The following is a 56,325-nucleotide window of genomic DNA, read 5'->3' as shown; positions in this document are numbered from 1 at the left end:
GGGATGCAACAAAGAAGCTCTTCTTGGGACTCTTTTATAAGTTTATCGTTGCGCACTATGCGGAGATTGCTTATAACTACTTCCAAGGAATGGCCATGTCAGATGCGCACCACGGTATGATTTTGTCATGGTGGTTGATTCCCGTGGCTTACTCATATGGTATGTATTTGTTCTTCGATTTCGCGGGTTACTCACTCTTTGCCCTATCCATTTCCTATGTGATGGGTATTCGATCACCAATTAACTTTAATAAGCCCTATGCTTCAAAGAATATCAAAGAATTCTGGAATCGCTGGCACATGTCACTGTCCTTCTGGTTCCGTGATTTCGTCTTCATGCGTTTTGTCTTCTTGTTCTTGAAGCACAAGTGGATTAAGAACCGAAACACAGTGTCAACCATTGCATATTTTGTTAATATGTTGGTAATGGGATTCTGGCACGGCTTGACTTGGTATTACATCTTATACGGATTTATGCATGGTGCAGCCCTGGCTGGAAACGATGCTTGGATTCGCTTTAAGCGCAAGCACAAGAAAGTTATCCCACATAATAAATTTACCGAAGGTTTTGCGGTCGTTTTGACCTTCCACTTTGTCATGTTGTCCTTCTTGGTCTTCTGTGGCTTCTTGGATACCTTCTGGTTCCACCGTTAATGATTTATTTATAGTAGTTTAATAAGGAGAAATAAAATGGACGTAAAAGCAGGCGTATTAGAAATTATCGAAGACGTAACTGGTGAAGATATGTCAAACCAAATGGATGAAGACCTCTTCGAATCTGGTTTGTTAGATTCAATGGCAACGGTTGAAATGCTGTTGGCTTTGGAACAACGTTTTAACATCCAAGCACCTGTTTCAGAATTGTCTCGTGACGACTGGAACACAACGAACAAGATTGTGGCTAGTGTAACTGCACTGATGGGATAAAACCTCATGTCTAACAAGAAAAAACTTTGGCAGATTTTTGGTCCGGTGTTAGCAGCCTTCGTCTTGTTAGCATGCGTTTTCCTTCTGCCATTCCCATTGACTCACTACAGTCAAAATGACTTACGTGAGTCCTCTGTTTCCTTCTCAAGCCAAATTGTGAAGGGTGAAGCTGTTAAGAATGCAGCTTTTTCAGATAAAAAAGTTAATTACGTTCCTTTCTTTGGTTCTTCTGAACTTTCTCGTATTGATTCCTTGCACCCATCCGTATTGGCTGAAAAGTACAAGCGTAACTATCAACCATTTATGCTAGGAAAGGCAGGATCGGATTCACTCGTGCACTTCTTAAACATGCAAGAAATGCAGGGTACCTTAAAGACTAAGAAGGCCGTCTACGTTGTTTCACCACAATGGTTTACAAAGACGGGATCCGATGCCGGATTTAACCTATTCTATTCACCATTGCAAACGGTTGATTGGCTACGAAACATCGGCCATAATCAACCAAGCGAGACCGACCAGTTTGTCGCCTCTCAGCTTCTTGAAAAGTCCGTGGTGAAGAATAACGCTTACTACCACCGACTTTTGACTAAGGTTTCAAAGGGTGAAAAGCTTTCAACAGCGAACTTGTCAACTTTGGACATCAAGCACCAAATCTTGTCACGACAAGATGCCTTGTTCTCACGTTGTGAGAGTAGCTCAAATTACAAGAGCCGTGTCTTGCCAGCTGCTAAGTCATTACCAAAGATTTATTCAAAGAATGCTTTGGATCGTCTTGGTTATGAAGAAGGTCAAAAGGGAACGACGAATAACGACTTCCACATCAAGAATTCATTCTATACAACCCGCGTTATGCCTGAAAAGAAGGCCTTGAAGGGTGCACAGAAGGATTACGATTACACGAAGTCTGTAGAATACGCTTACTTCCAATCAGTCCTTGATAACTTTGCCAAGAACCATACCGACGTGATGTTTGTAATCACGCCAGTTAACCAGCGTTGGGCAAAGTACACTGGATTGAATAACGACATGTACCAAGAATCTGTCCAGAAGATTAAGTACCAGTTGCAAAGCCAAGGCTTTAACAACATTGCCGACCTCTCAAAGGATGGCGGTAAGGATTACTTCATGCAGGACACAATTCATGTTGGATGGCGTGGTTGGTTAGAATTGGATCAGTATTTGAACCCATTCTTGTCGAGTGATTCATCACAAACAAACTATCAAATTAACAACCGATTCCTTTCTAAGGATTGGCAAAACTTGAAGCCAAGTAAGCAGAGCTTGTCTAGCTTTAAATAATCAATAAAAAAGAGCATTACAGCGGGCTTTTATTCGCCCATGTAATGCTTTTTTGTTAAAATAAAAATATGATAATAGGTATTGGAAACGACATGGAATCAATCAGCCGAATCGAAGCAGTATTGCAGCGTCGGCCAAATTTCCTGTCGACAATTTTAACGCCATCTGAGATTGAGGCAGCTAATAAACGGTCTGGGAAACACTACTTAGAGTTTGTGGCCGGTCGCTTTTCAGCTAAGGAGGCCTACTCGAAGGCTCTTGGTACTGGTATTGGTAAAAGTGTGTCTTGGCAGGATGTGTCAATTTTAAATGCGCCTTCAGGCCGTCCAATCATTCATGTGAAAGGACAACGACATGCTTTGTCAGTGGCGATTACCCATTCAGGTGATTACGTTTCCACGATAGTAACGATTGAACGTTTATCTTGGTTCGAAAAAATTAAGAAAGAACGCTGGGAGAAGAGATTGAAATGATTAGTCAGAACGAAGCCCTAACACGCCGTGGGCTGGCTTTTCTTCGTTCAAAAGAAGCATTAATTCATAATGCCAAAGTCGTCATGGAATATAGTGGTGCGAAGCGCTTGATTGCTGTGATTAAAGCGAATGGCTATGGCCATGGCGACGTTTGGGCTGCACGTACTTTCTACCAAAGCTTAGGCGTTAAGGACTTTGCGGTTGCCACCCTGGATGAGGGAGAACGCGTTCGCCGGGGAATGCCTGAAGAAGACGTTAATGTTCTTTTGCTAGGGGTTCAACCAGCGGAACTTGCTGATGAAATGGCGGAGCAAAGACTTTCTCCTGTAGCGGGTTCCTTTGATTGGCTGTTGACCGCGCAAAAAGCATTGCATGAATCCAAAGAAGAATCTATCTTGAAGGTCCACCTAGCGGTTGATACTGGTATGGGTCGTTTGGGTGCAAAGACGAAGGCTGAATTAGCCTCCATGGTTGATTTAGTTCGTTCAGATGCACAGTTCGAATTAGCCGGTGTTATGACGCATTTTGCAACGGCTGATGAAGACAACCAGGGATACTATGACCAACAGCTTGCGGATTTTATGACAAAGGTCGATGGTTTAGATATTCCAAAAAACCTTTGGCATTTAGCTAATTCCGGTTCTGCTCTTTTCCATCGGGATGAGTTACCAACGGAAACGATTCGTGTCGGGTCGGTTTTGTATGGGTATAACCCCGCCATGCCTGCAAGAAAGTGTCCTGTTGAATTACAACCGGTTGCTTCCTTAGTTGGTCGTGTCTGGTCAGTCCACCCCTTATTAAGGGGAGAATCGCTCTCATATGGAGCTACCTATACCGCACAAGAAGACCAGTGGGTGGGAACTGTGCCAATCGGGTATGCGGATGGACTAAAACGTTACTTGGTTGGTGCGACGGTTCTCGTGAATGGCCAAAAGCAACGAATCCTCGGACGCATTACCATGGATCAAATTGTGATTTCTTTACCTGGTAAATTACCAGTTAATACCAAAGTGACTTTTTTTGGTAAAGATGGTGATGAGGAGATAACGATTGAGGAATTGGCTAATTTTGGAAAGACCATTCCACACGAACTATTAACGGGTATTTCAGACCGAGTACCACGAGTTGATATTGATTAGATTTTAAGGGCTTCAGCCCGTACATAGACAAGAGGAATAAAATGACAGCAGATTACGAGAATGTCCGGCGGGGCGATGTCTTTTTTGCCGACCTAAAGCAGGGCATCGGTTCTGAGCAAAGCGGATTACGACCGGTTTTGGTCATCCAAAACGATCGGGGAAATAAGAATTCTTCGACGACGATTATTGCATCAATCACTTCGAAAATTTCAAAGTCCAAATTACCGACGCATGTTGTCTTGCCAGCCGAATTAGGTGTAATGAAGAAGGATTCCATTATTCTGGGAGAACAAGTGCGAACAATCGATAAACTACGATTAAGAGATCGAATTGGGCACTTAGACGAGAATAATGATACGATGAAGTCAGTAGAAAAGGCGTTAAAAATTTCGCTTGGCCTTCGGATTTAATTTCGATTGCCTGCAAGTGAATGATTTAATTTAACCTTAATCTATTTTTGATAATTTAGAAAGCATCAAGAACACTTAGCTTTTTTAGAAGGGAAGGCAAACATGGCGGCAAAGGCAATTAAAATTTTATTGATCGAGGATGATCAAAATTTGGCGGATAACATCGTTGGCTTCCTGGAAGACTTTGCAGATGTGAAAACGGTGACCGATGGTTTGGACGGTGAGTTCGAAGCAAAGGAATCACCATTTGATCTCATTATTTGTGACCTTATGTTACCCGGCCAATCTGGTTTGGACATTATTAAGAACATTCGTGAGGCTAAAGTCGTAACACCTGTTTTGATTTTGACAGCCAAGGCTTCTTTGGATGACAAGATTGAAGGATTTAACGTTGGGGCCGATGACTATTTGACGAAACCATTCCACCGTGAAGAGTTGCTGGTTCGTGTAAAGGCTTTGTTGCGCCGTACGGGTGTGTATTCAGAAGACAACACGATTACGGTTGGCGAGTTAACAATTAACCTTGAAAATCGTGGTGTTCAGGTACATGGTCAATCCGTTAAGTTGGTCGGTAAGGAATTCGATATTTTGACTTATTTGGGTCAAAACAAGAACATTATCGTTACACGTGATCAAATTTTCGACCGTGTTTGGGGTGTTGATTCTGATACGACCATTAACGTTGTGAATATTTATTTGAACAATTTGCGCCGTAAGCTCGAGGCAGTCGGACAAGGTGGTTTAATTAAGACTTTGCGTAACATCGGCTTTATCCTCGAGGTGCCAGATGACCAAGCTGATTAACCGACGACAACAAATTGATAATTTTGCGACCCTCGCCCTCGGGTTGATGGTCATTTTCACCTTCTTAGCAGGGGTGATTTTTTGGATATACACCTTTACCATCTATGATAATTCGGACCGGGTTATTAACCAGTACGTTTCCTACTATCAGCAGTCAGCCAATGACGATTCTTCTGATAACACGGAGGCAGATCCAACTGGAAAGAAAGCCGCAAAATCTGTGACGATGAACCATTACCCGGAAGAATTCCGTGGTAATATGCTTTACTTCGATGATAAGGGAAACCAAATCGAAAGTCAGGTCACGACTGGTTCAAAGAATGTGCTCACTCGTAAGTTCTCTTTGAAGTTTGATAAGGATGATTTAGGCGAAAGTCCTAAAACCATCCACAAGAACAAGACTTACTTACGTATACAAGCGGTTAAATTTAAAAAAGGCACGGTCATGGTACCAGGAAAAGACGGCGTTCAGTCGGCTTCCTATGGGTATGTCTTTGTTGATGTAACGGATACGGTTGTTAACCTGAAAAAGTTCCAAGACGTATTGATTTGGTCTTTCATCTGGGCCTTCATTTTCGCCCTCTTCTTCGCCTACTTCGTATCCCGTCAATCAATGAAGCCAATTCTCCGTGCTTGGCAGCAACAACAGGATTTTGTTAACAACGCCGCTCATGAATTGCGGACACCAATGTCTGTTATTCAAGGAAAGCTAGAGACGATGTTGACGAAGCCGACGGCAACCGTTCGTGATCAGTCAGAGGCGATTATTCTTTCGCTTTCGGAAGTACGCCGGTTGAATTCCTTAACCAATAACATGTTGACTTTGGCTAAGTCCGGTTCGAACATGACTAAGATTGAGAAGGAAAAGACCGACATTAAGTCCTTCTTAATGAAGGTCTTGTCACCATACATCGAAATGGGATCGCTTTCGGATAAGAAGGTGACGGTTGACGTTGATGTTACGCAAGAGGTTGCCATCGATCGGAAACGAATTCACCAGTTAATGGTTTTGTTGATGGATAACGCCCTAAAGTATTCGGACGATGGTGATTCAGTGAATGTCACTGCCAAAGTTGAGAAAAAGAAATTAGTCATTTCGGTTGCGGATACCGGTCGTGGTATTTCCTCGGAAGCCAAAAAGCACATTTTTGACCGCTTTTACCGAGAAGATAAAACGGGTAACCGCAAGACTGGTGGAACTGGTTTGGGACTCTCCATTGCCGATTGGATAGTACAGGCTCACAATGGTAAAATTGCTGTACTAGATAACAAACCTAAGGGTACGATTTTCCGTGTGACCCTTCCACTATAAGTGTTGCTATAAGTAAAAGAGTTTGAAAGGATTACTTTCATGCGGAAGCATATTCATTTTATAAAAAGTAAATTCTGGCCAACAATCGCTGTGATTGTGGCGCTCTTTGTTGGTGCCGGCGTTGTCTTCGGTTCGACCCTACCTAATTCTTGGTACCAATCGCGTTTGGCCAAGTCAACGCACACCAACGCCTCTGGAACGGCTACAATTGCCTCGGTCGCATATAAATCAAACGATGCTTCGCAAAGCGCCTACAATAAGGTGAAAAACGCTGTTGTAACGGTACAAAATCTCCAGAAGTCGGCCTCCCTTGACGATGGTGCGGATGCTTTCGATTCTCAGAATAAAAATGCCGATACGTCTTCTTACCAGACAGCTTCTCAGGGTTCTGGTGTCGTATTGAATGTTCGTAACGGATCAGCTGATATTATTACGAACTACCATGTCATTGAAAAGTCAGCGGAAATTCAGGTAGTTGATGCTAACGGTGATAAGGCGACCGCAACGATTTTGAAGTCCGACCCTAGCCAAGATTTGGCATTGATTCGGGTTAAGTCAGCAGCCTTTAAGTCGGTTGCGACACTAGCTAACTCTGATAAGGTCACAACTGGACAAAGCGTTCTGGCCATTGGTTCACCATTAGGAGCAGCTTATGCTTCAACGATGACCAAGGGGATTGTTTCGCAGGCTAAGCGAACCTTAACAAATAGCCAAACCAACTATAAACAGGTGACGGTTATTCAAACGGATGCTTCCATCAATCAGGGGAACTCTGGGGGAGCGTTAATTAACGAGGCTGGACAAGTTATTGGTATCTCATCATCTAAGATATCAGCTTCTGCAAACAATACGAATATTGAGGGGATGGGCTTTGCCATTCCTTCCAACCAGATTGCAGCCTTTATTAAGTAAACAAAAAAGAGGATGTCTTCTTAGGGAGACGTCCTCTTTTTATTTGTTAAAATAGAAATTACTTAAGTGTATTTTCATACCATTCTGTAATTTGTTTTGGCGTAATTCGTTCACCGTGACCGATTTGATCAATTTTTTTGCCGTCTTGAAAGAGAATGAAGGCTGGAATACCCTTTAAACCATACTGGCTAGCCCATTCGAGGTTCTTGTCTCGATCAGCGTCCATCCAGTCGGCTGTCTTTTCAACTTCCTCACGAATGGACTGAACGAATGGCTTAATAACACGGCAATCACCACACCAGTCGGCTGACAGGAAGACAATGTGTCGCCCAGGTGCTTCAATGAAAGTCTGTAACTCTTCGTTTGAATGTTCTTGTGATTGGTACATAATATTACCTCCGATTTAAAGATATTGTAGCATAGACATAGTAATTGGTCTACTTGTCTTTTTTTGATAAAAAGGGAAAATGATGATTCAGAAAATAAGTGATTTTTATATAGACAGTAAGCAAACCATTTTTTCAAATGAATTAACTAAAAAGAAAATAGAAGAAATTTTAGCAAATGGTTTTACTGAAGGCCAGGAAAAGTTTTCTTATTTTTCCCTGGTAAATCAGGGAGATAGTCAGGCGGACTTTGACGAATTATTATTGCTGGCTAAAGCGTTTCAGGCGCGAAAAAAATATCCGGTTTTGGTACACCTTCGTTTAGGAGATGTTACGCCCGATTCATTGCCAAGGTTCATTGAGAAAACGAGGCAACTAGGGTTGATGAATTTCCTTGTCTTATCCGGGGATAAGCGTGTTAATAAGCAAGGCTTTTCCACTGTGGAATCCTTACTGAGCGCTTTGAAAAAAGGGGCGGGAAACAGTCTGACTTTGGCTGCAACGGTTAATCCATCTGATTCGCAGGCAGTTGAAAAGGTAAAAAGGCGGAAGCAAGCTGGAGCAGATTTTTTCATTAGTCAAATTCTATTTGCTAGTCAGCCAATGGTTGATTTGAAAGCGGCATTAGTTCAGGCTGGTTTAACGGTTCAACTGGTGGCGGGGATGCTCAACCAGCCGACTGTTGGGCAAGTCCGCTGGGTAGGAAAGACCTTTGGATTAACAGTGCCAGCAGCTTATTTAAAAGATCCAATTAAAGTTAATCAAACAGTTGAAAAGTCGCTCCAGGAAGCAGGCTTTTCCGCATTCCACTTTTTTACTTTACCGAATTTCTAATTTACCCTAGAAAAGTTAAGAAAAAAGGTCTACAATTACTGTTTTCGGGACCCTTTTGTTGGTTCTGCAACCCCTTTGTATATTTTTAAAAAAGGGGTAGAATAGGAACTTATTAAGAGAAAATTTTTTGGAGAGAAACCATGTTTCGTAACCTTAAGCGTGTTGTAATTGGAAAGCCATTAAAAACCTCAGAAGAGGCTGGACAGTCTTTGACTAAGTCCAAAGCATTGGCGCTATTGTCATCTGATGCCCTATCGTCTGTTGCCTATGGAACGGAGTCAATTACTTCCGTTTTGATTGCAGCCGGTGCCGTGGCCCTTTGGTTACAGTTGCCAATTGCCATCATTATTTTGATTTTGTTGGCGGCGATTGTTTTGTCATACCGCCAAATTATTAAAGCCTACCCAAACGGTGGTGGTGCCTATACGGTTGCCAGCACAAACTGGGGACCAAACGCTGGTTTGGTTGCTGGTGGGTCGCTGCTAGTTGATTATATGCTGACGGTCGCCGTTTCGGCAGCTGCTGCGGCCGACGCCATTACAGCGGCGGTGCCAGCATTGCTGCATTATGCGGTTCCACTTTCAATCTTTACCATTCTTGTTTTGACGGCCTTGAACTTACGTGGATTACGCGAGTCCGCTAACTTCTTGATGGTTCCCGTTTACTTCTTCATCGTCGTGATGACTTTGACCATCCTCTGGGGACTCTTCCAGGTTGCGACTGGTTCAATTCCTGAGCACGTAGCTGCCAAAGTCGGAACGGACTTCTCCGGCTTGACGGTCATCTTCTTCTTACGAGCCTTGTCATCTGGATCATCCTCATTGACTGGGGTTGAGGCCATTTCAAACGCCGTGCCAAACTTTAAGGAACCAAAGGAAAAGCATGCTGCTTCGACTTTGACAATGATGGCCGGAATTTTGGCCTTCTTCTTCCTAGGAATCACTTTCCTGTCATACTGGTATGGGATTCAACCAAACAGCCATTCAACGGTTCTGTCACAAATTGCGGCTGAAACCTTTGGTGGCCATAACGTCTTCTTCTACCTTGTCCAGTTGGCAACGGCCTTGATTTTGGCGGTTGCTGCCAACACTGGGTTCTCAGCTTTCCCAGTCTTGGCCGTTAACTTGGCGAAGGACAAGTATCTACCTCACTTGTACTTGGATAAGGGTGATCGTTTGGGTTACTCGAACGGTATCCTCTCCCTTTCAGTAGGAGCCATCATTTTGACGGTCATCTTCCACGGATCAACCGATAACTTGATTCCTTTGTATGCCGTTGGTGTGTTCGTACCATTTACTTTGTCACAGTCAGGTATGATTGTTCACTGGTACCGTAACCGCCATGAAGAAGGTTTCTGGTGGGCCAAGTCCATCATTAACTTCATTGGTGCAGCTATGTCTGCTGGATTGGTTGTGGTGCTATTTGTCACCCGTTTGAACCACGTTTGGCCATATCTTTTGATTATGCCACTCGTGATGTTCATGTTCTTTAAGATTCACCAACACTACGAGAACATTGCCCGTCAGTTGCGTTTGCAGTACGTTAACAACGTCAAGGCTGCCCGGCACCAATACGATGGCTCAACAGCCATTATCTTGGTTTCCAACTTGACCCGAGTTACTTCGGAAGCCGTTGATTACGCTCAGTCAATTGCTACCAAAGTCGTGGCTATGCACGTGTCCTTGGATGTTAATCCAGGGCGTGAGGCAAAGATTCAAGCTCAATTTAAGGAAGACTTCGGCGATGTCCGTTACGTCGACGTCCATACGTCTTACCGTTCAATCGTTCGTCCGGTTGTGAACTTCGTTTCAAAGGTGGCCAAGCAGTCTGAGAAGGCGAACCATTCAGTTACGGTTATCATTCCTCAGTTCGTGCCTAAGAAGCCTTGGCAAAACGTTCTACACAATCAATCATCTTTCCGATTGCGTGCAGCGCTGTCATCAATTGATAACATCTCAATTTCAACCTATTACTACCATTTGTCAGAGTAAGTTTAATAAAAAAGACCGCCATTGTTTAATGGCGGTCTTTTTGTGTGGATTTTATCTATTAAAAAAGCAATGACCGTTGTCATTGCTTAGTATTTGATTTAGAAGCTCTCAGCTTGCACCTGAGCTAACTTATCGGACCAGTTAACCTCAGGATACTTGCGTTCGAGTGCGGTCGCTAAGAGCCGCTTAGCCAGGTTTCCGTTGCGGGTCAAAATTGGGCCGTGGAAGTAAGTTCCAAAGACGTTGTGGTAAATCACGCCTTCGGTCTTATCCATGCCGTTGTTTCCCTTACCGTAGACAACAGTTCCGAGGGACTTTTCTCCCTTACCAAGGAAGGTACGGCCCTGGTGGTTTTCAAAGCCGTGGTAAATTTCGCCGGTTTCGTTGTTCTTGATTTCGATGTTTCCGGTTAAACGAACACCTTTATCAACGGTAACGGAAGCGTCGGTCATGTTAGTCGTGTAGTGATCCATCACGCCGATGCCGTCGACTTTGGTACCGTCAGCCATCTCCATGTAGTGACCGAGTAGTTGGTAGCCGCCACAGACAGCCAAAAGGGGGCCATCGTTTTCAATGTATTCCTTCAAGGCCTCTTTTTTACCAACAAGGTCGTGAGCAACGATTGTTTCTTCGTAATCTTGTCCACCGCCGAAGAGGGCAAAGTCGTAGGCCTTAGGGTCGAAAGTATCGCCCAGGGAAACGAGTTGGTCATCAACCGTTACGCCAATTTGCTTGGCGTAGTAACGGAGGGCGATGATGTTGCCATAATCGCCATAGGTGTTCATTAAATCACCGTAGAGGTGGGCGAGAGAAAGTGTATAGTCAGCCATTAGAATTCCTCCTTGATGTAGCCCTTTTCGCGTAGTACGGCACGTACTTGGAGCATGGCCGTGTATGTCGCAGCTAAGTAGACCTTATCTGTTGGTGCCTTCTCAATGGCTTGGATGATTTCTTCCGTCTTTGGGAAGGTTTCTTGGATAGTAAAGTCAGCCATTTTCAAGCGGACGGTGATGTCCTTATAACGTTCACCACCGGTCATAACGGCTTGGAGCTTGCTATCGTGGAGGCGTTCGAATTCCGCGTCCCAAATCCAAGATGTATCAATACCATCGGCGTAGTTGGCGTTTAACATGGTAATCAGGGTAAATGGCTCTTTTTCCGTTTCCATCATGTCGATGACCGTGTTAGTTCCAACCGGGTTCTTGATGAGCAGGATGGTTAAGTCCTTGTTACCAATCTTTAATGATTCCTGGCGACCGAAGATTTGCTTATTTTCTTCAAAGGCGGCTTTCATTTCGGCCGGGCTGACATCAAAGGCCTTACCAACTGCATAGGCAGCCAAGGCGTTGTAGATGTTATACAAACCACCGATTTCAATGCGAAGGGGTTGGCCATCGATTGAAAAGCGGGAAAACTTTGGCGTTAATTCGGAAACTTTGGTAACGGCCGTGTTTAATTCAGGGCGCTTGAAGCCATCGGTAACGGAGAAGTACTTACCCAAGTTGGCGTAGGTAATGAAGTTGTAGTGGAGGACGGAGTTGTCGGTAGGACTTAAAATACCGTCGGTATTGTTTGGCGCCTTTAGGTCCTGGTAATCTTCTGTTTTCACATTGTCAAAGCCGTAGTAGAGTCGCTGATTCTTAAAGTCGCCACGTGCAAAGATTGGCGAATCAGCGTTGGTAATGACTTTGGCATCCGGCGCAACCTGAATACCATCAACAATCTTTTGATAGGTGGTATAGATTTCACCGTAACGATCCATTTGATCACGGAAGATGTTCGTCAAGACGAAGTACTTAGGCTGAATGGCCTTTGCAAGAGAGAAGACGTTGGCTTCATCAACTTCCAAGACTGCTACTGGTTTTTTACCGTTTGGGGATGGTTTCACTTTTGTTGTCAGTAAAGTACCAGCAATTCCCTGGACCATGTTGGAACCGGATGGGTTGGTAATAACCGTGTAGCCGCCAGCGCGTAAAATACGTGTGGTTAAGGCGGTGGTTAGCGTCTTACCGTTCGTTCCAGTAACGACGACGAGGTCAAAGTCAGCTGAAAGGGCTGATAAGATATCGGGGTCGATGGCAACAGCGAGCTTCCCAGGAAGTGAGGTACCACCTCGTTTTAGAATATCGTGCAGAATAAAGTGCGATGATTGGGCCGTGAACTTGGCCAATTGGCTTTTCAAAGACATGAACCGCCCTCCTTTTCTAAAGCCCTATTTTACCACGAGCCGAACTGTTTTTGATAAATTGGTCTGGCCCATCGTCAGAAGAAGCAAAAATTGCTATACTATATAGGATAAACAAGGGAAAAACGGTGAGTATTTTGGCGCAATTATACTTTGAATACGGGGCAATGGGCTCTGGTAAATCAATCGAAATTTTGAAGGTCGCACATAACTATGAATCGCAGGGGAAAGAGGTCTTAGTAATGACCCCCTTGGTCGATGATCGTTTTGGGGTTGGTAAAGTCACTAGTCGGATTGGCCTATCCCGAGATGCCCAGGTTATTCATCCTGATGAAGATCTTTTTGAAACCGTTCAGGGTGAAAAAACACCTAGTTTTTCGGCCGTTTTAATTGATGAAGCCCAGTTCTTACAGCCGGAGCAGGTGGACCAGTTGGCCCGTGTGGTTGATGAACTAAATGTTCCAGTTATGACTTTTGGCTTGAAAAACGATGCCTTCAACCAGTTATTTGAAGGTGCTAAACGTTTAATCGAAATTGCCGATAAACTCGAAGAGATGAAAACCATTTGTTCTTTCTGTGGCCGGAAGGCAACTACTCAGTTACGCTTTACTGATGGTCAACCCCAGTACGAGGGTGCACAAGTTCAAATTGGTGGTGATGAGATGTATAAACCAGTTTGCCGTAAGCATTGGCATAACCCAGACTTAGACATGCTTAAAGAACAAGGAGACGAATAATGGATCCGATTTTTGCACAAATCCAATCGGTCGTTGACCGCTATGATGAATTGAACCAAATGCTGGCTGACCCAGACGTCATGGCTGATTCACAAAACTATATGAAGTTGTCTAAGGAAGCCGGACAGATTCGTGAAACGGTCGAAACCTATAAGCGTTACCAAGACGTCGTTTCCGGTATCGAAGACGCTGAATCGATGCTCGGAGACCCTGAAATGGACGAGTTGGCTAAAGAAGATTTGTCCAACTTAAAACCTGAAAAGGAAGATTTGGAAGAAAAACTTAAGATTCTGATGCTTCCAAAGGATGAAAACGATGATAAGAACATCATCATGGAAATTCGTGGTGCAGCCGGTGGGGATGAATCCTCACTCTTTGCCGCTGACTTGCTTGGAATGTACCGCCGCTATGCGGAAAACCAAGGTTGGAGCCTTCAGATTATCGATGAGACGACCACTGAAGTCGGTGGTTACAAAGAAGTGGCCTGCATGATTTCAGGTGATAAGGTCTTCTCTAAGTTGAAGTTTGAATCTGGTGCCCACCGTGTGCAGCGTGTGCCAAAGACAGAAACACAGGGCCGTGTCCATACTTCTACCGCAACGGTTGGTGTCATGCCGGAATTTGAAGAAGTTGATGCCGAAGGCTTAATCGACCCAAAGGATGTTCGCGAAGACGTTTACCGTGCTTCAGGGGCTGGAGGCCAGCACGTTAACAAGACTTCTTCTGCCATTCGTTTGACCCACGAGCCAACAGGTATTACGGTTGCCATGCAGGACGAACGTTCCCAGCAGCAGAACCGTGCCAAGGCATGGAAGATTTTGAACGCCCGTATTTACGACCATTTCGCCCAGGAAAACCAGGCAGAATATGCCGAGCAGCGTAAGACGGCGGTTGGTTCAGGTGACCGTTCGGAACGTATCCGTACCTACAACTATCCTCAAAACCGTGTGACGGACCACCGGATCGGCTTGACTTTGAACAAGTTAGACCGAATTATTGCCGGTGATTTGGGTGAAATCATTGATGCTTTGGTTTTGGCCGAACAGACAGCGAAGTTGGCTGCCTTAAACGAAAACTGATGGTCGATGAAATGAAAGACCGGATGCCCGAGTTAAACGAAACAGGGATGGGGCGGTTCGACCGTCAGGTAGGTCGTTCTTCATCTTACAAAGGTTCTGCTAAGCCAAAGATCTCTTTGCTAGAAGCCCGTAAGTGGGCCATGGCGGAGTTAACTGCGGCTGGCCTAGACGAAGAGGAGTCGCTGGATAATATCGATTTCTTGTTAACCGGCGCGTTGCAGGTGAACTACGGGATGCTTCGAGCTAATTTGACCCGTGTTATGCCGGAATGGTTAGCTGAACGATGGCCAAATTGGGTTGCTGGACTTCTTAAGGGTCGGCCTGCTCAGTATGTGATTGGGGAAGCACCCTTTTATGGACGGGATTTCTTAGTCGACGAACGGGTTTTAATTCCAAGACCGGAAACAGAACTCTTGGTTGACTGGGTGCTATCAGATTTAAAGAAGCAGCCATTCTTAGTCGAGCGCCCCAGGTTATTAGACGTTGGAACTGGATCAGGAGCCATTGCCTTGACTATCGCTGCTGAAGAGTCTAATCTTGCGGTAACCGCTGCCGATATCTCCCGTGACGCTTTGGCTGTTGCTTGGGAGAATCGGAAAAAGTTCGCCTTGCAGAATCGAGTTGATTTGATTGAATCGGACCTTTTCTCTGCGGTAGCTAACCAACGTTTTGACATCATTGTGTCGAACCCACCCTACATTCGTCGGGATGGGCAAGATGAGATGGATGATTCCGTGGTTGCTTATGAACCAGACCTCGCGCTTTACGCTGATGACCAGGGTTTGGCTTTATATAAACAAATGGCTAAGCAGTTGGCGGACCATTTGAATGAACATGGCCGGGCCTATTTTGAAATTGGCTATGACCAGGGACCCGCCCTCCTAAAAATATTCCAAGACGCACTGCCACAAGCCCAGGTTGATTTGAAAAAAGACCTGGCCGGCTTAGACCGAATGATTCGAGTACAAGTTGATGCAAACTAATTATTTAATGAACACAGAACAAGACATTGCCGAAGCAGCGCGACTTTTGCAGGCTGGTGAAGTGGTGGCCTTTCCAACAGAAACAGTTTACGGATTGGGAGCTGATGCAACCAATGACGAAGCGGTTGGAAAAGTCTTTGCCGCTAAGGGCCGCCCGGCGGATAACCCCTTAATTATGACAGTTGGGGATGTCGAGCAGATTGCGCCATACGTCCAGATTACGGGCCAGGCTAACCAATTAATGGCCGCCTTTTGGCCAGGGTCATTAACCATGATTCTGCCAATTAAAGAGGGGATGGTTTCCATGCTCGTCACGGGAGGTCTGCAAACAGCAGCCATCCGAATGCCTGAAAACGAGGTGACCCGTGCTCTAATTCGTCAGGCGGGCTTCCCAATCGTTGGTCCATCAGCGAATACATCTGGTAAGCCTTCACCAACGACGGCTGCCCATGTCAAGCACGATATGGCCGGTAAGATTGCCGGAATTGTTGATGATGGGCCAACACAAGTGGGAGTTGAATCAACGGTGATTGATTTAACGGCTAAGCAACCAACGATTTTGCGTACTGGAGCGGTAACGCAGGAAGAATTGCAAAAGGTACTCGGAGTGGAAGTGGTTGATGCAACAAGCACCAAGTCCATTGCTGATGACCAAGCGCCCAAGGCACCGGGTATGAAATACCGACACTATGCACCGGATAAAGACGTTTACGTCTTTGACCCACTCGACTGGGATGATTTACAAGAAAAGCTTGGTGCAAATGATGCGGTTATGGCTGACGAAGCGCTCTTAAAACAATTAAAGAATGCAGAGCAGCCATCCTGGTCCTTGGGTGAGAATTTAAATCAAGCATCTGAAAATCTGTTTGCTGGTTTACGATTCTTTGACGACGTACCCGTAATTGAAAAAATTTACGTTGAGTCGATGCCAGAAATCGGTCTCGGTAAGGCATACAATAATCGATTGGCAAAAGCATCGGGTGGACGGCTTTTTCAAGGGCCTGAGAGCGATTAATCTTGCTATTTTGTAAGCGCTTTGATAAACTTAAATTGTGAAATAAGACTTTTCCAAAAGGAGAAAGAAACATGGCAGAAACAAAAGAATTTAACATCATTTCAGAAACAGGTATCCACGCACGTCCAGCAACCTTGTTGGTACAAACTGCTTCAAAGTTTTCATCTGAAGTGACTTTGTCATACCAAGGCAAGGAAGTTAACTTGAAGTCCATCATGGGTGTTATGTCACTCGGTGTTGGCCATGGCGCAGACGTAACGATCAAGGCCGATGGTGATGATGCTAAGGAAGCAATCGAAGCCGTATCAGCTGTGATGCGTAACGAAGGCTTGGCAAAGTAATTTTGTTTAAGTTGACCTCTTGGTCATTAAAACCGCGAAGAGCGGTTTTTTTATTTGAAAAGAAGTTTTACTCTAGTAAAATAAAGAGAGTAGAAAAGTGCTTTTGGAGGGCCCTATGAAAGTTTTAGCAATTGATACAAGTAATCAACCACTTTTGGTGGCATTAGCTGAAAACGGGGAGATTCTCGGCTCTTTTGTAACGAATAAACCAAAGAACCACTCGATTGATTTACTGCCAGCGGTCAAGGATTTGATGAAGGACGAAGGTTGGACGCTAAACGATTTAGACCAGATTGCCGTTGCCAAGGGGCCGGGCTCCTTCACTGGCCTTCGCATTGGTTTGACGGTCGGCAAAGTCCTTTCTGACACTTTGAAGAAGCCTTTGTTAGCCATTTCTTCATTGAAGGCCATTGCTCGTCAGATTCAGCTGCAGGGGAATCAAAAGAAAATCGTGTTGGCACTCTTTGACGCCCGTAACGACAACGTTTTTGCTGGTGCCTATATTGACGATAAAACCGTCTTGGAAGATGGTCACTATCCAATCGATGAGGTTTTGCATTTGATTGCTCAAATGAACGAACCCGTTGTTGTCGTTGGGGATGGCAGTCATTTCGAAGAGATGATTGAAGAAGAACTTGGTCGGATGCCATTAACCATCTTATCGGAAGAGGACTCACTTCCTGATGGAACCGGTTTAGTTGATTTAGCTAAAACAGCTAAGCCCGTCGAAGATGTTGCGAACTTAACCCCTGCTTACTTGCGTAAGACACAGGCTGAATTGAACTGGGAGAAAGCCCACCAAGGACAGCCACTGGACAAGCCCTATGTTTTTGAAGTTTAGGAAAAAGAAGAAAAAAGAAAAGCCTGTCGCGCAGACGTTAATTGACTTTCCAACGGAACGCTTTGAGGCGGCCGATGGGGATGTGTTGACTTTGCGTCTGGCGACGGTTGCTGATATTCCAGGGTTGGTGGCAATCCAAGAGGCAGTTTATAACGGCTATGCTCCCTGGGTGTCGCGAGACTTTTACCATGAACTAAAGCAGGAAAAGGACCGCCTCTACTTAGTGGCATCGAAGCGTGATCAGGTTGTGGCCTTTATTGCGCTAGTGCGGCGGGAACAAGTGCCCGATCTGCATATTGCTAACATTGCGGTTTTGCCAGTTTGGCAGGGCCGTCAGGTTGGCTCCTATTTGATTAATACGGCAAAGGCGGTGGCTTGGGAGATTAACTTGCCAAAGCTTTCTTTGGAGGCTCGTCGTTCGAACACTGGGGCCTTAGCACTCTATGATCGACTTGGCTTTGTTGTTGAGGACGTTATTGAGAATTACTACATCGATAATAAGGAAGACGCGATTTCAATGGTGGATTACCTCGATGCATAGAGCAGCAACAAATGAAGACCTTGAAACGATTGCTGGGATTGCCGAGTCAGCATTTGGTAAGCATAATCCCTTGCCGCACGATTTAATTGCTCAGCAATTATCGGCTGGTCGAGTAAGTTATTTAATTGACGAAGCTGAGGATGCCTTCATATCCTTTAGTCAGGTACTAGACGAGATTGAGATTTATGATTTGGCGGTGGTAGAGGATAGGCAGGGCCAAGGAATTGGCCAGGTACTTTTCAATACATTTTTGCAGGAGTACGCTGATAGCCACTTGTTTTTGGAAGTAGCGGAGGGGAACTTAGCCGCCAGGCACATTTATGAGAAGATGGGCTTTCAGCAGTACCATGAACGCCCGAATTATTACCAAGACGGTCAGACCGCCATTTTAATGGAGAAAAAGCCATGACAACATTGATTGCATTTGAATCGAGCGCGGACGAAACTTCCGTTGCTGTTGTAAAAGACGGCAAGGAAGTGTTGTCCAACGCGGTCGCCACACAAATTAACTCCCATCAACGGTTTGGAGGGATTGTTCCGGAGGTTGCTTCAAGGCACCACTTGGAGTGGATTACGAAGACTTTGGACATCGCAATGGACGAATCTGGGTTAAAACCGGAAGACATTGACGGTGTGGCCGTTACCTACGGGCCAGGCCTAGTTGGCTCACTTTTGGTTGGGTTGATGGGGGCGAAGACTTTTGCGATGGCTCACAATCTACCAATTATCCCGGTTAACCATTTAGCTGGGCACATTGCCGCAGCAAACTTCAATAAGCCGATTGAATACCCAGCCATTGCCCTTATGGTTTCCGGTGGGCACACCGAGTTGGTTCTGATGACGGAGGAGAATTCCTTTGAAATCTTGGGCGAAACCTACGATGATGCGGCAGGGGAATCCTATGATAAAGTCGGTCGCCTGATGGGAGTGAATTACCCAGCAGGTAAGGCAATTGATGAATTGGCTGCGCAAGGTAAGGTAACCATCGACTTCCCACAGGCAATGGCCCATGAGGCTGGCTATGACTTTTCATTCTCAGGGTTGAAGTCCGCGGTGATTAATCAGGTTCATAACGCGGAGCAGCGCGGAGAAGAGATTGATAAGGCAGACTTGGCTGCTTCCTTCCAAGCAGCTGTGATTAAGGCTTTGATTGAGCGTACACGTCGAGCACTGACGGATTTTCCTGTAAAGTCCTTGGTGCTTGCTGGTGGTGTTGCTGCCAACTCTGGCTTACGTGCAGCTTTGACTGATTTGATTCAGGAATTTCCTGAAACGGACTTTATTCCTGTGCCTAAGCAATACACTGGTGATAACGCAGCCATGATTGGCGCGGCAGGCTATTGGAATTATAAGGATGGTATTTTTGCCGATTTGGATTTGAACACACATCCAGGTCTTGATTTCCCATTGCGAGAAGAAAAATAGTGGTAAACGGGCGGATGCCTGTTTTTTTCTTCCGTTTTTTTAGTATCCATTTAATAAATATTTCACGATAATGTGATAAAATGATTGTGAAAAATCATCAAAGCTATTTCGAGTTGTCTTGTATTATGCTATAATTTAAATAATATTTTTCACAAATAAAATAATTTTCACAAAGAACTGATGGAGAAGAAATTATGAATGAGCAAGCGCGAATTCCTCGTGCAACCGCTAAACGGTTGCCGATTTACTATCGTTATTTAACATTTTTGGAAGATGCAGGGACTAACCGAATCTCATCTGCTGAGTTAGCGGAAGCAACAAAGTTTGATGCTGCGACCATTCGTCGTGACTTTTCATACTTTGGTGCCTTGGGTAAGCGTGGATATGGCTATGATGTGAAGGCTTTGCTGTCATTCTTTGCAAAGGTTTTGGATCAAAGCTCATTGATTAACGTCGCCTTGATTGGTGTCGGCCACTTGGGTCACGCACTCTTGAACTTTAATTTCCACCAATCTTCGAACATGCGAATTGCGGCTGCTTTTGATATTAATGAGCATCGTGGCAAGATTTTGTCAGGTGTGCCAATTTATGACATGTCTGAATTGGAAGAACAAATTAAAGCACAACGGATTAACATTGCTATTTTGACTGTTCCACAAGAAGAGGCCCAAGAAATCACTGATCGCCTAGTTTCAGCGGGTATCAAGGGTATTATGAACTTTACGCCACTTCGTGTTTCAGTACCAGATGGTGTTCGTGTTCAAAACGTTGACTTGACTAATGAATTGCAGACTTTGGTCTACTTCATTCAAAACTATGCATCTATTACAACGGGGAAATAATCAACGATGGCAGTACTTGATTTAAACGATAGCAAACAAGTTGAAAAATTTCAGACCTTCGTCCGTGAACAGGATGGCGGTCAAGTGACTCAAGACCCCAAATGGGGTGAGTTGAAAGCAAACTGGGGTCATGTTTATATTTATCGTACAAATGATTCCGGCGAGATTACGGCTGCTATGGCTGTTTTAACCATTGAGGCTGTCCCTGGTAAGCTGTTGGCATACTGTCCTAAGGGACCAGTCGCCAACATTCAGGATGTTGAACTAGTGAAGTCTCTTGTTCAAGAAGCTTTGGATAACTTGCCTGACAATGTCTTTCTCCTTCGAATGGATCCAGAAGTTCTTTATGATAAGAATCTTGATGCGGCATATCAAGCAGCCGGTTTTGTAACTCGCAACGTGGATGTTACCTATATGCATGGGAACATCCAACCACGTCGCAACGTAGAACTCTTTTATGATGGTCGTGGTGAAGGCGCTTCAGTGATTACAAACGAAGAAGAATTGATGCACCACTTTAAGAGTGATTACCGAAACCAGATTCGTCGTGCTAAAAAAGATGGTGTTACGATCACGTCTGGACGTTCAAAGGAAGATATTGATGCCTTCTTTGAGACTTATAAAATGATGGCAAAGGCGCAAAATATCACCCATCGACCAATTGACTACTTTTACCGAATGCAAGAACTCTGGGCTGATGATTCAGCTTTCCGTGTTTTCTTAGCCCACTTTGATGGACAGGTTGTTGCAGCTGGAATTGGCTTTTCTTATGGTGATAAGATTTGGTATATGTACGCAGGCTCAAACCGTTCTTATGCAAAGCATTACGGTCCATATTTGGTTCAATGGGAAATGTTAAAGTGGGGGCTTGCTGAAAAGAAAGTACGCTACGACTTTGGTGGTGTTGGTGACTTTACACCAGAAGATGGTCTGTATAAGTTTAAGCATGGTTTTGCTTATCATGATCCACATGTGGAATACATTGGTGAGTTGGACTGGGTTCTTGACCAAGAAGCTTATGACAAGTATTTAGAAGGTTTTGCAGAATAAACACTAGCCGTTGAGCCGTCCCCGATTATTGACGAGAAAGGCGAAATTATGACAATTAAATTGATTGCTTCCGATATGGATGGTACGTTCTTAGTAAATGAGGATGAATACGATCAAGCCCATTTTGAGAAGGTTCTGCGTCAATTGAAGGAGCGAGATATCCGCTTTGTGGCTGCTTCGGGACGACGCCTTCAGAATTTAAAAGAGTTATTTGCACCAATTGATGCTGATCTTCTAAATCAAATTGACTATGTCGGATCAAATGGTTCGGTGGTGGCAACTTCTCAAAAGAATCTATATTCCATTTATTTAAGCGCTGATTTAATTGAAAAAGTCATCCGCTGGAATAGTGGGTATGCTCCCTCGGCTAATAACTTAATTGTTCTTTCAGGTATCAAGGGAACCTATGTTTCGAATCATGCGACGAAAGAAGTAATCGATATGATTTCTCGCTTTTATCCAAATGTGATGCAGGTTGAAAAGTTACTTGAGATTAATGATCAAATACTTGGTGTGTCCTTTATTTGGCCGCATGAAGAAGTGCAGACTTATGTTCAGGATATCGAAGATTTGTTTGGACATGAGATTCATGTTACAGGTTCAGGCTTTGGATCGGTTGATATTCTTCCGCGTGATGTCAATAAGGCGAACGCCCTACAAATTTTACAAGACTATTATGGAATTTCAGATGAAGAAGTAATGGTCTTTGGGGATAATTCCAATGACTTGGAAATGCTTGAAAAGTATCAGGAAGCGTATTTGATGCCTAATGCAGCAACCTTTATGCATGAGATGCACGATAAAGAGGCGGTTACAACAAACGTCGAAGCTGGTGTCTTGCGAACAATTGAAGAAAAATTATCCTTAAAGGATTAATAAAAAAGGGCGAAAGCTCTTTTTTTATTTTATCCGTATTTAGACTCAGTCAAGATTTCCTTTGAATAATGATATAATTAATGTACTAAGGGTATGGTGAATAATATGATGCAAGCCTATCGTAATTTTTTCTTTCATTATTTTAATTTAAACCAAAGTACTGGCCGCAAAGATTACTGGTTGGCGACTTTTGTGAATATTATTGTGGCTCTGATTTTTTATAGCGTTTCTTCCTTTTTGTTCTATTTGCTGGGGATGACGGATCAAGTCTTGGTATTGAACCTAATTGTAGCTTTTGCCATGATTATTTGGTTGATTTTAGCAACGGCTTTTATTTTGGCGATTTTGATTCCAATGGTGACAATATCGTTTCGACGCTATCGTGACACTGGGGTATCGATGTGGCTTTTTTGGATTGAGCCACTCTTATTGCTCGGTCTACTCGGCTTACTTTCGGAAGAGTTTAGCGACGGCTATACAAACATCTGGGTTGTTGTGGTTACCGGCCTCTTCCTTGTGGCTGACATACTAGTCAAGTTATTACCAAGTGCTAGTCAATCGGATAGTGAATAAACAAAAGTCATCGAAATGGGAGTATTTGTTAGCTCGTTTCGATGACTTTTTGCTTGAAAAGTATTAATTATGGTATTCTTATCAAAGAATATAAGGATGGAATAAAATATGAAGGCTTTGGCCACTTTTTTTCAAGAACACCGTCGGGTTCGTTGGACAATTCAAAGTTTTATGAAGGTACTGGCTTGGTTTGGCTTCTTTTGCTTTGAGTATCTGGCAATGGCACTATTGCAGTTGTCGGTTTACTTCTCAGATCAAATGAGAGATATTTTGTTGCTTTGCGGGCTACTCCTATCCGGCTTTTTCATTTACTTTGGCATGGATACGCTGAATGCTGGCAAAGAGACAGTGAAAGGTTTCTTGAAGCATTTATCACCTAAAAGAATTGATTGGCCAAGTAAATCCGAGTTCGCCCACATCGCCGCTATTTACATTATTTCTTTAGCGGGGATGATGTCTTGGCAAGTTTTTGAAAACTTTTTCTTATCGAAAATTACTTCAGGTACTACGGAAAATCAGGCGGCCCTGGACAGCATGATGTCTTTTGGAGGGCGGTACTCAATCATTGTGCTTTCGCTAGTGATTGTTTTTCTTGGCCCAATTATGGAAGAGCTTGTCTTCCGTGGCCTTTTCTTCCATTACTTTAATTGGAAGAAGGCTCCTTGGGTGACAATCATTGCCTCTGGCTTGCTCTTTGGTCTTTACCACCTAGGTTCTTATACTTGGTTATCGCTTTTAGATTTGCCACCATATTTGATTATTGGGACAGGTTTGGCCTATGCCTATAGTTATACCAACAAGCTTTCCTCTTCTATCTTGATGCACATCTTCCATAATGGCTGGGTGCAGGTGATGTCTTTGATGGTTTTGATTCATTAAAAAGAAAAAAAGTCCACTGGTTCAAAAGAACCAGTGGGCTTTTTGTTATGAAAACCTATTTATCAATACCAGGGAACTTCTTTTCTCGAATAATCTGATCAAAAAGCGCGTAGTCCTTTTGGAAGGAGTAAGGCTTTGGCAGGCTGCTATTCCAGATGCGAATCACCTGCATGTTCCCCAAGAGCCAAAGAATGTCAGACGAAGAGGCCATCGCTGTTAACTCACGGAAAACTGCGTTGTAGAATTGTTCTTCGAAGACTTTGTCTTCTAATTGAAAATCTAAAACGGACAGTGAGTCAGGAAAGGTAAATTCGTTAATTGTAGTAAAGGGGGCATCCTGAAAAGAATCGATATCAATTTGGTTGCTCAAAATTGTCATTGCTTCTTTGACGATAACGTCTAGCAATTCAAATTTATCATCGAAATGACGGTAAAAGGTATTACGGTTGACCTCTGCTTCTTCGCAAATATGTTTCACAGTGATTTTTGAAAAAGGCATTTTAGTTAGAAGGTCACCTGCTGTATCAAGCAGGTGTTCATGCATGAGGGTGTAGGTTTTATTAGCCATAAAAGGGACACTTTCTCTCTGTTGTAATGTTTGCGCGACAGTATCTCAATTTTACCCCTTTACCGTAAATATTTCCATGTTTAGAATAGATTCAGTTGTTAAATGAAAATATATAAAAGGAGAAACGACTATGCTTAAAAGCTTAGGAAAATGGATTTATAATAATAAATTCAAGACTTTCTTTGCATGGATCGTTGTTGTCGCCGCGTTGGCGGCTGGGGCACTTGGCTTAGGTTCACACTACACACAGAACTTGACAATTTCTGGTATCCCTTCAACGAACATTCAATCAACTTTGCAGAAGGAATTTAATCAAAATCCTAATGCGGGAACTATGAAGGCCGTTATTCAGAAGAAGGATAACGGGGATGTGACATCAGATAGCACGAAGGCTGATGTGGCCGCAGCTATTAAGAAGGTTCAAGATAAGTATGGTGATGACATTAAGTCAATCGCCAACCCATACGAATCTGATGCTGTTTCCTCTGATAAGACGACCGCCTACGTTGATATCACTTACAAGAAGGATGCTAACGATGTACCACGTAAGGCCATTGATAAGGTGATGGACATCTTCAACGACAAGGTGAAGACGTCAAACACGAAGGTTGCCTTTACTGGATCCGTTCAGGTTCACGCCTTTGAAGTTGGTGGTCCTTCAGAAATTATCGGTATTTCCATTGCCTTTGTTTTGTTGTTGGTTCTCTTCCGTTCCTTTGTAACGGCTGGAATGCCAATTATTTCAGCTTTGGTCGGTTTGGTTTCAGGTATCCTTTTGGTTACCATCGGAACGAACTTCTTGACCATGGCTTCTGTTTCACAGACTTTGGCCGTGATGTTGTCATTGGCCGTTGGAATTGATTACTCACTCTTCATTTTGAACCGTTATAAGACGGATTTGGCTGATACCAATGGTGATCGACAAGAAGCACTTGGACGTGCTTTGTCTGAAGCTGGTGCTTCAGTTATCTTTGCCGGTGTCACGGTTATTATCGCCGTTCTTGGGTTGGCCTTTGCTGGCATCGAATTCGTTACGACGATGGGAATTGCTGCCGCCTTTGCCGTGGCCTTTGCCGTATTCTCCGCTTTGACTTTCTTGCCAGCCTTGATTGCTTTGTGCGCAAAGTTTATTAAGCCAGCTACAAAGACTGTTGATGAATTGGCTGCTAACCCATCAAAGATTACAAAGTTCTTAACTGGTCACCCTTGGACGGTTATCGTTTCTGTTATCGTTATCCTAGGAGCCGTGGCATTGCCAGCACAAAACATGCGTTTGGGTATGCCATACAACGGTTCACTTCCAGAAGACCGTACAGAACGTCAAGCCTATGACATGATTTCTGACAAGTTTGGTGAAGGAATTAACTCACCATTGGTTGCTGTTGTGAAGTTGGATTCATCAAAGTCATCTGATGAAAACCAAGCAAACTTGAATAAGATTGCTGATCATATTGCCGGCTTGAAGGGTGTTAAGACGATGAAGACTTTGTCAGTTGATAAAGTCAAGGCTGCTACATTGCAAGAGCAAATGACTGCTCAAGCAAAGCAGCAAATGGCCGCCCAGGCTCAGGCTACTGGTCAAATGCCAACACAGGCAGAGCAGGATGCTGCGGCTGCTAAGATGAAGACTGAGATTGTTGCTCAAGCCGGTCGTAAGTACATGGTTTCTGACGATGGTAAGTACGCTCTTATGTTGATTACCCCTAAGAAGGGATCAGAGGCTGTTGAAACAACTAACCTTGTTAATAAGATTAAGGATTACTCTGACACCACGAAGTCAAAGTACGATGCAAAGATTACTTTGACAGGTATTAACGCTGTTAACTTGGACATCACGGATAAGTTGAACAAGGCAACACCAATCTTCGTTGCCACAATTATGGTTTTGGCCTTCTTGCTTTTGATGGCCGTCTTTAAGTCATTCGTTGTGCCAATTGTTGCCATGCTTGGTTTCGGTCTGTCACTACTGGCATCATTTGGATTCACGACTTTGGTTATTCAAGAAGGGTTCATGAAGAGCTTCTTCGGCGTATCAAAGGGTGCCCCATTGATTGCTTTCTTGCCAATCATCGTTACAGCCATTCTCTTCGGTTTGGCCATGGATTACGAAGTCTTTATGGTTTCACGTGCTCGTGAAGAGTACAAGAAGACAGGGGACAACGATCGTGCCGTAACGGTTGCTATGCAGGATTCAGGTCCAATTGTTGTCACTGCCGCCTTGATTATGATTGCCGTCTTTGGTTCATTTGCTTTGAACTCTGACCCAACCATTAAGTCATTGGGATTGGCTTTGGCCTTCGGAATCTTCTTCGATGCGTTCTTCGTTCGTTTGCTCTTTGTGCCAGCGATGTTGAAGGTCTTCGGAAAGACTAACTGGGCATTCCCTGGAAAAAAGAATTAAACACTAGTTTATGAAAGAAAAAGGTCTGACATTTGTCAGGCCTTTTTTATGTCTAGAAAAAAATAAAAGAATTTTCGAAAAAGTCTTGTCAGTACTAGCTAGGCTTGTTATAATATTTAAGTCGTAAGGCATTCGGGAGTGTAGCGAAGTCTGGCTAAACGCGACGGACTGTAACTCCGTTCCTTCGGGTTCGTAGGTTCGAATCCTACCGCTCCCATCGCTGCTGCAAAAAGTAGCTGGTATCTTACGATTGCCCCTTGGCCAAGTGGTAAGGCAGAGGTTTTTGGTACCTCCATGCGCTGGTTCGATCCCAGCAGGGGCAATAAGGCCGTTAGGCAATCACTTTTAGCAGGCAGAGATGCCTGCTTTTTTATTTAAAAATTAATGTTCTAAAAAAGCCTTCTAGCAATCACTAGAAGGCTTTTTCTATGTTTTAATGGATGTACTTTTGGTATCGCTGGACTTCTTCGCTTGAAAGGGCCACAGTCAGAACCGTACCATTCTCATCGAATTCCTGGTCTAGCAATTCGTGGTGATCTAAGATATTGGCAACTACCGCTGAATCGGCGAAGGGAACGTGTAGGGTCATTTCTTGACGATCAGCAAAGATTTCTTTCTTAACAAGCTTTAAAAGCTCGTCTTGGGAGGTGCGGTCCCTTGCTGAGATTGTAATGGCACCATCACCATCAACAAGTGGATAGGCTAGGTCGGCTAGGTCCGCCTTGTTAAAGACGGTAATCATGGCCTTATCCTTGATTCCTAAGCGCTCAAGGGTTTCTTCAGTAGTGGCCATCATCTCCTTGTGGTGAGGGTCTGAGATGTCGACAACCTGTAATAGTAAGTCGGCCTGGGCAGCTTCTTGTAAGGTTGATTCGAAGGCAGCCACTAAGTGGTGGGGGAGTTTTGAAACAAAGCCAACTGTATCTGAAAGTAAGAACTGTGATTTGTCAGGAAGCGTTAGCTGTCGAATCGTTGTGTTCAGGGTTGCAAAGAGCATGTCTTTTTCAAAGACTTGCTTACTTTGGTCATTTTCAGCTCCCTGTCCAAAACGCGTTAAGAGCTGATTCATCAAAGTTGACTTACCGGCGTTGGTGTAACCTACAAGAGCAACGGTTGGAATTTCAGATTCTTGGCGTTTCTTGCTTTGAACCGAACTGTCTTTTTGTAGTTCAGCTAGCTCCTTTTTGATTGCAACCATTTCCGAAGTTAATCGACGGCGAGACTGCTCTAACTGTGTTTCACCGGCTCCACGAGAGGTAAAACCGCCACCACCGGCACCTGTCTGCTGATCTAGGGAAACGGACATGGATGTGCGAAGGCGAGGGAGCTGGTACTGCAAACGAGCAAGCTGTACTTGAAGTTTAGCAACCTTCGTTTGAGCACGCTGTGCAAAAATATCTAAAATTAAACCAGTACGGTCAACTACCGTGGCGTCAGTTGCTTTTTCTAGGTTACGAATTTGCGATGGGGATAATTCGTCGTTTGTAACGATTAAATCCACATCGTAGGTTTGAACGGCAATGCGCAGTTCCTCGACTTTACCTTTCCCAAAGTAGGTCGCTGGGTTTGGACGCTCTAATGACTGGATATACGTTTCGACCGGGTTTAGCCGGTTGGCCTTTGCTAAATTGGCTAACTCTTCTAACTCATAGTCTAAGTTTTGCTTCTGGTCTTGTTTTAAAGCTGCTAACAGCACTGGACGTATCTTTACTTCAGTAGAATTAAAATCTTCCATTTGTTTCTCCATTGAAAAAGTCGGCGAACGCCGACTCCGTTTTATTTTACGTTAAAAACCGTTTCGCTATCGTTAAAGATATCGACACGACCACCTTCTTCGCTAAGGTGGATTTTGGTTACTGCACCGTTGCTAATTGAATTAACGGCTAATTCAGAGTGTCCAAAGTAATCGACAATGGCACGAATAGTTGTACCATGGGCTACAACTAGTACTTGGTCACCGTCCTTGTGTTCTTCTAGAAGGAATTTGAAACCGTTCTTAACACGCTTGATAAAGTGATCATAGTCTTCTGCAAGCTTATAAGGGTCAGCCAGTGCAAAGAGGTTCATAGATTCAGCCATGCCACGTTTCGTAATCATGTCTGAATAATCGGCATAAAAGGTGTCTGAGAAGGCGTTTAACTGCGTTAAAGCGACTTGTGAGTCAATACCTTCAAATGAACCGAAATTCTCTTCACGGAAGTCAGGTAGTTGTTGTGGCCAAATGGGTGAACCTGCCTGATTTTCTGATAGAAGGTACTTCGCCGTATGGATTGCTCGAGTAAGGTCGGATGAGTAGGCACCGGCGAAGTGGACATTGGCTAATCGTTGTCCGGCTAAGTGGCCATCATGAATACCTGACTCGGTTAATGGTGCATCAGAGTACCCTTGCAAACGACGTGTGAGATTGAAATAGGTTTGGCCGTGGCGAACGAGGTACAAATCAATGGCGGTCATAAACAGCTCCTTTAAAGATCTTGTTGGTTGTTGCAACAATTGTTTAACCCTAGTTTACCACGAAAGAAAAGCTAGACCGAATGGTAAGGGGGATTTAATTTACCAATTTATTTATAAAAAAAGCAGCCCTAGGGCTGCTTTATATCTTCATTATTTATCATCAGAAGTGGCGTGATGGTCATTGCGTTCACGCAGGTGGAACTTTGGCTTATCAATTGAATCATCTTGTTCATCAGTACTTGATTCACCATCTTCAGATGAAGATGGTGCAACAGGTTCATCATCAAGTTCTTTCACAGCGAATTCTGGGATAAAGGCGTTTTCATATCCAAGTGCAGTGACTTTGTAATTAGCAATACGTAATGAATCGCCCGTTCGGAAGTCAGGATCACGCTTCAAAACGTAACCGGTCAACGTGACAGCTTCATCATCGTCCAATTCCTTCACATCTGTGTGGAAGTAACGCTGGAAGTCATACAAAGTTGTTTTACCGGAAACCTTGTAACGGCGATCACCGAGCTTTTCGATGTACTCGTCCGATTGGTCATCCATTTCATCACGAACGGATCCGAATAACTCTTCGTAGATATCCTTATCAGTGATAATACCGGCAGTACCACCATACTCATCAACAACAACTGCGATTGGTGAGCGCTTCATAACCATTTCGTCCATGACGTTGTGGAGGTCCATGTTCTCCGGAACAGCGGGAATATCACGCATGATTTTGGCAACTGATTCCTTACCAGAGATACGACTTTGGCGAACAAGGTCGTAGTTGAAGACGTATCCTAGAATCTTATCTTTATCACCATCTGCGACGACTGGGAAACGAGAATGACGAACCTTTAGGTATTCGTCCAATCCAGAAGAAATACTTTGAGAAACATCGATAACATCCATTGATGTACGGTCAATCATAACATCAACCGCAACTTTATCGTTCATTTCAAATGCGCGTTGCATGAAAGTCAAATCTTCAGTATCCAATTCACCGGCTTCAGCTGCATTCTTAGACAATGATAGAATCTCGGTTTGAGAGTAGATATCGTCATCGTTTGTCACTTGGAAACCAAGTAGGTGGGTGACCCAGTTTGACATGTGGTCAAGCAACCAAATCATTGGGAACAAAGTGATGTGGAAGAAACGTACAGGCTTAACAATGAAAAGGAGGACCTTAATTGGTTCTTCAATGGCAATGTTCTTTGGCACCAAATCAGTGAAGACGGCGTGCAGAACGGTAAAGATAACGATAGCAGCCACAGAGGCAACAGGCTTGGCCATGTCCGTTGGAAGCATGTGTGACTGAATAATTAAATCGGCCACTGTTTCTTCACCGACCCAACCTAAGATAAGGGAAGTCAGCGTGATACCAACCTGAGCAGTTGAAAGGAACTCTGTTAGGTGGGTAACCATGTGGATAGCGGAAGCGATGTTCTTTGAAGGCTTTTCACGGTCGTCTTGTAGGGCCTGTAAAGCTGAGAGTCGCACCTTAACTAAGGAGTACTCAGTTAAAGTAAAGAGCACTGCAAGTAGTAAGATAAAAACAATAATAAGTGTATTAATTAAATACGAAGGACCTGAATCCAAAACACATACCTCTTTCAATTCGATTTCTTTATTTAATACTTATTATATCAAAAAATACGGCGATGGTAAGTGGGTAATGGCGTACAATGACAAATGTAACAAAGCCTTCTTCACAAGGGGTAACAGAATGGATGTTCCCCTCATTGTTGGGATAAGAAGTGATTTATTAGATTCTAAATTGTAATAACAAGGTAAGAAACCGAACAATAAGGGGTTATCAGCCTTTGTATAAAAATGCACAAAATAAATTCAAAAACCCGGTCTGATAAGGTTCTGGAAATATTTGTTTGTGCAGACATCTTTAGACCTTGAAGTCTATTTTTAAAACAGTAAACTAGAGATTGTCCCGTTGTTTAAATCAACGTTAAAAGCCTGATTAAACAGCGATAAATATAGAGAGAAAGAAGGACCACCTTATGTCAGAAATTACGGTCTTTACAAAAAATAACTGCGTTCAATGTAAGATGACAAAGAAGTACTTGGATCAACTTGGTTTGGGATTCAAAGAAATTAACATTGAAGAGCAACCTGAATACCTCGCTCAATTGAAGGAGCAGGGATTCAAGCAAACACCCGTTGTTCAAGTAGCTGGTCGCGAAGCCTTTGCTGGATTCCAACCTGCCGTTTTGAAGCAATTGACCGCTTAAGCTTTTTTAGTGTAGCTACTTTTTATTACATATCGTAATAAGATTTGCTTCAGTAAAAAAGAATTTGCTAAGTACAAGCAACGGAAAGGAATTTCATGTCATTATTAGACATCGATCTCGCGAATGTTAAGTATTTTGATTTAAACAACGAAGTTAACATTCCAAAAAACGGTCAGATTCAACTTGAAAAAGACCAGGAAGCTTTAGAAGCATTCATGGAAGAAAACGTTGAACCAAACATGAAAAAGTTTGATTCATTAAAAGAACGTTTTGACTGGATGATTAAGAACGACTTTTTGGAAAAGGGCTTCATTGAAAAGTATAAGATGTCTTTCATCGAAGAACTCTATGCCTTCTTGGAGGGCGAAGACTTTCACTTTGCTTCCTTTATGGCTGCCTTTAAGTTCTATAACCAGTATGCACAGAAGACCAATGACAAGGCTTACTACGTTGAATCATACATTGATCGACTTGCAGCCAACGCTTTGTTCTATGCCAATGGTGATGAGACATTAGCAATGTCGCTTGCAAACGAAATGGTGCACCAACGTTACCAACCGGCAACGCCATCCTTCTTGAACGCGGGACGTGCACGTCGTGGTGAATTGGTTTCTTGTTTTGTTTTGCAAGCAACGGACAATATGAATTCCATTGGGCGTATTATCAACTCAGCACTCCAACTATCTAAGATGGGTGGGGGAGTTGGAATTAACTTGTCCAATGTCCGTGAATCTGGTGCGCCGGTAATGGGGATTGCTAATTCAGCTGGTGGAATCGTGCCAATTATGAAGTTATTGGAAGATTCTTTTACCTTCTCTTCACAGGTTGGAGCCCGTCAAGGAGCCGGTGTTGTCTACTTAAACATCTTCCATCCTGACGTCATGACTTTTATGGCAACCAAGAAGGAAAACGCCGATGAGAAGGTTCGTGTTAAGACGCTTTCCCTCGGGTTGATTGTGCCGGACAAGTTCTACGAATTGACAAAGGCCAATAAGGAAATGGCTTTGTTCTCACCTGACGATGTTGAGCGTGAGTACGGAGTGCCATTTAACTACGTTGATTTGACTGCGGAATACGATAACTTGTTAGCAAACAAGAATATCCGTCGTAAGATGATTCCTGCACGAACAGTCGAAGAAGAAATTTCAAAGTTGCAGCAGGAATCTGGTTATCCATACATTATGAACGTGGATACGGTTAACGCAGCCAACCCAATTGATGGAAAGATTATTTCATCAAACCTTTGTTCAGAAATTTTGCAGGTGCAGACACCATCAGAATTAAACGATGAACAGGAATATACAAAGTTGGGTGAAGATATTTCATGTAATTTGGGTTCCGTTAACATTGTGAACATGATGAAGACACCGGATTTCGGGGCTTCAGTTGAAGCAATGATTCGTGCGCTTTCCTTTGTTTCCGACAACTCAAACCTAAACGTTGTGCCTTCTGTTGAAAATGGTAACCAGAAGAAGCATGCCGTTGGATTGGGTGCGATGGGACTTGCAGCCCTCTTTGCACAAAACCAAATGATGTATGGAGATGAAGAAGCCTTGGACTTCACTCAAACCTTCTTCTCAACGTTAAACTACTACTCTTTGATTGCTTCCATGCACATTGCAGAAGACCGTGGGGAAACGTTTGCTGGCTTTGAAAAGTCTGCCTATGCGGATGGCTCATACTTCAACCAGTATTTGGAAAAGGACTTTGGTCCTAAGACTGAAAAAGTCGCCAAGCTCTTTGAAAACATTCACTTGCCAAGCCATGAAGATTGGCAGCAGTTGAAGAAGGAAGTTATGGAAAATGGTTTGTATAACGCTTACCGTCACGCCATTGCACCAACTGGTTCGATTTCATACGTTAATAACACGACAGCTTCGCTGCACCCAATCATTAACCGAATTGAAGAACGTCAAGAGGCGATGATTGGAAAGGTCTACTATCCAGCGCCTGGCCTTTCAAACGAAACGATTCCTTATTATCAATCAGCTTATGATACGGATATGCGTAAGGTTGTTGACGTTTATGCAGCGGCACAGCCACACGTTGACCAAGGAATGTCTTTGACATACTTCATGCGTTCAACGATTCCTGATGGGCTCTACGAATGGAAGGATGATCGTACGAACAAGATGACGACACGTGACTTGTCTATCTTGCGTAACTACGCCTTTAAGAAGGGTATCAAAACGATTTACTATGTTCGTACCTTTACGGATGATAATCAAGAAGCCGGTGTGAACGAGTGTGAATCTTGTTCCATCTAATTCTTAAAAAAATAAAAAACAAGCGGAAGCTTGTTGTACATATGGTACTCTTAACGGGTGCAATCATTTTAAATGTTACGGCTATGCTCTTGAATAGTCTGTGATGAATATACAGTGTGATATGAGAAGGGAGAGAAGGTTACATGTCTGAATACCGTGTTTTATACACGTCCATTGAGGGTAATACCGAATCCTTTATTAATAAGTTAAAAGCTGAGGCTGAAGCAGCGGGCGACCAGCTTTCCGTGCTTGAAATTGGTGAAGAAAATGACTTTGCTCATGAAAAGAAACCCTATGTTATTTTAGTACCAACCTATTTGAACGGTGGAACGGGTACGGGGCCGGAAGTAATCGAGATTTTTACAAATGGCTTGGGCGACTATGTTGATTATGGTAACAACGCTCGTTACCTTCGCGGTGTCATTGGATCTGGTAATCGTAATTTCAACGATCAGTACATTTTGACAGCAAAACGTTATGCCAAAAAGTACAACGTACCAGTTATTGGTGATTATGAGTTAAGAGGAACGCAGCGTGAAGCTGAAAAGATTTTTGCTCGTATCAAAGAGACGTTAGGAGAATAATTATGCAACACGTTAATCAAGGTTCTTATACAGCGGTGAATTGGAATAATATTGAGGATTCACTAGATAAGGCAACTTGGGAAAAATTGACTCAGCAGTTCTGGCTGGATACACGTGTGCCAATCTCTAACGATTTGCGTGTTTGGCGTGGTGAACTGGATGATGCGGAACGCCGAGTATATAACTTGGTCTTTGCAGGTTTGACAACGCTTGACACCCTCCAATCACAGGATGGAATGGCTTCATTACGGGCAGATGCCGTTAACCAAAAAGAAGAAGCGGTTTTGAACAATATCCAGTTTATGGAATCTGTTCACGCTAAGTCTTACTCATCAATTTTTGAAACACTAAATGATAAGAGTGAAATTGATGAAACCTTTGATTGGGCTGATCATAACGAGTTTTTGCAGTATAAGGCAAATAAGATTAATGATATCTACCATAATGGAACACCTTTGCAAAAGAAGGCCGCTTCGGTCTTCCTAGAAACGTTCTTGTTCTATTCAGGTTTCTTTACGCCCCTCTATTATTTGGGTCACAACAAGATGGTTAACGCGGCTGAAATCATTAAGTTGATTTTGCGAGATGAATCTGTTCACGGAACTTATATTGGCTACAAGTTCCAAGTTGGTTTCAAAAAGCTTTCTGAAGACGAGCAAGAAGAGCTGAAGGCTTGGATGTATGACCTACTCTTTGACTTGTATTCGAACGAAGAGCAGTTTACGCACGAAATTTATGACCAAATTGGTTGGACAGATGATGTTCTTGTATTCCTGCGTTATAACGCGAACAAGGCTTTGATGAACTTGGGACAGGAACCAATGTTCCCTGATTCAGCTGATGATGTGAACCCTGTTGTTATGAATGGTATTTCAACATCAACATCAAATCACGATTTCTTCTCCGCGGTTGGTAATGGTTACCTCCTTGGTGAAGCGGAATCTATGTCTGATTCAGATTATGATATTTAAATATAAAAAAGCGATGACCTTTCGGTCATCGCTTTTTTATTTGTTTTGTTAAGCTTCCTGGTCTTTAAACATCCAGAACTTTTTCTTTAAGAATGTAGCAGTCATTGGGTAAAGAGATGCACAGAAGATTACCCAAACGTATGCGAGAAGGAAGGCCCCGATTGTGTCAGTCAAGAAGTGCGCTGAGAAATAAAGGCGTGACAACATGGTCATCAATGTTAACGTGATCAAGAACCATTTCGTTAAAATACGAATCAATGTTGATGAAATGTTTGGTGTCACCAAAAGGAACATGATGAAGACCGTTAACCACATCGCTGTTACGTGTTGTGAGGGGAATGAAGCGCCGCTATCCGTTAGCAAATGACCAACGGGGCGATCACGGTGTACCATGATTTTGATAATCTGTGTGATAACAACGCCACCAAAAATTGTAAGGATCACCCAAAGTGAAGGTAGTTTTAAGTCTGCAAGTAGCAAAACCAAAGCCAAGATGATTCCATAAAATAAGTTCATTGCAGGCGAACCTAAGAAAGTTGCAACTGACATAATGGCATCACCATAAGAGGTTTGAATACCTGTCATGAAGAAACGGACTGATTCATCCATATCAGCTGGCCAACTGGCGTTTGTGCCAATTAAGACAGCTAAAACGATAAATAGGAGCGCTGCTAGCAGAGCATGACGGCGCTGTTTATTAGTTACTGAAATAATCATAGTGGGTACCCCAAGTAGTTCATTACTAATACTTAGTATAAAGATTACAAGGCGACAAAACAAGGAAAATAGCGCTTTTTTAGCAAAAAATAGGCAAGAAAAAAAGCTAGCCAGAGGCTAACTTTCTTTACTTAGTCTTAGGAAGTTCAACGTCTTTTCCCTTAGCCCATTGTTGCAATTGTGCAACGGCTTCGAGGCGGCGCTTCTTCTTTGCATCATGACCAACCTTGCGGCCACGGGCGAATGAATTCAATGGTGTCTTGACTGCCATAGTGGTACTCCTTATATTTAAACTTTAAAATTCTATCGTACAGAATTTGATTATACCCGAATCAAAGGGGCTTTTCAAGTGTTATAATACTGGTTATGGAGAATTGGGACGAGCAAACAATAAAAGCATTTCGTAAAGACTTATTAACTTGGTATGACCAAGAAGGTAGGTCCTATTTGCCGTGGAGAGTAGACCATAATCCCTATCGAGTTTTGGTATCTGAGCTAATGCTACAGCAAACTCGGGTAGACACGGTTATTACGTATTTTAATCGGTTTATGAAAGAATTACCAACGATCCAAGATTTAGCTGAAGCACCTGAAGAAAAAGTGTTAAAGCTTTGGGAAGGGCTTGGATATTATTCTCGAGCCAGGAACCTTCACAAAGCCGCTAAGGTCGTTGCTTTGGACCTGAAGGGGGAGTGGCCTGAATCATACGACGATTTACTTGCGCTGCCAGGTGTAGGCCCATACACTGCTGCGGCCATTGCCTCCATCGCCTTTAAACAGGTAGTTCCCGCCATCGACGGTAATTTCTTCCGAGTTTTTTCACGCTTGTTGAAAATTGACGATGATATTGCTAAACCTAAGACCCGTAAGGTCTTTTATAACGCTGTTGAACCGATTGTTGATCCAGAACGCCCAGGTGACTTTAACCAGGCTATTATGGACTTAGGAACTTCTTATATGAAGACGGTTGATCCGGATACATTGCATTCGCCCGTTCGTAAGTATAATGCTGCCTACCGAGATGGGGTTGAAGATCAATATCCGGTTAAAACAAAGAAGAAAAAGCCAGTTTTGCAACGTTATCAGGCCTTAGTCATTTATAATGAAAAGGGTGGACTATTGTACGAGCAACGTCCAGAAACTGGTCTCCTTGCAGGATTTTGGACCTTACCATTGCGTTCTATTAGTTCAATAGAAGAAATTGATGGAAAGCAATTGACCATCAAGCCCATTACCCACGTTTTTTCCCATCGCAAGTGGGAAATTTGGCCTGTTGAAATTGAGACCCCTGTTGAATTGAAGGAAGGGCAGCGTTTCTTATCTGTAGAAGAACAGGAAGCCATTGCATTACCAAAGGTTCAACATAAAATTTTAGATAAATTGAAGGAGCAACTTTAATGTTTCCAAATGAAAAACTAAAGCAGGTATTCTTCTGGACAATTGAGCTTTTAGCCCTCGCTACCTTACTTCTGATTGTCTTCAGTTTTGATTTCCTAATGAAGCCCATCGGGGTTTTCTGTGGAACGGTCTTTATCCCTTTGATTACTTCGGGTTTTCTCTATTACTGTTTGAAACCCTTGCAAAAGGTGATTGAAAAGATCAAAATTGGTTCCTGGCAGTTGCCTCGAACCTTTGCCGTCATTATCACTTTTACCGTTTTCATGGTGGTGATTGTCGGTGCCTTGATGATTTTTGTTCCTTTGATTTTAAATGAAATTACAAACTTAGTTACTTCAATGCCGTCCGTTATGAATCATGCTCAAGACTATGTGCAACACATGATTGAGGAACCTTGGTTTAAACGACTGAATCTTTCGATATCAGATAAGGATATTCGAAATGCGGTTTCACAGTATTCTTCTTCATTTATAAAGATTACAGCTGGAACATTGACCGGTGTTGTGGGAGCTGCTACCTCCTTTACAATCGGGGCGCTAACAGTGCCAATCATCGTTTTCTACATGCTGTCGGATTCCAATCGTTTTCTTCCTGCTATTCAAAAGTTCTTCCCTAAGAACCGAGCGGAAGATGTTGAAATTCTTGGTAAGGAACTAGACCGTACGATTGAGCGATACATTTCAGGACAAGCCATTCAAATGCTCTTTGTTGGTTTTGCAATGTCCATTGGATTTGGGGTGATTGGCTTGCCTTATATCTGGTTGCTCGGATTCATAGCTGGGGTTGCAAATATCGTTCCTTATGTTGGACCTTTTATTGGTGTATTCCCAGCCGTTTTGGTCGCTTTGTCGATTAACTGGAAAATGTTAATTGGAATTGTTATTTTGATGGCCATTGTTCAGCAGATTAACGGTTCAATTATCTATCCAGCGTTGATTGGAAAGTCTCTACGAATTCATCCATTAACAGTTATGCTCTTACTTCTGGCTGCTGGTAATTTGTGGGGGATGATTGGAATGATTGTCGTAGTTCCTTTCTACGCAATTATTCGAACAATTACGCTTTATATTTTTAAGCTTAAACAAGCGCAACGGCACGAAGAAAAGGTGTCAAATTTAACGAAATCATTAGATGATGATTTGAAATAAAAAAGTGGTGACGAAGTCACCACTTTTTTTATTGATTTTGCTTGACGGTTGGCGATAATTCCAGTATTATTTAATAGTTGCTTAAGACATGCGGATGTGGCGGAATTGGCAGACGCGCTAGATTTAGGTTCTAGTGGATTATATCCGTGCAGGTTCGATTCCTGTCATCCGTATAACCAAATTTTTTATAAAATTTGGTTGTCATAGTTGCTAGCATTTGCTACAATTATTGAGTATTAATTTTGCCGACTTAGCTCAGTTGATAGAGCACCTCACTAGTAATGAGGGGGTCAACGGTTTGAGTCCGTTAGTCGGCACTATTAGATAAAGAAGGACATCGTATTCGATGTCCTTTTTTTATATTATTTTTTCAAATCGTTCCATAATATTGATAGGTATTTGTCCGAGAATGCGTCTCATTGGCTCTTCATTGATTGGAAGAAGACTATCAAATATGTTTAAGAGATTTACTAACTGATCTTTGAATATTTGCCGTTCGCTCTGTTTTAAAAGAGTACCGATAACTAGTAGAAGACCGAAGAAATCCTGCTGACCATAGCCCCTATTAAACTCTTCATCGGATAGTATTGTTTCTGAATAAAAAGAGCGGATGTAGGCTAGCTTTAGAGAAGTCTTTGAACGGATTTGACCGATGGACTCCCCATGGGCTAGACCGTTACGAAAGTCGATTAAATAGTTAATCGTATTTTGGAAAGCGGTTAAGGTTTCTCTATTAATAGAAGAGGGAAGAAAGAAATCTTTCATAACGGCCTGTTTTATGTCAGTAGAGCAAATTTGAAGCCAGCAGTTGAATTGACCAAAAGAAATATTTTCCACTAGTATCCAGGGTGGAATGTCACCAGTCCTGCGATAGGTTAGTAATGTTTTTGATACATTTTTGCTGTGCTGATTTTTGTGACGAAGAGTGTGTAAAACTTGTTTAGTGAGTTGCCCCTTTTTTGAATAATGAATTGGATTTAAATATTCTTCTTCTAATAGGCCAAATTGGTTGGCAAGCTCATATTGGAAAACGGACTTTAGGTTTTTTTCAATTGAAATAATTGCCTGTAGTATTTCGGAGGCAAGACGATTTTCAAGCATTTGGATAACACCTAGTGTTTCGATTGAAATACCGTCAATGAAGGAATCCGAATCTGATGCTTTACGTAAAGAATCTTGGTATTTTTCAATTAAATGATAATAGGAATATTTTTTAATTGTGCGGACGGCGGTTTCAATTCCTTGTATAGAAATATTGTAGTGTTCTTGAAGCTTTTTAAGTTGGCTATCCCAGTCAAGGAAATTAGCGGGTTCGACCATATTTTCTTCCTCCTAGCTAAGTAGCATTTTGATTACAGTGTGCTTGGAAAGGCTGTAGTGGAATGTTATTGATGAAAATAGTTTACCATAAGATACGAACGGATGTTCGTATCTTTTTTTGTTTGTTTTTTTGTCATAGCGATTCTTAAATCAGAAAATAGAATCGTTCAAATCCCAATTCTAAGGCTCTTAGGGCTATTCCAAAAAAACGATTAAGACGCGTAAACGTTAAGGAAGAAAGATTCTTGAAACAAAGAGAAAGTTTATTAATAAAAAGCGCATATTACCAAGCGTGGTTGTCTGTCTTAAAAGTCTTATTATTGTAAGAAATATTTCTGTTAAATAAGGTCAATCTTTTTGCAACTTCTTGATATGCCTCCGAAATCTCCACCCTGTTATTCTGAGTGAGTTAACTCAGTTATGGAGAAAAATTATGAAATTAAAAGCAATCTTATTAAGCGGTGTTACCGCAATCGCCCTTGCATCTGCATCTGGCGTTACTTATATTCAAGCACAGAGCACACACCAGAAAGCAGTTCAGGCCAAAGTATTAAAGACCGAGCAGGCTAAGGCTAAGGTTCAAAAGACGGCTGCTAAGGCTGCTGATAATAAGAAACAAGATGATACAAAGAATCAAGCTCAAGATCAGAAGCAGGAACAGACACAAACGACAGTCCAACCGGAAGTGGCAACGAATACACAGACTAGTACTGAAAAACTAGCTGCTACCGATGCTTCAGCAACGGCTACGCAAACGCAGCCTACTTCAGCAGTTAATGCAGCCCCTGCAACAAATTCTGCCGCTTCTAAGACAACACGTACAGATGGTTTTAACTTCCTAGGTAAGCATTGGGATATTACTGGGTTCTCAAATACTACAGGTGGAAATACACCACGCTGGACACCTTATATTTTCCAGTGGTCAGCCCTTCCTAACTATTACCTTGCAGAGGCTGCGTCAAGTGCTGGTTCAGCCGTTCGTCAGCTTTCAGTAGGGGATGAAGTAGTCGTTAATGGACAGACTTACCATGTGACAGACATCCGTCATGGAATGAAGCGTTTGGATTCACTGGAAACTGTTGAAGATTTGACATCAACTCATGCAATGGGGCTTCAGACTTGTGACGACGCGACAGGAACTTATATTTCAACTTACTGGTTTGATTAATTATATTAATAAAAAGTCGCTGCTTTTAGCAGCGACTTTTTTTGTAGAAGAGTATTCTGAAATTTCGTATAATGAGTAAAAACCATTTGAATGGAGAGTTGCGATGCGCTTGTGGCACTACCGATTAATACCGACACTTTCAAGGCAGAATCTTTTGGGACAATGGCGGGAATGCTTGGCCATTACTGGAGCAATTTCGAAGCATGGTGAAGTAAATCATGCCACCGTGAACCGATTGAACGATTATCCGATTGAAGATTTAGAAGTCTACACCGAGTTAGTGAAGAGGGAAATGAATCGGCGTGGCTATAATACCACTGAGAAGTCCCGTCAGAAGCTGATTAATGACATCAAGTACGATTGGAACCAACCTGTTCAATACACTAAAAATGAGCTAGGTGACGTCTATTTAGCAAATGGCCGGGAACTCTTTTTTGGCTTCCATAATAAGCGCTATCTCTGGCAAAATCTTTACATGATGCAAGAAAAAGCCGATACTGATCAGCTGTCTCAAGAAGAATGGCAGAAGATGTTGAAATCGTTGGAAGGTAAGTATCCAGAAGTGGCTGTTTTACAATAAGTTACTCAAATAAAAAAAGCAGCAACTTGCTTAAAACAAGTTGCTGCTTTTTATTATCGAAAGATCAATATTTTAGACAGTTTCAACAAGAACTGACTTTTTACCAATCTTGAATAGAATCATACCAACGATAACATATGTTGCTAATACGCAAACTGGTAATGCAATGGCGTTACCATCGAAGAAGGTTACGTTACGCAAGAGCGTTCCAGTTGCACCAGGTGGCAAGAGCTGTCCTAAGAAGCCCCAGCCCTTAGGCAACATTTCAGGGGCTGATCCAAGACCAGACAATGGGTTACCGAGTAAGATAAGCATAACAGCGGCAATTCCAAGTCCACCGTTTCCCATGACTTCTAGTAAACCAAGAACGAAGAAGGCTGTTCCGGCGATACCGAGCATTGCGCCCAATGAAGTTAGGAAGTAGTTACCGTTAAAGGTACCGATTCCGAATTGAATAACAGCAACCAAGCCAAATCCACCAATGATTGAAAAAGCGATGGCTGCCCAGAACTTTTGATTCTTCCCCTTAACAACGTTGGCAATGGCAACAGTACCAATCCAACCACCAAGGGCGATTGGCAAGGCACCGGCAACAAGACCTGCACCCTTTGTATCGCGGGAAGGGAAGGACTTCAATTCCTTAACCGTCAAAGTCTTAGCGTCGATTGCTTGAACCTTGGCATCCAATGCCTTCAATGTGTTGGCATCGGTTGTTTGTGCTTGCATTGGTTGAATTTGAGCCTTTGCCGCAGCCTTTTGCTGGGTAACAACTCCGTTACCAATGGTTTCCAAGGCTTGTGCAACAGCAGTTGAAGCAGCCGTTGCCTTGTACAAAGTCATGTCGCCATTTTCTGAGATATCGAAGGCGCCGTAAATCTTACGTTCGTTTACGGCGTCCTTCATTGCTGAAACTGACTTATACTGTGTAACGTCGAAGCCCTTCTTATCAAGTGGCTTGGCCATCTTTTGGTAAACTTCGTCGTTTGTTGAAACGATTCCGATTGGGACATTGTTTACACCTGAGTTGACAGCTGGCGTTGCAAAGGCGGTCATCATGATTGACAACACGACAGTCAAGCCAACGGCCAAAGTCAGAATAAACTTTGGGGTTGATGCTTTCATAATAATTTCCTCTCTATCAATAAGCTATCGTTAAGTATAGGGAGTTTTAAAAAATAAAAAAACCAACAAACGTTGGTTAAAAGTTGGATAAATTGAGTTAATAAACAACTTTAAAACAAGTGTTGGTCATTTAATCAGTTGAACGACTACTTTCGGCATGATTTCTTTAATGATGTTCGTGAATTCTTCGGTACTTTCGGCGAAATCCTTTTTAACCCAAGTCGTTAACATAGTGCTGACAATAGAGGTTAAAAGGACCATTGCATAGTCGCGAGGAATGGCTAGGTGCTCATCGTCGATGGCAGAGGAGAAGGTTTCCATGCCGCGTTCCTGAAGGTGACTTTCAAAAGTGTGACCAGCGTTGTCAGAAAGCATCAGTGCAACTAACTCACGGTGTTGGTTAATATTTTGAACAATATGAATGGATCGCTGTTGAAATTGTTCAACGAGGGGGCCTTGAGTAGTCCAGTCGACGTCAGGTAAATCGCTAATTAAACTATCTAGTAAAGAATCTTGGATTTTATCCATTAAATCGTATTTATCCAAGTAATGGGCGTAGAAAGTCGACCGGTTGATACCCGCTTCATCGATGATTTTTTTAACTGATATCTTGCTAAATTCATTTTTTTTGAGGAGTTCTAGAAAAGAATCCTGAATCGCTTGGTCAGCTTTTGAAAAGCGCATGTCTTTTTTATTGGTCATGGTAAATTTTCTCTTTGAAAAAATAACTAGTTACGATTGTTGTTTAATCGACTTTTGGTTCAGAAGCAGCTGGTTGACGGAAATCATCGGCAAAGAGTCCCATCATGTATGAGTCGTGGTACCGTCCCTCGGCGAAGAAGTGGTGCTTCAAGCATCCTTCTTCTTCAAAGCCGATCTTCTTATAGATATGAACGGCAGCTGCATTATCAACGTCAACGTAGAGGTAAATCTTATGTAGGTTTAAGACGTTGAAGCCATATTCGATACCAGCACGCATTCCTGCCTGAGCAAGTCCGTGTCCCTGAAATTTTGAGTCAATAATGATTTGAATTTCAGCATGACGGTGGATGGTGTTGATTTCCATCAATTCGACGACGCCCGCAAATTCCCCGTCCTTTTCGATGACGAAACGACGCTCTGTTTGATCGAGTACGTGTCGGTCATAGAGTAAAGTCAATTCGTCAAAAGAGTTGTAGGGCTCTTCGAACCAAAGGGCCATAACAGAACGTGAGTTCTTTTGGCGGTAAATGTGTGGTAAATCTCGTTTCTCTAACGGACGGATATTCATGGGGGCTCCTTTTATATTTTTTAATATCATAGCATATTATACGCCGTAAAATTAATCATAAAAAAAGCGGAACCAAATCGGTTCCGCTTTTATGTATTGCCCCTGCTGGATTCGAACCAGCGCATAGTGGCACCAGAAGCCACCGCCTTACCGCTTGGCCAAGGGGCAATTACTTGATATATATTAGCTAATTTTTGAAGAAATTGCAAGGGGTTGTAAGCAAAAAAATCGATTTTTTTATTTTTGCTTTAACTCTCTTAGGTTAGAATTCCCTTATAGCTGGATACTAGCAAAATGTTATTTGAATTGTCAGACTAGACCAATTATAATTATAAAAGATAACACTTGGGGATAAATCCTAATTAAAAGGCACTTATCCAATTGAGGAGGTTTCTACCATGGCTATACCACGGTATATTGAAATTCATAACGAGATTCGTCAACGGATTGCAGCCGGTGAGTGGAAAACCAACAAACGCCTGCCCGCTGAACGTGAATTAGCCGCATCATTTAATGTTTCTCGTATGACACTACGTCAGGCGATTCAGACTTTAGTGGATGAAGGAATTTTGGAAAGACGCGTTGGTTCTGGAACATTCGTTGCCGAGAAAAAGGTTTCAGAACGTGCGCTGGGTGTAACCTCCTTTACGGAATTGATGAAAAAGTCCGGTCGTAAGGCACAGTCGGTCACCGTTTCATACAAGGTGACAACGCCATCCGTTTCGGAAATGGATCACTTGAATTTGAAGGCTGAAGATGAAGTCTTAGTGATGGAACGTTTGCGTTTGGGGGATGACGAACCCATCTTGCTCGAGCAAACGACTTTACCGGTTAAATTGGTCAATAACTTTACTCGATCAGAATTAACCGAGTCACTTTATAAAACTTTGATTGATGCTGGTATTCAACCGGGGCGGGCCAACCAGACGATTACGGCCTCGTTGGCCACCGAACGTCAGGCAGCCTTGCTTGAAATTAAACGTGGTGATCCCATATTGGCCGTCCGTCAGGTTTCTTACGACCAGCAGGATAATCCATTTGAATACGTTCGTTCCTATTACGTTGGCGATCGATTTGAATTTAAGTTAACACGATAAAGATGATAAAGTCCTCCGCAAAGCGGCGGGCTTTTTTGCTAAGATAGAGCTAACAATTTGTTTGGTGAGGTAGATAGATGGTTGATGAAAATACAAAACTTTATCTTGGACAAGGTGCTTGGCACCGTTCTTTTTCCATTGACTATTCGGAATTACTTTCCAAACACCTTTTGATAATGGGACAAACTGGTTCTGGTAAATCCACTTCGGCTAAACAAATCATTAACGAGCTGCAAAAGAACAACGTGACCAACATGGTGTTTGATCCAACCGGGGAGTACAGCCGTGATTTGGATAATCGTGTGACTTACAAGATTGGCCAGAACGCTTTTATTGATATCCGTTCTTTATCTGCAGAAGAGATCACCAATCTGCTAGGCTTAAATTGGGATTCAGAGCTAACGACAAAGCTGCAGTCGGCCATTATTTCTCTGCGCATTCAGGCCATGAAGAACCCTTATTCACGGGAATTGTATAGCAAAGTCAATCGGCCGGTAGCCGAATTTGAAGAGTCTGAAAAAGCCCTAACCATTTTGAATCAGAACTACGCCATTGGATTGCTAGCAAAACAGTTGGTACAAGAATTCGTGTTGCCTTTTACTGACGAAAGGGCGGACTACAGCGTCCTTGGGCAAGAACTTGATCGTGCTCGAATTCAACAATATTGGCCACAAATTCAAGAGTTGGAACAGCTTTTAGTAGATGATACCTTAAACCGGATTTTTCATTTTAAGCCGGTTGAGTCAAAGATGACGCAGTATGACTTGCCTTTTATCTTGAAAACCTTTGAAGGAAAGGTGAATCAGAAGCGTTCTTTAATTATTGACCTATCGGCCTTACAAGTTTATCCAGCAGTCCAAAAGCGGTTGCTTTCCTTTCTGATGGACACCATCCTGTTAAACCGCCTGAAGAGTCGGATGGCATTACCGGTAGCTATTTTCTTAGATGAAGCACACCGTTATATCCCGGTAGACCAGCCAATTAATGAGAACGGGCTCTTCCATCTACTGCGAGAGGGACGCAAGGTGAATTTAAACGTCGCGATTTCAACGCAATCAATGCAGGATTTACCAGAAGCTTTGCAGGGACAGTTCGCTAGAACGTTAATTCACCGTTACCAGGCTACTAATGATTTGCAGGATTTCATGCTTTCAAGACGTCTTTTGAAGAAATTGCCACAGTTAGCGGTAGGGCAGGCTCTGCTATTGGGTGACGGAAAATCGTCATTTCTATCCGTTCAAAAACCTGGATCAATGTAAAAAAAGACCGTTCTGCGTGAACAGCAGAACGGTCTTTTTAATATTTTTAGTTCCAGGCCACAATGTGACTCATGCAGAGCGTTAGGAAGCCTGAGAAAAGGATGGCGTATTGGCCAACCATTGGAATTAATAATGAGATTGTTAAAGCGCCGATGAAGAAGGAAAGCATAACACGCAAAAGGTCGTGTGTTCGTTCAACCATCTTGGGGTCGCGTTGAATGAATCCTTCATAGGCTGCTGCACAGAGTGTGCGTAAATTACCGGTCATCAGGAGTGGCATGAAAGCATTTCCTTTTAGCACACGGAACTCCTGTAGGGCAGCCGCTGCTGTAATGGAAAGAATAGCAGTACCAAAGACATTTGGAAGTGAGCAGCCAATTAAGGCGGATAAAGTTAGTAGAACGGTCATGTAGAGTAGTACATATTGACGTTCTTTTGTCTTGGAAAAGTCCATTTTTACCCGGTAGTGTTGGAATAGTTTAACAATCAAGGTACCGATGGCGAAGGCCATGAGTGAAAAGGCATATTGTCCAGCATTGCCCCATTTTAGTTGACTAATGTTAATGCCTAAGAGGACAATGTTTCCGGTTTGTAAACCAGCAAAAACCTGTCCGTGCATATGATATGAATAAGCATCCAATGATCCTGCTGTCATTGTTAGTAAACTAGCAAAAAGCACGCGCTCATGGGATGGAAAACGATTTTCTGTCACTTTTCAAGACCTCCGACAAAGAAACATTGTACCAGTAAATTAGTGGAAAATGTATAAGAAAATTGTTTTATTTACGTGACATTTTTGAAGATGGTAATGAAAAAGTCCTGTGCATTTGCACAGGACTTTTAAAGTAGCTTACTTGTGGTTGTACTTACGTGCCAACCAGTCACCAGTCACTTGGACAATGAGGACCATGATCAAGACAATCAAAGTAGCAAAGAGCGTCGTATCATTGGCGAAACGGTTGTATCCATAAGCAACGGCCATGTTACCAATACCACCGGCACCAATGGCACCGGCCATGGCAGTCAAACCAATCAATGAAATCAAGGTAACCGTTGAAACTCGAATGATTTCAGAACGGCCTTCCTTGATGTAAACACCAAAGACGATTTGGGAGAAGGAAGCCCCAACTGCTTGAGCAGCTTCAACGATTCCGCTATCTACTTCTGAAAGGGCCACTTGAATTTGACGGGCGTAGAAGGGGAAGACTCCCAATGAAAGGGGAACCAGGGCAGCGTTGATACCAATTTGAGTACCAACGAGGGCCTTGGTAAATGGTGCGATGAAGGCCAACAAGATAACAAATGGCACGGCACGGAAGACCGAGACAATCTTATCTAAAATCCAGAAGAGGGTCTTGTTTGGCGTGATTCCCTTAGGACCCGTTACAACAAGTCCAACACCGAAAATCAATCCAAGCAATCCGCCGAAGACAGCAGACCAGAAAGTCATGAAGAGTGTTTGGAAGATGGCTGTTCCCCAGCCAGTATCACCGCCCCATCCTTGGTAGACGACGTTTGGGAATGTTTCAGAAAACCATGTACTCATGCTTGTGCTCCTTTCAAAATGTTAACGGACACGTTTTGTGATGCGAGGAAGGCGAGTGCGTCATCAAGATTGTCCTTTTCACTTGAAAGGATAACCAAGAGTGAACCGACTTCGGTACCTTGTAAGACCTCGATGTTTCCATAGAGGATGTTAGCGACAACGCCGAATTGTTCGTAGAGGCTGGTAATCAATGGTTTGTTTGTTGAATTACCTGTGTACTTCAACTCTGCAAAAGTCTGATCAGCAGGTAGGTTCTTAACTGTTTCACTATCAGTGATTGCCTGGATTGCCTGATCTTGGTTTGTTGCGGTTGCAATGAACTCCTTTGTTAACTCAGCCTGTGGCTTCGTAAAGATGTCCAATGTTGAACCCTTTTCAAGCACACGTCCGTTTTGCATCACGGCAACCTTATCAGCAATTGCCTTAACGGCTTCCATTTCGTGGGTGATCAGAAGGACCGTAAGGCCGTATTCCTTGTTCAACTTCTTCAATAGGTCTAAAATCTGACGGGTTGTCTTTGGATCCAAGGCGGAAGTCGCTTCATCGGAAATCAAGATTTCGGGGTCGTTGGCCAAGGCACGGGCAATGGCGACACGCTGCTTTTGACCACCGGATAGTTGAGAAGGATACTGCTTAGCACGGTCTGAAAGATCGACTAGTTCCAAGAGCTCAGCGACTTTTTCCTTCTTAATCTTTTCCTTTTCCTTGTTGTTTTCCAAGGCAAAGAGAACGTTCTCTTCAACTGTTCGTTCGTTTAGAAGATTGAAGTGTTGGAAAATCATTCCAATCTTACGACGCTTTTCCTTTAATTCCTTACCTTTAATCTTTTGTGTGGCGCCGTTATCGGTCTTACTAAAGAAGGTTTCGCCGTTGATTGTTACAGAACCAGAAGTTGGTTCTTGCAAGAGATTAACGGTACGAACCAAGGTTGACTTACCGGCACCGGAGTAACCGACGATACCGTAGATGTCGCCCTTTTGAACGTCAATGGAAACGTCTTGTACGGCATGAATGGTTTTACCTTTTGGCGTGAAAGTCACGTCAATGTCTTTTAATGAAATAATAGGGGCTGTCATGGGAGCCGTCCTTTCTTTGGTTGTTTAGTTTTTTTAATTAAAGTCGCGGTCCCAGGCTGGCAGCTCTGAATCACCGTACTGTTGTTTGATAATCTTTTTGACTTCAGGAGTCTGGTAAGACTTCACTACGTCCTTATAAATCTTCTTATTTTGGTCCTTACCGCGGGCGGCGATGATGTTAACCCAAGACTTTGAATCCTTGTTAAGCGGTTCTGTGAAGATGGCGTCCTTTGATGAAAGGCCAGCAGCCGTAGCGAAGTTTCCGTTCACGACCACACCCTTAGCATCGCCCAGCGTACGAGCGGTTTGATCAGCTGAGATTTCCTTAATCTTAAGGTTTTTGGGGTTGGCTGTAATATCTTTAGTTGTCTTCAGGTTTGAACCGGATGAAAGCTTAATCAAACCGGCGTTCTTCAAGACGTAAAGGGCACGGCTTTCGTTTGACGCATCGTTTGGTACGACGATGGTGTCGCCATCTTGGAAGTCTTGTACAGACTTATAGGATTGTGAGTAAAGGTGGATTGGAGAGATTGCCGTCTTACCAATTGCCTTGATGTTACTATCGTTTTTACTGTTGTAAGCGTTTAGGAAAGCGTAGTGCTGGAAAGCGTTCAAATCAACGTCACCGTTTTGGAGGGCCTTATTTGGTTGGGAGTAGTCGGTAAAGCGTTTGAACTTAAGGGTAATTCCGTACTTGCTCTTAGCGGTTTTAGCTACTTGTGACCAAATGGCGTCGTCTTGCTTGTTGGCAGACATGATTCCGACGGTGACCGTCTTCGTTGACTTTTGATTTGGCTGTACAAAGGAGAAGTACCCGAGAACCAAAATGACGAGGAGGACGATGGAGTTGATGATTTTGCTTTTCTTAGACATTATTCTTTTCTTTATTCTTTATAAATAGCGATAATTGCTTTTAGGAACTGTACGTTTTCATCATAGTCCTTTAAGCGAATATTTTCATTAGGCGCGTGGTCCAATGTGCCAGGATAACCGATTCCTAAGGAAATGATCGGGGTACCCGTTGCTTCGTAGGCGTAGTTCATTGGGCCAGTTCCGGCAGAAGTGGGGGTGACCACGGGTTCTTCGCCGGTTTCTTTTTCACTAACTTTGATGACCCGTTCGATTTCGGGGTCTGTCATGTCGGAACGGTAACCGCCTTGGCCAAGCGTCTTTTCAACTTCGATGTCTTCAAAGCCCTGTGCAACCAGGTAATCTTTAATCGTTTGCAAAGTCTTGTCAGGATCCATACCTGGTACAAGTCGTGCTTCGACTTTGGCAGTGGCTTCGGCAGGAAGAACGGTTTTAACACCGGCGCCCTGGTAACCACTGGTAATTCCTTCGATGTTCAAGCTAGGCTCGAAGTAGAGGGCCTGCTTCCAGTCAACCCCGCGCTTATCGGATAGCAGGGGTGCTTCAATCTGGTTCTTCTTAATGAAGTCTTCCTTGGTATCAGGTAGCTGTTCGATTAGTTGACGCTCGTGTTGATTTGGCTTTTTGACTTGATCATAGAAGTGAGGCACCTGGATGCGACCCTCTTTATCGAACAAAGTGGCAAGCGCCTGTGACAAGCGCCAAGGAGCGGAGTCAACAATAGTTGCCAGTGAGGAGTGAAGGTCGATACCACCGGTCTTGGCCTTTAAGTTGAAGGTAACAATTCCCTTGTTTCCTCCGGAAAGAACAACTCGGCCGTCCTTATCCTTGGAACCAGATTCCCAGATGATGAGGTCGCCCTGAATTTCAGGGTGTTCCTTGAAGTAGTCATCAAGGTGTTGTGAAGCGGTTTCTTCAGATCCCTCAATAACGAAGAGAATGTTAACTGGCAGTTCGCCCTTGTTTTCATCCAGGTATTCGGCTAAGGCGGTTAAGCGGGCCGTGATGTTTCCTTTATCATCATCAACACCACGTCCATAGAGATGACCTTCGCGTTCCGTTAACGTCCAGGGGTCGGACTTCCAAAGGTCAAAGGGTTCGGCTGGTTGCACATCGTAGTGATTGTAGATGATGAGCGTTTTGGCGTTTTCCTTTTGACTTTTGAAAAGGCTGATAACGAGTGGGGCGAAGTAGTGGTCATCAACCGTTGTTTCACCACCGAGCTCGGTAAGGGCATCGGCAATGAGCTGTGCTGCTTCCGGTAAGTTCTCACGCTTAGCTGAAACGGAGGGGATGGCGACAAGTTCTTTTAGTAGGTCTAAGTAAGTTTCTCTAGCGATAGTCATGTGGTGCTTTCCTTTCATTTTGTTTATGTATGTGGGGATGTCCCCACTTTAATAGAAGAATTAGTTAAATGAACGGTCCCAGGCAGGAATTGATGTGTCACCGTAAGCCTTGTTGATGGCCTTCTTAACGGCATCTGACTGGTAAGCCTTAACAAAGTCTTTGTAAAGCTTCTTGTTCTTGTCCTTCTTGTTTGCCGCAATCAAGTTGACCCACTTTTCTGAATCCTTGTTCAAAGGTTCCGTGAAGATGGCACCCTTTTCTGAAAGCTTAGCAGTTGAAGCGTAGTTTGCGTTAACAACGGCTCCTTGAACATCGTTGATTGAACGAGCTGTTTGATCAGCTGACAATTCCTTAATCTTCAAGTTCTTTGGATTCTTCGTGATGTCCTTAACCGTTACGAGGTCGCCATCCTTCAAATCGATAAGTCCGGCGTACTTCAATACCTTGAGGGCACGACTTTCGTTTGATGGGTCGTTTGGTACGACGATTGTGTCACCGTCTTGGAAGTCAGAAACTGACTTGTAAGTCGTTGAGTAAAGGTGGATTGGTGAAATCACTGTCTTACCAATTGAAACGATATCCGTCTTGTTCTTCTTGTTGTAGGCATCCAAGAAGGCGTAGTGCTGGAAGGCGTTGACGTCGACGTCGCCTGAAGTCAAGGCTTTGTTAGGTTGTGAGTAGTCCGTGAAGTACTTGACCTTAACGGTAATACCGTACTTGTCCTTGGCTTCCTTCTTGATTGTGTCCCACACTTGGTCGTCTTGCTTGGTTGCTGACATGCGACCAACGGTAATTGTTTTATCTTCCTTTGAATCGTGGTTACCGAAACTAAAGTAACCAACGGCTGCAATTGCTAGAACAGCAATACCTGAAATAATCCATTTTTTCTTTGACATGCTTTTTCTCCTGTACTTTTTGAAAGTATTTACATTGAAGGGCAACAAAAAAAGCCGCCTCTGTTTCCACGTGGAAAAAACAGAAGCGACTTCGCGTTACCATTCTGAGGTTGTCACACCGAGTTACCCCGATGCTGCTCACTAACCATCGGGCCGCGGAGAATGATCCTATCCGAATGGTGTGCCTTGGTAACGAAGGCCAACTCGTCAATCGCTAACGGTAAACCGATTCGCAATTGCCAATCACAGGTCATTTTCCCTACTGCCCGCACGCAACCTTTCACCAACCGGTTGCTCTCTACGCTTTGCTTAGCAGGTACTTTCCTGATCAACTTGTTTATGTATTGATATCTTGTTGATAATATTACCCGCTGTTTTGAAAGATGTCAACAAGAAAATGAAATTAAGATTAAAAAAGGGGATTTGGCTAGTTCTTATCGAGGGACTGGTCCTGAATAAAGGACAAGAAAAGAGCACCAACTGGGGGAGTTGATGTTCTTTCATATTTGTAAACGGATTTGTCCTTTTACTAGGTGCTTGCTATAATAACAGTAACAACTCTTCCTAAGGGAGTAACTGGCGACCTAGTCGTTGCTGAGTACCGTCAAACCGAGGTGTTAAACCTTTTATCGTGCGTAAGCACCGGCTCAGCATTAAACAGCGAGACTTATGAGAGTGGGATTTTTTCCTACTCTCATAGGTCTCTTTTTCTTTCTTAGGAAGTATAGATAAAAGGAGAAAACGTTGGAAAAGTCATTTTACCAAGTGGATAGCAAAGATTTGGCTAGCGATTTAAGGACGAATCTAAAGGATGGTTTATCAGCAGCGGAAGCTGGTCAGCGATTAGAAACAAACGGTCCGAATACACTGACGTCGAAGAAGAAAAAGTCACTTCTGGCAAAGTTTGTTGATCAGTTCAAGGATTTAATGATTGGTATCTTGTTGGCGGCCGCTCTAGTAGCTGCTTTGACCGGAGAAAAAACCGATGCCATATTTATTTTGGCAATCGTAATTATCAATGCCATCTTTGGTGTTTTCCAGGAGTCTAAGTCTGAAAACGCTATCGATGCCTTGAAGAAGATGGCAACGCCCAAGGCGACCGTAATTCGTGGCGGTCAGCCAGAGCAGGTGCCTGCAACTGATTTAGTCGTTGGTGACTTGGTTTCATTAGAAGCCGGGGATGTTGTGCCCGCCGACTTACGCTTGGTCGATGTGATGAACCTGCGTGTGGAAGAGGCGGCCCTAACTGGGGAGTCGGTTCCTGTCGAGAAGACGGGCAAGACTTTGACAGAGGATAAGTTGCCACTGGGAGATCAGAGCAACCTGGCCTTCATGAACGCCCATGTCGTTTACGGGCGTGCTCACGGTGTCGTTGTGGCGACGGGTATGCAGACTGAAGTTGGAAAGATTGCCGGCGCTTTGCAGGGTCAGGACGAAACGAAGACGCCACTGCAGGAAAACTTGAAGTCCTTGTCAAAGGTTTTGACGTACTTAATCCTATTTATTGCGATTTTGACCTTCGTAATTGGTTACTTCACCCAGAATATGCCAATTATTGATCTGATTTTAACGGCCATTTCCTTGGCAGTTGCGGCCATTCCGGAAGGATTACCCGCCATCGTCACGATTACCTTGGCATTGGGAACTGCACGGATGGCCAAGAAGGCCGCTTTAGTTCGTAAGTTGCCAGCCGTTGAAACCCTTGGTTCAACCGATATCATTGGTTCCGATAAGACCGGAACGCTAACGCAAAACAAGATGACGGTTGAAAAAGTCGTCTTGAATGGCGAGATTATTGATTTAGCTGTGCAAAACCCATTCGAATCGACGGACTTATCCAAGTCGGCGGGTATTCTAGGCGATATCATGACTTTGAATAATGACAGCCAGCTAACGGCCGAAGGATTGGTGGGAGACCCAACCGAAACAGCCTTGATTGACTTCAACGAGAAGTACCGTCCAGAACGTTTGGAAGAATTACGTGGTCAGAATCGTTTGCAAGAGATTCCTTTCGATTCAGAACGAAAGTTGATGACGACCATTTATGAAGCGGGAGATGCCTACCAGGTGACGGTGAAGGGGGCACCGGATTCGATTCTTTCTCGTGTTGATTCTGTGCTGGAAAACGGTACAGTTCGTGATTTTACTGATGCTGACTTGAAACGCTATCAAGAGGTTAACGGCCAACTGGCTGATCAAGCCTTGCGTGTGCTAGCCTTTGCGGAGAAGTCTTTGAAGACTTTGCCAGCAGAAGCTAAGTCTGACGAGATGGAAACCGGCTTGACCTTAGTTGGGTTTGTTGCCATGATTGACCCAGAACGCCCTGAGGTCAAAGATTCCGTTGCTCAAGCCAAGGCCGCCGGCATCCGTCCAATGATGATTACCGGTGACCATCCACAAACCGCGGCAGCAATCGCCGGTCGTTTGGGAATCTTGGAAGAGTCCGATGACCGCAGCCAAGCCGTAATGACGGGGGCGCAATTAGACGAATTATCGGATGAGACTTTTGAAAAGCGGGTCGAGGATGTCAAAGTCTATGCCCGTGTGGCGCCTGCCCATAAGGTTCGAATCGTCCAAGCCTGGCAGCAAAAGGGCAAGGTTGTGGCAATGACCGGGGATGGCGTCAACGATGCGCCAGCTTTGAAGGCGGCGGATATCGGAGTGGCCATGGGGATTACCGGAACAGAAGTTTCCAAGGAAGCGGCCGACATGGTCTTGGCCGACGATAACTTCTCAACCATTGTTTCGGCGGTTAAGGAAGGACGAAAGGTCTTTGCTAATATCCAAAAGGCCTTGCAGTACTTGCTGGCTTCCAACTTGGCTGAAGTCATTGCCATCTTTACAATGACTTTGCTCGGTTGGGAAGTTCTGGCACCGGTTATGATTTTGTGGATTAACTTAGTGACGGATACTTTCCCAGCGATTGCGCTAGGATTGGAGCCTGCGCAGCCAAACATCATGAACCAGAAGCCACGTGGTAAGAACGCTAACTTCCTTTCTGGAGGAGTAGGGCCAGCCATTATCTGGCAGGGAATTGTTCAGGCAGCCATTGTGCTATCGGTATATGGCTTGGCCTTGGCCTTTCCAGATCACACTGGTTCAGCGCTGGTACACGGCGACGCTTTGACAATGGCCTTCATGACTTTGGGCTTGATGCAAATGGTGAACGCCATTAACGTGAAGTCCGTTTACAACTCCGAGTTGAACGCGTCAGCCTTTAAGAACCACTTCTTCAATGGTGCGCTCTTCTTCTCCTTCATCGCCATGATGGCGGTTGTTGTGATTAAGCCATTGAACCCAATCTTCCACGTGACAAACTTGGATCCATACCAGTGGTTCATTGTTATTGGCGCATCCCTTTCTATCATTGTCATCGTTGAACTGGTAAAATGGACACAACGAACATTTTTTAATCGAGGATAAGACATTGGCAAAATTTAACCCTAAACAAATGCAGTACTATGTAACGACTTTGCAAGAAGTTTTGCAAAACACACAAGACACTGCTGATCACGTATCACCATTCTTCGTTAAGTTGGATGAAGCAAAGCAAGCTGGTAAAGTCGCCGACATGGCCAAGGCCGAATTCGGCGAAATCAAGGCTGAATTCGACGATGCCGTTGCAGCATATGAGAAGAACGCCAAGACTTTGGCAGTCTTGCAAGTACCCGTTCGCTTTATGGGCGTTCACAAGACTTTGGCAAAGGCTTATGCTGACTATGCCGCAGCCACAAAGATGATGGCCGATGCCTTGGATGAAAAGAACCAAAGCATCAACGAAGCAGACTTTGCACAATCTGAAAAGGACCAAGAAACTTTCTTGGGCAAGATTCAAGTACAAGTTGCCAAGATTTTTGGTGCATAAGAGAAAAAAAGAAACACCTTTCAACGAAATGTTGAAAGGTGTTTCTTTTTTTTATTTGTTCCGGTGCGATAAATTAGTGGTAGTATTAGGTCGTGTAAAAAATAGAGGGGAAAAGAAAATGCGAAAAGTAGCAAAAAGTACAATGTCCAAACGAAACAAATTAATAATTTTATTTATTTTGCTTATTGCTCGTATGCTGATAAAATGGACAGATTTTATGCATCGTCCACTGTATAATTATCCCAAGACTAAAAAGGAAATCAGCACATGACTAAAAGGCCACGTTACTCACAGGAATTCAAAGATGCCAT

Annotated in this window: 57 protein-coding genes, 5 tRNA genes and 1 other annotated feature (1 of these 63 only partly in view); of the genes, 42 read left to right on the top strand and 20 right to left on the bottom strand. The window is 43.4% G+C overall.

The window, feature by feature from the left end; all coding sequences use genetic code 11:
* The 9 genes from dltB to H7198_RS05080 all read left to right on the top strand — a co-directional run.
* On the top strand, positions 1 to 653 hold the 3' portion of the coding sequence (gene dltB / locus H7198_RS05120; protein WP_274458698.1) for a D-alanyl-lipoteichoic acid biosynthesis protein DltB. 562 nt of this gene lie to the left of the window's left edge; the window shows 653 of its 1,215 coding nt (coding positions 563–1,215); its start codon lies beyond the left edge, outside the window; its stop codon occupies positions 651 to 653.
* 36 nt (positions 654 to 689) lie between these two features.
* Positions 690 to 926 carry a D-alanine--poly(phosphoribitol) ligase subunit DltC gene (gene dltC / locus H7198_RS05115; RefSeq protein WP_091502695.1) on the top strand — a complete coding sequence of 79 codons (237 nt, stop codon included), beginning with the start codon at positions 690 to 692 and terminating at the stop codon, positions 924 to 926.
* 6 nt (positions 927 to 932) lie between these two features.
* Entirely contained in the window at positions 933 to 2,225 is a 1,293-nt protein-coding gene (gene dltD / locus H7198_RS05110) for a D-alanyl-lipoteichoic acid biosynthesis protein DltD (protein ID WP_274458697.1), read from the top strand.
* Between the two features lie 68 nt (positions 2,226 to 2,293).
* Positions 2,294 to 2,698, top strand: coding sequence for a holo-ACP synthase (gene acpS, locus H7198_RS05105; protein WP_274458696.1), 405 nt, complete (start codon positions 2,294 to 2,296; stop codon positions 2,696 to 2,698).
* A complete protein-coding gene (gene alr, locus H7198_RS05100) occupies positions 2,695 to 3,837 on the top strand; it encodes an alanine racemase (RefSeq protein ID WP_274458695.1) in 1,143 nt (380 codons plus the stop codon). Before acpS ends, alr begins: the two co-directional genes overlap by 4 nt.
* A gap of 41 nt (positions 3,838 to 3,878) precedes the next feature.
* Complete coding sequence (locus H7198_RS05095; protein ID WP_274458694.1) at positions 3,879 to 4,247, top strand: type II toxin-antitoxin system PemK/MazF family toxin; 369 nt, start codon at positions 3,879 to 3,881, stop codon at positions 4,245 to 4,247.
* 102 nt (positions 4,248 to 4,349) lie between these two features.
* A complete protein-coding gene (locus H7198_RS05090) occupies positions 4,350 to 5,051 on the top strand; it encodes a response regulator transcription factor (protein WP_091502685.1) in 702 nt (233 codons plus the stop codon).
* The gene (locus H7198_RS05085) at positions 5,035 to 6,363 is read left to right on the top strand and encodes a sensor histidine kinase (protein ID WP_274458693.1); all 1,329 of its coding nucleotides are present in this window, start codon (positions 5,035 to 5,037) and stop codon (positions 6,361 to 6,363) included. The genes H7198_RS05090 and H7198_RS05085 overlap by 17 nt, the downstream gene beginning before the upstream one ends.
* Positions 6,364 to 6,402: 39 nt before the next feature.
* Positions 6,403 to 7,275 carry a S1C family serine protease gene (locus tag H7198_RS05080; protein ID WP_274458692.1) on the top strand — a complete coding sequence of 291 codons (873 nt, stop codon included), beginning with the start codon at positions 6,403 to 6,405 and terminating at the stop codon, positions 7,273 to 7,275.
* A 58-nt stretch (positions 7,276 to 7,333) separates the two neighbouring features.
* Here the strand turns inward: H7198_RS05080 and H7198_RS05075 are convergent, their stop codons facing one another.
* Positions 7,334 to 7,663 (bottom strand): thioredoxin family protein, encoded by a 330-nt coding sequence (locus H7198_RS05075; protein WP_274458691.1) that lies wholly within the window; start codon positions 7,661 to 7,663, stop codon positions 7,334 to 7,336.
* Positions 7,664 to 7,745: 82 nt separating this feature from the next.
* Here H7198_RS05075 and H7198_RS05070 point away from each other — a divergent pair, with 82 nt between their 5' ends.
* The gene (locus H7198_RS05070; protein WP_274458690.1) at positions 7,746 to 8,495 is read left to right on the top strand and encodes a methylenetetrahydrofolate reductase; all 750 of its coding nucleotides are present in this window, start codon (positions 7,746 to 7,748) and stop codon (positions 8,493 to 8,495) included.
* Between the two features lie 140 nt (positions 8,496 to 8,635).
* Complete coding sequence (locus tag H7198_RS05065; RefSeq protein WP_274458689.1) at positions 8,636 to 10,486, top strand: APC family permease; 1,851 nt, start codon at positions 8,636 to 8,638, stop codon at positions 10,484 to 10,486.
* 98 nt (positions 10,487 to 10,584) lie between these two features.
* Here the strand turns inward: H7198_RS05065 and H7198_RS05060 are convergent, their stop codons facing one another.
* Positions 10,585 to 11,316: a type 1 glutamine amidotransferase gene (locus tag H7198_RS05060; protein WP_274458688.1), complete on the bottom strand. Its 732-nt coding sequence runs from the start codon at positions 11,314 to 11,316 to the stop codon at positions 10,585 to 10,587.
* Entirely contained in the window at positions 11,316 to 12,674 is a 1,359-nt protein-coding gene (locus tag H7198_RS05055) for a Mur ligase family protein (protein ID WP_274458687.1), read from the bottom strand. The genes H7198_RS05060 and H7198_RS05055 overlap by 1 nt, the downstream gene beginning before the upstream one ends.
* A 134-nt stretch (positions 12,675 to 12,808) precedes the next feature.
* On the opposite strand from H7198_RS05055, the gene H7198_RS05050 reads away from it, so the two are divergent.
* The 14 genes from H7198_RS05050 (at position 12,809) to H7198_RS04985 (ending at position 23,853) form a co-directional block, all read left to right on the top strand.
* Positions 12,809 to 13,408, top strand: a complete 600-nt coding sequence (locus H7198_RS05050) for a thymidine kinase (protein WP_274458686.1) — start codon at positions 12,809 to 12,811, stop codon at positions 13,406 to 13,408.
* The gene (gene prfA / locus H7198_RS05045; protein WP_274458685.1) at positions 13,408 to 14,487 is read left to right on the top strand and encodes a peptide chain release factor 1; all 1,080 of its coding nucleotides are present in this window, start codon (positions 13,408 to 13,410) and stop codon (positions 14,485 to 14,487) included. Before H7198_RS05050 ends, prfA begins: the two co-directional genes overlap by 1 nt.
* Positions 14,487 to 15,470, top strand: a complete 984-nt coding sequence (prmC, locus tag H7198_RS05040; protein ID WP_274458684.1) for a peptide chain release factor N(5)-glutamine methyltransferase — start codon at positions 14,487 to 14,489, stop codon at positions 15,468 to 15,470. Before prfA ends, prmC begins: the two co-directional genes overlap by 1 nt.
* The gene (locus tag H7198_RS05035; protein ID WP_441316744.1) at positions 15,460 to 16,485 is read left to right on the top strand and encodes an L-threonylcarbamoyladenylate synthase; all 1,026 of its coding nucleotides are present in this window, start codon (positions 15,460 to 15,462) and stop codon (positions 16,483 to 16,485) included. The genes prmC and H7198_RS05035 overlap by 11 nt, the downstream gene beginning before the upstream one ends.
* Positions 16,486 to 16,556: 71 nt before the next feature.
* Positions 16,557 to 16,826 carry a phosphocarrier protein HPr gene (locus tag H7198_RS05030; protein WP_274458682.1) on the top strand — a complete coding sequence of 90 codons (270 nt, stop codon included), beginning with the start codon at positions 16,557 to 16,559 and terminating at the stop codon, positions 16,824 to 16,826.
* Between the two features lie 115 nt (positions 16,827 to 16,941).
* Positions 16,942 to 17,667 carry a tRNA (adenosine(37)-N6)-threonylcarbamoyltransferase complex dimerization subunit type 1 TsaB gene (tsaB, locus tag H7198_RS05025; protein WP_274458681.1) on the top strand — a complete coding sequence of 242 codons (726 nt, stop codon included), beginning with the start codon at positions 16,942 to 16,944 and terminating at the stop codon, positions 17,665 to 17,667.
* The gene (rimI, locus tag H7198_RS05020) at positions 17,651 to 18,208 is read left to right on the top strand and encodes a ribosomal protein S18-alanine N-acetyltransferase (RefSeq protein ID WP_274458680.1); all 558 of its coding nucleotides are present in this window, start codon (positions 17,651 to 17,653) and stop codon (positions 18,206 to 18,208) included. The genes tsaB and rimI overlap by 17 nt, the downstream gene beginning before the upstream one ends.
* Positions 18,201 to 18,617 carry a GNAT family N-acetyltransferase gene (locus tag H7198_RS05015; RefSeq protein WP_274458679.1) on the top strand — a complete coding sequence of 139 codons (417 nt, stop codon included), beginning with the start codon at positions 18,201 to 18,203 and terminating at the stop codon, positions 18,615 to 18,617. Before rimI ends, H7198_RS05015 begins: the two co-directional genes overlap by 8 nt.
* Positions 18,614 to 19,633, top strand: a complete 1,020-nt coding sequence (gene tsaD, locus H7198_RS05010; RefSeq protein WP_274458678.1) for a tRNA (adenosine(37)-N6)-threonylcarbamoyltransferase complex transferase subunit TsaD — start codon at positions 18,614 to 18,616, stop codon at positions 19,631 to 19,633. The genes H7198_RS05015 and tsaD overlap by 4 nt, the downstream gene beginning before the upstream one ends.
* Positions 19,634 to 19,827: 194 nt before the next feature.
* A complete protein-coding gene (locus H7198_RS05005; protein WP_091502654.1) occupies positions 19,828 to 20,475 on the top strand; it encodes a redox-sensing transcriptional repressor Rex in 648 nt (215 codons plus the stop codon).
* A 6-nt stretch (positions 20,476 to 20,481) separates the two neighbouring features.
* Positions 20,482 to 21,525 (top strand): lipid II:glycine glycyltransferase FemX, encoded by a 1,044-nt coding sequence (locus H7198_RS05000; protein ID WP_274458677.1) that lies wholly within the window; start codon positions 20,482 to 20,484, stop codon positions 21,523 to 21,525.
* Positions 21,526 to 21,573: 48 nt separating this feature from the next.
* Positions 21,574 to 22,401: an HAD-IIB family hydrolase gene (locus H7198_RS04995; protein WP_274458676.1), complete on the top strand. Its 828-nt coding sequence runs from the start codon at positions 21,574 to 21,576 to the stop codon at positions 22,399 to 22,401.
* Between the two features lie 105 nt (positions 22,402 to 22,506).
* Entirely contained in the window at positions 22,507 to 22,974 is a 468-nt protein-coding gene (locus tag H7198_RS04990) for a DUF805 domain-containing protein (RefSeq protein WP_274458675.1), read from the top strand.
* Between the two features lie 108 nt (positions 22,975 to 23,082).
* A complete protein-coding gene (locus H7198_RS04985) occupies positions 23,083 to 23,853 on the top strand; it encodes a CPBP family intramembrane glutamic endopeptidase (RefSeq protein ID WP_274458674.1) in 771 nt (256 codons plus the stop codon).
* Between the two features lie 55 nt (positions 23,854 to 23,908).
* Here H7198_RS04985 and H7198_RS04980 read toward each other — a convergent pair whose 3' ends face one another.
* Entirely contained in the window at positions 23,909 to 24,421 is a 513-nt protein-coding gene (locus H7198_RS04980; RefSeq protein ID WP_274458673.1) for a TetR/AcrR family transcriptional regulator, read from the bottom strand.
* A gap of 130 nt (positions 24,422 to 24,551) precedes the next feature.
* Here H7198_RS04980 and H7198_RS04975 point away from each other — a divergent pair, with 130 nt between their 5' ends.
* From H7198_RS04975 to H7198_RS04965, 3 genes are all read left to right on the top strand, one after another.
* Positions 24,552 to 26,822, top strand: a complete 2,271-nt coding sequence (locus tag H7198_RS04975) for an MMPL family transporter (protein ID WP_274458672.1) — start codon at positions 24,552 to 24,554, stop codon at positions 26,820 to 26,822.
* Between the two features lie 134 nt (positions 26,823 to 26,956).
* Positions 26,957 to 27,039, top strand: a tRNA-Tyr gene (locus tag H7198_RS04970).
* A gap of 34 nt (positions 27,040 to 27,073) precedes the next feature.
* A tRNA-Gln gene (locus H7198_RS04965) sits at positions 27,074 to 27,145 on the top strand.
* A gap of 110 nt (positions 27,146 to 27,255) precedes the next feature.
* Here H7198_RS04965 and hflX read toward each other — a convergent pair.
* The 3 genes from hflX to H7198_RS04950 form a co-directional block, all read right to left on the bottom strand.
* Positions 27,256 to 28,557 carry a GTPase HflX gene (hflX, locus tag H7198_RS04960; protein WP_274458671.1) on the bottom strand — a complete coding sequence of 434 codons (1,302 nt, stop codon included), beginning with the start codon at positions 28,555 to 28,557 and terminating at the stop codon, positions 27,256 to 27,258.
* A gap of 41 nt (positions 28,558 to 28,598) precedes the next feature.
* Complete coding sequence (locus H7198_RS04955; protein WP_274458670.1) at positions 28,599 to 29,276, bottom strand: histidine phosphatase family protein; 678 nt, start codon at positions 29,274 to 29,276, stop codon at positions 28,599 to 28,601.
* Positions 29,277 to 29,426: 150 nt separating this feature from the next.
* On the bottom strand, positions 29,427 to 30,866 hold the full coding sequence (locus tag H7198_RS04950) for a hemolysin family protein (RefSeq protein WP_274458703.1): 1,440 nt from the start codon (positions 30,864 to 30,866) through the stop codon (positions 29,427 to 29,429).
* A gap of 416 nt (positions 30,867 to 31,282) precedes the next feature.
* On the opposite strand from H7198_RS04950, the gene nrdH reads away from it, so the two are divergent.
* From nrdH to nrdF, 4 genes are all read left to right on the top strand, one after another.
* The gene (nrdH, locus tag H7198_RS04945) at positions 31,283 to 31,513 is read left to right on the top strand and encodes a glutaredoxin-like protein NrdH (RefSeq protein ID WP_091503240.1); all 231 of its coding nucleotides are present in this window, start codon (positions 31,283 to 31,285) and stop codon (positions 31,511 to 31,513) included.
* A gap of 95 nt (positions 31,514 to 31,608) precedes the next feature.
* Complete coding sequence (gene nrdE / locus H7198_RS04940; protein ID WP_274458669.1) at positions 31,609 to 33,780, top strand: class 1b ribonucleoside-diphosphate reductase subunit alpha; 2,172 nt, start codon at positions 31,609 to 31,611, stop codon at positions 33,778 to 33,780.
* Positions 33,781 to 33,923: 143 nt separating this feature from the next.
* The gene (locus tag H7198_RS04935; RefSeq protein WP_274458668.1) at positions 33,924 to 34,364 is read left to right on the top strand and encodes a class Ib ribonucleoside-diphosphate reductase assembly flavoprotein NrdI; all 441 of its coding nucleotides are present in this window, start codon (positions 33,924 to 33,926) and stop codon (positions 34,362 to 34,364) included.
* A 2-nt stretch (positions 34,365 to 34,366) separates the two neighbouring features.
* Entirely contained in the window at positions 34,367 to 35,335 is a 969-nt protein-coding gene (gene nrdF, locus H7198_RS04930; protein ID WP_274458667.1) for a class 1b ribonucleoside-diphosphate reductase subunit beta, read from the top strand.
* A 48-nt stretch (positions 35,336 to 35,383) separates the two neighbouring features.
* On the opposite strand, the gene H7198_RS04925 is transcribed toward nrdF, so the two are convergent.
* Both H7198_RS04925 and H7198_RS04920 read right to left on the bottom strand, forming a co-directional pair.
* Positions 35,384 to 36,052 (bottom strand): phosphatase PAP2 family protein, encoded by a 669-nt coding sequence (locus H7198_RS04925; protein WP_274458666.1) that lies wholly within the window; start codon positions 36,050 to 36,052, stop codon positions 35,384 to 35,386.
* A 127-nt stretch (positions 36,053 to 36,179) separates the two neighbouring features.
* Positions 36,180 to 36,323 (bottom strand): hypothetical protein, encoded by a 144-nt coding sequence (locus tag H7198_RS04920; RefSeq protein WP_200769372.1) that lies wholly within the window; start codon positions 36,321 to 36,323, stop codon positions 36,180 to 36,182.
* Between the two features lie 95 nt (positions 36,324 to 36,418).
* Here H7198_RS04920 and mutY point away from each other — a divergent pair, with 95 nt between their 5' ends.
* The 4 genes from mutY to H7198_RS04900 all read left to right on the top strand — a co-directional run bounded on the left by mutY (position 36,419) and on the right by H7198_RS04900 (position 38,915).
* Positions 36,419 to 37,450 (top strand): A/G-specific adenine glycosylase, encoded by a 1,032-nt coding sequence (mutY, locus tag H7198_RS04915; protein WP_274458665.1) that lies wholly within the window; start codon positions 36,419 to 36,421, stop codon positions 37,448 to 37,450.
* Positions 37,450 to 38,598, top strand: a complete 1,149-nt coding sequence (locus tag H7198_RS04910; RefSeq protein ID WP_274458664.1) for an AI-2E family transporter — start codon at positions 37,450 to 37,452, stop codon at positions 38,596 to 38,598. Before mutY ends, H7198_RS04910 begins: the two co-directional genes overlap by 1 nt.
* Before the next feature lie 90 nt (positions 38,599 to 38,688).
* Positions 38,689 to 38,771 (top strand) — tRNA-Leu (locus tag H7198_RS04905).
* Between the two features lie 71 nt (positions 38,772 to 38,842).
* A tRNA-Thr gene (locus H7198_RS04900) sits at positions 38,843 to 38,915 on the top strand.
* Positions 38,916 to 38,955: 40 nt separating this feature from the next.
* On the opposite strand, the gene H7198_RS04895 is transcribed toward H7198_RS04900, so the two are convergent.
* Entirely contained in the window at positions 38,956 to 39,918 is a 963-nt protein-coding gene (locus H7198_RS04895) for an Abi family protein (RefSeq protein ID WP_274458663.1), read from the bottom strand.
* Between the two features lie 433 nt (positions 39,919 to 40,351).
* Here H7198_RS04895 and H7198_RS04890 point away from each other — a divergent pair, with 433 nt between their 5' ends.
* Entirely contained in the window at positions 40,352 to 41,086 is a 735-nt protein-coding gene (locus H7198_RS04890; protein ID WP_274458662.1) for a hypothetical protein, read from the top strand.
* Positions 41,087 to 41,189: 103 nt separating this feature from the next.
* Positions 41,190 to 41,666: a pyrimidine dimer DNA glycosylase/endonuclease V gene (locus H7198_RS04885; RefSeq protein WP_274458661.1), complete on the top strand. Its 477-nt coding sequence runs from the start codon at positions 41,190 to 41,192 to the stop codon at positions 41,664 to 41,666.
* A gap of 72 nt (positions 41,667 to 41,738) precedes the next feature.
* On the opposite strand, the gene H7198_RS04880 is transcribed toward H7198_RS04885, so the two are convergent.
* The 4 genes from H7198_RS04880 to H7198_RS04865 form a co-directional block, all read right to left on the bottom strand.
* Positions 41,739 to 42,788, bottom strand: a complete 1,050-nt coding sequence (locus tag H7198_RS04880; protein ID WP_274458660.1) for an ABC transporter permease — start codon at positions 42,786 to 42,788, stop codon at positions 41,739 to 41,741.
* Between the two features lie 126 nt (positions 42,789 to 42,914).
* On the bottom strand, positions 42,915 to 43,490 hold the full coding sequence (locus H7198_RS04875; RefSeq protein ID WP_274458659.1) for a TetR/AcrR family transcriptional regulator: 576 nt from the start codon (positions 43,488 to 43,490) through the stop codon (positions 42,915 to 42,917).
* Positions 43,491 to 43,533: 43 nt separating this feature from the next.
* Positions 43,534 to 44,058 carry a GNAT family N-acetyltransferase gene (locus tag H7198_RS04870; protein WP_274458658.1) on the bottom strand — a complete coding sequence of 175 codons (525 nt, stop codon included), beginning with the start codon at positions 44,056 to 44,058 and terminating at the stop codon, positions 43,534 to 43,536.
* Between the two features lie 96 nt (positions 44,059 to 44,154).
* Positions 44,155 to 44,226, bottom strand: a tRNA-Gln gene (locus H7198_RS04865).
* A 230-nt stretch (positions 44,227 to 44,456) separates the two neighbouring features.
* Here H7198_RS04865 and H7198_RS04860 point away from each other — a divergent pair.
* Positions 44,457 to 45,155, top strand: a complete 699-nt coding sequence (locus H7198_RS04860) for a GntR family transcriptional regulator (RefSeq protein ID WP_091502260.1) — start codon at positions 44,457 to 44,459, stop codon at positions 45,153 to 45,155.
* A gap of 77 nt (positions 45,156 to 45,232) precedes the next feature.
* Entirely contained in the window at positions 45,233 to 46,414 is a 1,182-nt protein-coding gene (locus H7198_RS04855) for an ATP-binding protein (RefSeq protein WP_274458657.1), read from the top strand.
* A 46-nt stretch (positions 46,415 to 46,460) separates the two neighbouring features.
* Here the strand turns inward: H7198_RS04855 and H7198_RS04850 are convergent, their stop codons facing one another.
* The 6 genes from H7198_RS04850 to H7198_RS04825 form a co-directional block, all read right to left on the bottom strand.
* Positions 46,461 to 47,126: a YoaK family protein gene (locus tag H7198_RS04850; protein WP_274458656.1), complete on the bottom strand. Its 666-nt coding sequence runs from the start codon at positions 47,124 to 47,126 to the stop codon at positions 46,461 to 46,463.
* A 138-nt stretch (positions 47,127 to 47,264) separates the two neighbouring features.
* The gene (locus tag H7198_RS04845; RefSeq protein WP_274458655.1) at positions 47,265 to 47,960 is read right to left on the bottom strand and encodes a methionine ABC transporter permease; all 696 of its coding nucleotides are present in this window, start codon (positions 47,958 to 47,960) and stop codon (positions 47,265 to 47,267) included.
* Entirely contained in the window at positions 47,957 to 49,036 is a 1,080-nt protein-coding gene (locus H7198_RS04840) for a methionine ABC transporter ATP-binding protein (protein ID WP_274458654.1), read from the bottom strand. The genes H7198_RS04845 and H7198_RS04840 overlap by 4 nt, the downstream gene beginning before the upstream one ends.
* A 33-nt stretch (positions 49,037 to 49,069) precedes the next feature.
* Positions 49,070 to 49,909, bottom strand: a complete 840-nt coding sequence (locus tag H7198_RS04835) for a MetQ/NlpA family ABC transporter substrate-binding protein (RefSeq protein ID WP_274458653.1) — start codon at positions 49,907 to 49,909, stop codon at positions 49,070 to 49,072.
* Positions 49,910 to 49,920: 11 nt separating this feature from the next.
* Positions 49,921 to 51,252 carry a M20/M25/M40 family metallo-hydrolase gene (locus H7198_RS04830; RefSeq protein ID WP_274458652.1) on the bottom strand — a complete coding sequence of 444 codons (1,332 nt, stop codon included), beginning with the start codon at positions 51,250 to 51,252 and terminating at the stop codon, positions 49,921 to 49,923.
* Between the two features lie 60 nt (positions 51,253 to 51,312).
* A complete protein-coding gene (locus H7198_RS04825; protein ID WP_274458651.1) occupies positions 51,313 to 52,149 on the bottom strand; it encodes a MetQ/NlpA family ABC transporter substrate-binding protein in 837 nt (278 codons plus the stop codon).
* 78 nt (positions 52,150 to 52,227) lie between these two features.
* Positions 52,228 to 52,490: a binding site (T-box leader), on the bottom strand.
* A gap of 403 nt (positions 52,491 to 52,893) precedes the next feature.
* Here H7198_RS04825 and H7198_RS04820 point away from each other — a divergent pair.
* Positions 52,894 to 55,572, top strand: coding sequence for a cation-translocating P-type ATPase (locus H7198_RS04820; protein WP_274458650.1), 2,679 nt, complete (start codon positions 52,894 to 52,896; stop codon positions 55,570 to 55,572).
* 4 nt (positions 55,573 to 55,576) lie between these two features.
* Entirely contained in the window at positions 55,577 to 56,014 is a 438-nt protein-coding gene (locus H7198_RS04815; protein WP_274458649.1) for a chemotaxis protein, read from the top strand.
* Positions 56,015 to 56,325: the final 311 nt, after the last annotated feature.

The sequence above is a fragment of the Fructobacillus sp. CRL 2054 genome (genome assembly GCF_028764065.1).
Classification (GTDB): domain Bacteria; phylum Bacillota; class Bacilli; order Lactobacillales; family Lactobacillaceae; genus Fructobacillus.
The sequence above is the reverse complement of the archived record's forward strand: the minus strand, read 5'-3'. Positions and strand labels throughout refer to the sequence as shown.

What these genes read in the sequence shown, in the direction of transcription:
- prfA (WP_274458685.1), top strand. Translation starts at nt 13,408, where the DNA reads ATGGATCCGATTTTTGCACAAATCCAATCGGTCGTTGACCGCTATGAT.
- H7198_RS05055 (WP_274458687.1), bottom strand. Translation starts at nt 12,674, where the DNA reads ATGTCTTTGAAAAGCCAATTGGCCAAGTTCACGGCCCAATCATCGCAC.
- H7198_RS05015 (WP_274458679.1), top strand. Translation starts at nt 18,201, where the DNA reads ATGCATAGAGCAGCAACAAATGAAGACCTTGAAACGATTGCTGGGATT.
- H7198_RS05065 (WP_274458689.1), top strand. Translation starts at nt 8,636, where the DNA reads ATGTTTCGTAACCTTAAGCGTGTTGTAATTGGAAAGCCATTAAAAACC.
- hflX (WP_274458671.1), bottom strand. Translation starts at nt 28,557, where the DNA reads ATGGAAGATTTTAATTCTACTGAAGTAAAGATACGTCCAGTGCTGTTA.
- H7198_RS04955 (WP_274458670.1), bottom strand. Translation starts at nt 29,276, where the DNA reads ATGACCGCCATTGATTTGTACCTCGTTCGCCACGGCCAAACCTATTTC.
- acpS (WP_274458696.1), top strand. Translation starts at nt 2,294, where the DNA reads ATGATAATAGGTATTGGAAACGACATGGAATCAATCAGCCGAATCGAA.
- mutY (WP_274458665.1), top strand. Translation starts at nt 36,419, where the DNA reads ATGGAGAATTGGGACGAGCAAACAATAAAAGCATTTCGTAAAGACTTA.
- H7198_RS05085 (WP_274458693.1), top strand. Translation starts at nt 5,035, where the DNA reads ATGACCAAGCTGATTAACCGACGACAACAAATTGATAATTTTGCGACC.
- tsaB (WP_274458681.1), top strand. Translation starts at nt 16,942, where the DNA reads ATGAAAGTTTTAGCAATTGATACAAGTAATCAACCACTTTTGGTGGCA.
- rimI (WP_274458680.1), top strand. Translation starts at nt 17,651, where the DNA reads ATGTTTTTGAAGTTTAGGAAAAAGAAGAAAAAAGAAAAGCCTGTCGCG.
- H7198_RS05030 (WP_274458682.1), top strand. Translation starts at nt 16,557, where the DNA reads ATGGCAGAAACAAAAGAATTTAACATCATTTCAGAAACAGGTATCCAC.
- nrdF (WP_274458667.1), top strand. Translation starts at nt 34,367, where the DNA reads ATGCAACACGTTAATCAAGGTTCTTATACAGCGGTGAATTGGAATAAT.
- H7198_RS04995 (WP_274458676.1), top strand. Translation starts at nt 21,574, where the DNA reads ATGACAATTAAATTGATTGCTTCCGATATGGATGGTACGTTCTTAGTA.
- H7198_RS04975 (WP_274458672.1), top strand. Translation starts at nt 24,552, where the DNA reads ATGCTTAAAAGCTTAGGAAAATGGATTTATAATAATAAATTCAAGACT.
- H7198_RS04990 (WP_274458675.1), top strand. Translation starts at nt 22,507, where the DNA reads ATGATGCAAGCCTATCGTAATTTTTTCTTTCATTATTTTAATTTAAAC.
- H7198_RS05095 (WP_274458694.1), top strand. Translation starts at nt 3,879, where the DNA reads ATGACAGCAGATTACGAGAATGTCCGGCGGGGCGATGTCTTTTTTGCC.
- H7198_RS05075 (WP_274458691.1), bottom strand. Translation starts at nt 7,663, where the DNA reads ATGTACCAATCACAAGAACATTCAAACGAAGAGTTACAGACTTTCATT.
- H7198_RS04980 (WP_274458673.1), bottom strand. Translation starts at nt 24,421, where the DNA reads ATGGCTAATAAAACCTACACCCTCATGCATGAACACCTGCTTGATACA.
- H7198_RS04925 (WP_274458666.1), bottom strand. Translation starts at nt 36,052, where the DNA reads ATGATTATTTCAGTAACTAATAAACAGCGCCGTCATGCTCTGCTAGCA.
- H7198_RS05070 (WP_274458690.1), top strand. Translation starts at nt 7,746, where the DNA reads ATGATTCAGAAAATAAGTGATTTTTATATAGACAGTAAGCAAACCATT.
- dltD (WP_274458697.1), top strand. Translation starts at nt 933, where the DNA reads ATGTCTAACAAGAAAAAACTTTGGCAGATTTTTGGTCCGGTGTTAGCA.
- H7198_RS04895 (WP_274458663.1), bottom strand. Translation starts at nt 39,918, where the DNA reads ATGGTCGAACCCGCTAATTTCCTTGACTGGGATAGCCAACTTAAAAAG.
- H7198_RS04835 (WP_274458653.1), bottom strand. Translation starts at nt 49,909, where the DNA reads ATGTCTAAGAAAAGCAAAATCATCAACTCCATCGTCCTCCTCGTCATT.
- H7198_RS04885 (WP_274458661.1), top strand. Translation starts at nt 41,190, where the DNA reads ATGCGCTTGTGGCACTACCGATTAATACCGACACTTTCAAGGCAGAAT.
- H7198_RS05080 (WP_274458692.1), top strand. Translation starts at nt 6,403, where the DNA reads ATGCGGAAGCATATTCATTTTATAAAAAGTAAATTCTGGCCAACAATC.
- tsaD (WP_274458678.1), top strand. Translation starts at nt 18,614, where the DNA reads ATGACAACATTGATTGCATTTGAATCGAGCGCGGACGAAACTTCCGTT.
- H7198_RS05000 (WP_274458677.1), top strand. Translation starts at nt 20,482, where the DNA reads ATGGCAGTACTTGATTTAAACGATAGCAAACAAGTTGAAAAATTTCAG.
- H7198_RS04845 (WP_274458655.1), bottom strand. Translation starts at nt 47,960, where the DNA reads ATGAGTACATGGTTTTCTGAAACATTCCCAAACGTCGTCTACCAAGGA.
- H7198_RS04985 (WP_274458674.1), top strand. Translation starts at nt 23,083, where the DNA reads ATGAAGGCTTTGGCCACTTTTTTTCAAGAACACCGTCGGGTTCGTTGG.
- H7198_RS04920 (WP_200769372.1), bottom strand. Translation starts at nt 36,323, where the DNA reads ATGGCAGTCAAGACACCATTGAATTCATTCGCCCGTGGCCGCAAGGTT.
- prmC (WP_274458684.1), top strand. Translation starts at nt 14,487, where the DNA reads ATGGTCGATGAAATGAAAGACCGGATGCCCGAGTTAAACGAAACAGGG.
- H7198_RS04935 (WP_274458668.1), top strand. Translation starts at nt 33,924, where the DNA reads ATGTCTGAATACCGTGTTTTATACACGTCCATTGAGGGTAATACCGAA.
- H7198_RS05005 (WP_091502654.1), top strand. Translation starts at nt 19,828, where the DNA reads ATGAATGAGCAAGCGCGAATTCCTCGTGCAACCGCTAAACGGTTGCCG.
- H7198_RS04825 (WP_274458651.1), bottom strand. Translation starts at nt 52,149, where the DNA reads ATGTCAAAGAAAAAATGGATTATTTCAGGTATTGCTGTTCTAGCAATT.
- alr (WP_274458695.1), top strand. Translation starts at nt 2,695, where the DNA reads ATGATTAGTCAGAACGAAGCCCTAACACGCCGTGGGCTGGCTTTTCTT.
- H7198_RS04875 (WP_274458659.1), bottom strand. Translation starts at nt 43,490, where the DNA reads ATGACCAATAAAAAAGACATGCGCTTTTCAAAAGCTGACCAAGCGATT.
- H7198_RS04870 (WP_274458658.1), bottom strand. Translation starts at nt 44,058, where the DNA reads ATGAATATCCGTCCGTTAGAGAAACGAGATTTACCACACATTTACCGC.
- H7198_RS04910 (WP_274458664.1), top strand. Translation starts at nt 37,450, where the DNA reads ATGTTTCCAAATGAAAAACTAAAGCAGGTATTCTTCTGGACAATTGAG.
- H7198_RS04840 (WP_274458654.1), bottom strand. Translation starts at nt 49,036, where the DNA reads ATGACAGCCCCTATTATTTCATTAAAAGACATTGACGTGACTTTCACG.
- H7198_RS04880 (WP_274458660.1), bottom strand. Translation starts at nt 42,788, where the DNA reads ATGAAAGCATCAACCCCAAAGTTTATTCTGACTTTGGCCGTTGGCTTG.
- nrdE (WP_274458669.1), top strand. Translation starts at nt 31,609, where the DNA reads ATGTCATTATTAGACATCGATCTCGCGAATGTTAAGTATTTTGATTTA.
- H7198_RS05090 (WP_091502685.1), top strand. Translation starts at nt 4,350, where the DNA reads ATGGCGGCAAAGGCAATTAAAATTTTATTGATCGAGGATGATCAAAAT.
- H7198_RS04830 (WP_274458652.1), bottom strand. Translation starts at nt 51,252, where the DNA reads ATGACTATCGCTAGAGAAACTTACTTAGACCTACTAAAAGAACTTGTC.
- H7198_RS04855 (WP_274458657.1), top strand. Translation starts at nt 45,233, where the DNA reads ATGGTTGATGAAAATACAAAACTTTATCTTGGACAAGGTGCTTGGCAC.
- nrdH (WP_091503240.1), top strand. Translation starts at nt 31,283, where the DNA reads ATGTCAGAAATTACGGTCTTTACAAAAAATAACTGCGTTCAATGTAAG.
- H7198_RS04860 (WP_091502260.1), top strand. Translation starts at nt 44,457, where the DNA reads ATGGCTATACCACGGTATATTGAAATTCATAACGAGATTCGTCAACGG.
- dltC (WP_091502695.1), top strand. Translation starts at nt 690, where the DNA reads ATGGACGTAAAAGCAGGCGTATTAGAAATTATCGAAGACGTAACTGGT.
- H7198_RS04890 (WP_274458662.1), top strand. Translation starts at nt 40,352, where the DNA reads ATGAAATTAAAAGCAATCTTATTAAGCGGTGTTACCGCAATCGCCCTT.
- H7198_RS05060 (WP_274458688.1), bottom strand. Translation starts at nt 11,316, where the DNA reads ATGGCTGACTATACACTTTCTCTCGCCCACCTCTACGGTGATTTAATG.
- H7198_RS05035 (WP_441316744.1), top strand. Translation starts at nt 15,460, where the DNA reads ATGCAAACTAATTATTTAATGAACACAGAACAAGACATTGCCGAAGCA.